Source organism: Mesorhizobium sp. 113-1-2 (assembly GCF_016756475.1).
In the GTDB taxonomy this organism is placed as follows: Bacteria; Pseudomonadota; Alphaproteobacteria; order Rhizobiales; family Rhizobiaceae; genus Mesorhizobium; species Mesorhizobium loti_C.
This window is the reverse complement of the sequence record NZ_AP023242.1, coordinates 4,223,554-4,278,935: the sequence shown is the minus strand read 5'-3', so window position 1 is coordinate 4,278,935 and position 55,382 is coordinate 4,223,554. Positions and strand designations below refer to the sequence as shown.

The following is a 55,382-nucleotide window of genomic DNA, read 5'->3' as shown; positions in this document are numbered from 1 at the left end:
TCGGCCTCGCCTCCGAAGATGAAGTGGTTTCCCTCTTCGGCGATTGCGACATCGGCGCCATCCCACCGATCGGCGCTGCCTACGATGTGCCGGTGATCCTCGATGAAAGCCTCGGCGACGCCGCCGACATCTATTTCGAGGGCGGCGACCACAGGACGCTGGTGCATGTAAGCGGCAAGGACTTCCGCAACCTGACCAGGGATGCACGCCAGGCCCGCTTCAGCCACGCTGCCTACTGAAGCTGATCCTGTCGCGCCGGCGCCGGCGCCGACGCGACAAAGGCTGGAACGTCCTCAGTTCGCCGGTCTGGCGGAGGCCGGCGGCTCCACGACCTTGCGATAGACATGCCAGGTAGCGTGACCGAGGATCGGCAGCACCACCGCCAGTCCCGCGAACACCGGCACGGAGCCGATGATCAGCGCGACAGCGACGATCAATCCCCAGACAGCCATGGTGATCGGATTCGCCATCACCGCCCGAACAGAGGTGTGGATGGCCTCGTAGGCGCCCACATCGCGGTCGAGCAGCAGCGGGAAAGCGACGACCGTCGTGCACAACACCACGACGGCGAAGACGAAGCCGATGGCGTGCCCGAGGATGATCAGCGTCCAGCCGCGCCCGGTGGCGAATATCTGATTGATGAAGCCGGATATCGATTCCGGCGGCGCCGGGCCAAACAGATATTGGTAGAACATTTGCGCAGTCAGGAGCCACGCGATGAAGATCGCAAACAGCATGATCCCGACCGCCGCGATCGCCGGCAAAGCCGGGGAATTCCTGACCTCGAAAGCGTGCCGCCAGGACGTATCGAGCCCCGCCTCCCGCCTGCGGCTGATCTCATAGAGGCCGATCGCCGCGAACGGGCCGATCAGCGCAAAGCCGGACACCAGCGGAAACAGCAAGGGCAGCGCATTGGCGCCCGATGTCCAGGCGGCGAGCACGACGCCGACGAGCGGGTAGATCAGGCAGAGAAAGACGATATGCGAGGGCTTGACCATGAAATCATCGACGCCACGCCTGAGTGCGTCGAACAGGTCGGAAACACCGATCTTTCGAATTCTCATATGCTCCAGCGTCTCGCTGGCACCTGCAATCACGTGAAAGCTCGCCATGACCGTTCCTCCAGATCAGGTCCGGCAAGGTCGGGGGGTTCACGGTGCCACCGATGTGCATGGCTGGCCACGCAAACGCGACCTGCACTGCCCCTAACATACTCTCTTGTGCGGGACTTGTCGCCTTGTTGGTAAGGGGTTGGTGGTGGCGGGCGGGACGCTGGCCCCGGAAGTCTTTCTTCGATATTCTCATACAGTGCCGCGCGCCCCTTTTTGGCGCGCCCGGGACGCTGCAGGCACTTTTGATTGGCGCATGATCTCCCGGCCGGAGGTCAGCGAAGCGGAAATCGATCCGGTTTCGCAACCGTGCGCCAGGTCGAAGGTGAAGATCATGGACGCAAGGACGGTTCTCATACTTGGCCTCGGCATAGTCATTCTGCTGCTGTTGGGATTTTGTGCGCTGCCATCGTGACGGATCAGCGTGCGGTCTGCAGCATGGCACTTGCCAACCGTTCAAGCGCCGGCTGAAACCAGCGCGCGCATGATGACGGTGTCGGCAAGCAGCGCGGCGAAGATCGCGAAAAGATAGAAGATCGAATAGGCAAACAGCGCCTTGGCGGGCTTCAACTCCTTTTCGGCAGCGGCCAGGACCTTCCAGGCGTGCCAAATAAAACCCACGCCCAACACGGCCGAGACAATTCCGTAGTAAATGCTGGCGAATCCGAAGGCCCAAGGCAGCACGCCGGCCGGCCCCAGAAGCAGCGCATAGGCAAGGATCTGCTTCTTCGTCGAAGCCGGGCCGGCCACATTCGGCATCATTGGAATGCCGGCGGCGGCGTAGTCGCCGACCTTGAACAGCGCCAGCGCCCAGAAGTGCGGTGGCGTCCACAGGAAGATGATCAGGAACAGGACCAAGCTTTCGACGCCAACGGCGCCGGTGGCCGCCGCCCAGCCGATGACTGGAGGAAGGGCGCCGGCGGCACCGCCAATGACGATGTTCTGCGGCGTCGAGCGTTTCAGCCACATGGTGTAGATGACGACGTAGAAGAAGATGGTGAAGGCCAGCAGCGATGCGGCGAGCCATCCAACCAACAAGCCGAGCGTCATGACCGAAAGACCGGCAAGCACCAGGCCGAAGCCGAGCGCCTCGCCCGGCATGACACGGCCGGACGGAACCGGCCGCTTTGACGTACGTGACATCAGCGCGTCGATGTCCGCATCATACCACATGTTAAGAGCCCCGGCCGCCCCTGCCCCGATCGCAATCGCCCCGATAGCGATCACGGCGATGACCGGATTCATCGCAACGGGAGCCACCATCAGGCCGACGAAAGCGGTGAAGATGGAGAGCGCCATGACGCGCGGCTTTAGCAGCGCGAAGAAATCGGCGGCCATCGCTTCCGAGAGACGGACGCCGGTGTTGTCTTCGAGGTGGCTTTCCTTAGTCGACATTGCAGGCGACCACCGATGGAAGCGGGCAAGCTGGGCCATGATCCCGAACTGAACGCCCGCGAGGGCGAAAACTGAACCCTGTTTTTGCTACGCTGTCCCTTTGATTCCAATAAGATCACGCCAAAACAAGGCGTTAGGCGAATGGCGGAGGAGCCAGGTCACTTGGAGAACGTTTTCAGATAGGCAATGACGTTGGCCACGTCTGCATCGTTCTTGAGGCCGGGAAACGTCATCTTGGTGCCTTTGACCATGGCCTTGGGATCGTGAAGGTAGGTCGTCAGCGTTGGCTCGTCCCATTTGATGCCGGATTTGCCTGCCGCGATCATGGCGTCGGAATATATAAAATCCGGATGCGTACCGGCCGTGCGGCCGATGACGCCGTGCAGCGATGGACCGATCTTGTTCTTGTCCTCGTTTGCAATGTGGCAGACTTGGCATTTGGTGAAGACCTTCTCACCAGCCGCGGCATCCTGTGCCCGCGACGGATGCGCGATGAAGATCGTGACGGAGACCACAGCGAAAAACGTTATAGCGCGCATGGCATTTCCTCCCTGATCGCCATTTATGCCTCGGACGATCGCGCGTGGGCAGAATATCTCTCCCCGGTGGAATTGCAGTACTTACATACCATGGAATCCAGGCGGCGGGTAGAAAAAGCCAAGCATTGCGAAGGTTTAGAACCCCGGCGCGCTCATGGAGGAGCGGTCCGGCAGGTTCCGGCGATCTGCTCGACCGCCTCTTCGAGCCCGGCAAGGTCGAAATCCGCCTGGCCGCGGCCGGACAACAATCCGAACCGCCAGGAAAGCGACAGCCGGCTTGCGGGAACAAGGCGCTTGATGCCGTCGGCGCCGTCGCGCACCAGCATTCGGCCGCGCGACCCGACCGACCAGATCTCGTCGAACTTGCCGCCGCCGTCGACGGTGACCGACATGGTGATCTTGCGGCTGGCCGAAACCCCGTCATTCAATTGCAGCCATTCGGTCCAGCGCGGTTCGCCGTCCGCCCGGCAGGCGATGGTCAGCACCGGGCTGTAGCTCAAGGCACCGCCACCCGTGATGAGCTTGTTGGTGCCATGAAGCGAAGCGGTGACAAGGCCGTCATCGTCCGTGCCGAAGCGCCAGTCGCCGGCAAGCGCGTCGGCTTGCGCGAGATCACAGGCGAAGACCAGAACAAGCGCCAGGGCGACGGCACGCCTCGTTTCGAAGAATAGGCTCAACGCCCCCTCCAGGAACCATACGGTTTGCAGCAACAGCGCAGATAGTGATTAGCGCTTGGTTTAGCCAAGTGCCGCCTCCCGCGAAGCGAATCGGCTGTTGCAGTTTCGCAACGAAAAAGGCCGCCCCGAGGGCGGCCTTCGTCGATTCCATCAAGCCCGGGACCTTATTCGGCGTCCTTGGCTGCCTTTTTCTTGGGCGCGGCCTTCTTCTTCGGCTCTTCAGCCTCGTCACCGGCTTCGCTCGCCTTGGCTTCAGCCTTCTTGGCCGTGGCCTTCTTCGCCGGCTTCGCCTTGGTCGTGGTTTCCGCGTCCTCGTCGTCAGCCATCAGCTCTTCCTTGCTGACCTTGACGTCGGTGACCGAAATCTGGCCGAGCAGGTGATCGACCACCTTCTCCTCGAACATCGGCGCGCGCAGCGCATTCAGCGCCTCGGGGTTGCTGCGGTAGAACTCGAAGGCTTCCTGCTGCTGGTTGGCCGGGAAGCGACGAACCTGCTCGAACAGGCCGCGCTGCAATTCCTCGTCCGATACGGTGACACCGGCCTTCTCGCCGATCTCGGCCAGCACCAGGCCGAGGCGCACGCGGCGCTCGGCAAGACGCAGATATTCGGCGCGGGCTTCTTCTTCGGTCGTCTCCTCATCGGCGAAGGTGCGGCCGGCGGCTTCCAGGTCACGGTTGACCTGGGCCCAGATGTTGTTGAACTCGGCGTCGATGAGCTTCGACGGCGCTTCGAACGAATAGGCGGCATCGAGTTGGTCGAGCAGCTGGCGCTTGACCTTCTGGCGCGTCATCGAGCCGAACTGGTTCTCGATCTGGCCGCGCACGATCTCACGCAGGCGCTCCAGCGATTCCAGGCCCAGGTTCTTGGCGGTCTCGTCGTTGATTTCCAGTTCGCCCGGCTTCGAAACTTCCTTGACGGTGACGTCGAAGGTGGCTTCCTTGCCGGCCAGATGCGCCGCCTGGTAGTTTTCCGGGAAGGTCACGGTGACCTGCTTTTCGTCGCCGGCCTTGGAGCCGATAAGCTGGTCCTCGAAACCCGGGATGAACTCCTTGGAGCCCAGCACCAGCGGCTGATCGGTGCCGGCACCGCCGGCAAAGGCCTCGCCGCCGATCTTGCCGACATAATCGATGCTGACGCGGTCGCCTTCGGCGGCCTTGCCGGTCTTCGGCTCGTAGCTGCGTGCGGATTCGGCGACGCGCTTGACCTGGTCGTCGATCTCGGCATCCGGGACGTCGAACACCTGGCGCGTCACCTTGATGTCGGAGAAATCCTTGATCTCGATCGCCGGAATGATCTCGTAGTTGAGGCGGAACTCGAAGTCGGTGCCACCGGCCAGGATCTTCTCGGCCTCCTTCTCGTCCTCGGTCATGATGACTTCGGGCTGCATGGCGGCCTTTTCGCCGCGGCCCGTGATGATCGAGCGGGTCGAATCGTTGAGGATCTCATTGACCACTTCGGCCATGAACGACTTGCCATAGACCTTGCGCAGGTGCTGCACCGGCACCTTGCCCGGCCGGAAGCCGTTGATGCGAACCTTGTTGCGGGCGTCCGACAGCCGCGCCATCAGCTTGGCTTCCATGTCACCGGCCGGCACGGTGATCTTGATCTCGCGCTTGAGACCGGAGTTGAGCGTTTCGGTGACCTGCATCGTAAAACCTTTGTTTTCACCAATGAGACTGCCACGGCCTCTGCCGTTTACAGCCTGCCGGTATAATCTTGCCGGGAATGGCTTTTGGTACGGAACCTGGCGATTTGACCGAAATTACGGCTCAAACTCTCCCAAACTGCGTTCCAAAATGTGAATAAGTTCTTGTTTTTCCTACTTCTTATCACATTCTGTAGAAGCGGATCGTCGCGTCCCGTCACATTTGACACGCCTTTTGTCACAGGCGAGCCTAATTTTCAACAGTCTTCGCGCTTAGGCGAATAACCAACATTTCGGCTCCCACCGCACATCTTGTCTGTGACATTGACAGAATGATGGCTACATGGGATTGCCGGACGATGCGGATGTGGCGGAACTGGTAGACGCCCTGGATTTAGGTTCCAGTGCCGAAAGGCGTGGGGGTTCGAGTCCCTTCATCCGCACCACCCTTCGCTCTGCGAGCTTCGGGTGGCAGGCCACCCGAAATCGTTAGATGTAAAGGTGTCCTCGACGCTAGCTTCTGGTGGCCTCGTCAAATGACCGCTATCGCGTCAACCTCTATGAGGTAGCCTGGGGACATTATCGCCACCCCGACCACCACATTGGCTGGTTTGTGATCTCCAAACAGCGAGATCTGCGCCTCTTCGATGATCGGAACGTGTTCATCGCGCCTGTAATCGACAATGTAGATCGTGATCTTGCAAACCTGCTCAGGCCGTGCACCTGCCGCATTGAGCGCCCGGCCGAGATTGCCGAATGCCAGGCGGGTTTGCGCCGCAAAATCACCATGCCCAACGAGCTTGCCGTGTATGTCTTCGGGCTGCTGACCTGAGACGAACACCAGCTTGGTTCCCGTCGCGACGACAATTTGCGTGTACATCTCCGGAACTGGCAGATCCTCGGGGTTGATGAGTTCGAGTGACACTGAACAATCTCCTGCTTCGTTCGACTGAAATCGGCACTGGCGATCACCGCGTCACTGGCACATAGGGCGACAGCGGCGGTGCGCGTGGCGATCAGCGGCATGGCCCCGCGCGAACTCTTCCAGGGCGACGCCCTAGCGCCAGCGCGCCGATCATGAGTATGCAGCCTAGTACAGCGGCTCCTCGAACAGCGTTTTGTCGCCGTCGACCAGCGCCTTGATCTGCGCGGCGCCGTCGCTGGCAAGGGCAAGCTTTATCCCGAACGGGCGCACCCTCATGTCGTCCTGGATCGCCATCCCCTGGCCTTCCGGCAGGTAGAAGCGTTCGATGCCGTAGTCGGGCGCGATCGTCATGCCCTCGCTGCGCAGATCCCAGCCCGCCGCGACATGGCCTGCAATATCGGCCTCATCCGCAGCGGCCTGCGTCGGCGCCTTGCCGAACCAGGCGGTGATCGGCATCCAATAGCCGTCGGCGCCCTTCTTCAGCCTGACGACAATCGAGGTGTCGTCGCTGGAGAACTGGCCGGCGGGGATGTTGGCGATCATCTTCACCGGTATGCGCGAGATATCGTAGCCGAGGATGATATAGTCGCCGCGTAACAGGTCCCGTGGGTCGACGGGTTCGATCTTCAGCAGGACTTCCTTGCCGTTGCGCAGGATCGCTGCCCGGCCCGCGATGATCCAGCTCAGGAACCCTATCTGGACGAGCGCCAGCACCAGCGCCGAGATAACAAGCCTCTTTCCGGTCATCATGCGGTGGCTCCCCCCGTGGCCGGACCCTTCATGCGTTTTTCGACGCGGATGATGATGATCGCCAGGATGCCGAGCAGCACCGCGGCGGCAAGGAAGAAGCCGGCCGTGTCGAGCATCGACTGCAGGGTCACGACATAGATCATGGCGAGTTCGAAGGCGAAGCCGAGATAGGCAAGCCAGCGCAACCCGCGGCTTTCACGCCCAGCCAGCACGATGGCGGCCACGATGCCGGCCAGTGCTGTGACCGAGGCGATGGCGAAACCGCTGTTGTAGGTGCTTTCGTCGGCCAGTTCGAACTGGATGATGGCCAGCCCGGTGAGGAAGCCGAACAGTGCGTGCAGGGGCAAATGGCCGCCAAGCTGCACGATCCTGTCGACCGGTTCCGGTGCAAAGACGGCAGCCGCGAAAAGCGCGGCAGAGGCAATGACCAGAGGGATCGCCACCGGCAGCGTCGCGTGATTTCCGGCCAGCAGAACGAGATAGAAGAGCAGCGACAGGATAATCAGATGCCGCGCGGCCGGGCTGCGGGTCCAGAACGAGACGGCGAACAGCACGAGCGCCATGACGACGAAGGCATGCGGAAAGGTGCTGCGGCTGTAATAGTCGAACCCCTTCAGGAACAGCCAGGCATCGGCGATGCCGACCGAGGCGACGGTCAGCGGGTTCGATCGCAAGGCAACCGCCGCCAGCGCCGTACCGGCGCCCCAGGTGACCAGCGCGGACGCTTCGTCGCCGGACAAATGATACATCTGGCCGATCAGCGCGATCGAACCGCCGAAGGCAGCGGCAGCCACGATCCACAGCGCTTCGCCGATCGCCGCATGGTCGCGCGTCTTCAGCACCGCGCCGCCGACATAGCCGCCAAGGATGATGGCAAAGAGCGCCGCGACCCGTGCCAGCCGCGGAATGGCGTCCCAGTTGGCGGCGACGAAAATCAGGATGGCGGCGCCAAACAGCAGCGCCGCCATCATCGCCAGGATCGAACCGAAGCTGAGTGATTTGCGCGCATTGGCCTCGACATCACGCGTCAGGGCATCGGCTGTCGCGGCATCGATCAGGCCTGCCTGAAGCCACCGCGCGATATCGGACCTGACCCGTGTCGAGTAGCCCGCCATGTCCTGCCTCCCCCGCTAGGTCGTTTTTTCAGCCGAACCAGCCAAACCGTTGACGTCACGGCACTTTCCGATTCTGGCTTCTTTGTGTCAGGTCCGTGAAGGCGCGTTAATGTTGCATTGCACAATTTGCATTGCTGCCATGCAGCCATAGCGCTTTTAAATCGATATGAGCCCGCCTACTTATGGTTCGTACACAAACGGAATGATCCGCAAGAAAGACGAAACGAGAACTACCATGAACCTGATCCGCAACTACCGCAACTGGCGCCGCTACAGGGACACCGTGTCCGAGCTGAGCCGCCTGAGCAACCGTGAACTGACCGACCTCGGCATCAGCCGCAGCGACATTCCTTACGTCGCTCGCAAGGCGGTCTAATTCTTCGGACCGCGAATGGTCCGAACAAGTTTCTGAAAAGAGAACGACAATGAACCTGATCCGCAACTATCGTAACTGGCGCGTTTATCGCGAGACGGTTACCGAGCTGGGTCGCCTTTCGAACCGCCAGCTGCATGATCTCGGTATCGTCCGCGACGAAATCAAGATCATCGCCCGCCGGGCGATCTAACGGAATTTCGCTGGGGTCGACCTCCTCCCCGACCTCCAGTGAACGGTCAGCCCTTATCCTCCTCCCGAGGGTTGACCACCAAAACGGCGCCCGCCGCACCTCCTCCCGCGGCGGGCGCTGTTCCCCGGAGCAAAATGAAATGCTCCAAAGGGTTTCGCCCCTTTTCAAAACGCGAAAGAGATTTCGTCAAAGCCGACCTCCTCCCCGGCAATGACGAATAGGCCCGACCTTCACCTCCTCCCGAGGGTTGGCCAACCAAACGGCGCCCGCCGCACCTCCTCCCGCGGCGGGCGTTGTTTCTCCGGGGCAAAACGAATTTTGCTCCAAAAGGGTTTTGCCCCTTTCAAAAGATAGCAAAAGAGATTTCGTCAAAGCCGACCTCCTCCCCGGCGATGACGAATACGGTCGATCTTCACCTCCTCCCGAGGATCGACCCCCAAAACGACACCCGCCGGACCTCCTCCCCCGGCGGGTGTTGTTGTATTCAGCGCCTGGTTTCGCCCTCCGCGGTTTGCCCGCACCAAGCACGGCAATTGCAATCGCTGCCCCAAGCGATTATTCCGGCGCTCATGAGCAAAAATCCCATCCATATCATCGGCGGCGGTCTCGCCGGTTCTGAGGCCGCATGGCAGGCGGCGCAAGCCGGCGTTCCCGTGGTGCTGCATGAAATGCGCCCGGTTCGCGGCACGGACGCGCACAAGACCGATGGCCTGGCCGAACTCGTCTGTTCCAACTCCTTCCGCTCCGACGACGCCGAGAACAACGCGGTCGGCCTGCTACACGCCGAAATGCGGCTGGCCGGCTCCTTGATCATGAGCGCCGGCGACGCCAACCAGGTGCCGGCCGGCGGCGCGCTGGCCGTCGACCGCGACGGTTTCTCCGACGCCGTGACGAAAAAGCTCGAAGCGCATCCGCTGATCAGCATCCAGCGCGAAGAAGTTCCCGGCCTGCCGCCGGCGGATTGGGACCAGGCGATCATCGCCACCGGGCCGCTGACCGCGCCATCCCTAGCCCAGTCGATCGCCGAAGCGACCGGCGCCGATGCGCTGGCCTTCTTCGACGCCATCGCCCCGATCATCCATTTCGACACGATCGACATGGACACCTGCTGGTTCCAGTCACGCTACGACAAGGTCGGGCCCGGCGGCACCGGCAAGGACTACATCAACTGCCCGATGGACAAGGAGCAGTACCTTGCCTTCGTGCAGGCGCTGATCGACGGCCAGAAGACCGAGTTCAAGCAATGGGAAGGCACGCCCTATTTCGACGGCTGCCTGCCGATCGAGATCATGGCCGAACGCGGCGTCGAGACGCTGCGCTATGGGCCGATGAAGCCGATGGGGCTGACCAATGCGCACAATCCGATGGTGAAAGCCTATGCTGTCGTGCAGCTGCGGCAGGACAATGCGCTGGGCACGCTCTACAACATGGTCGGCTTCCAGACCAAGCTGAAGCATGCCGAGCAGGTGCGGGTATTCCGCACCATTCCTGGCCTGGAAAACGCCGATTTCGCCCGCCTCGGCGGCCTGCACCGCAACACCTACATCAATTCGCCGACCTTGCTCGACGCCTCGCTGCAGTTGAAGTCGCGCGCCGGCCTGCGCTTTGCCGGCCAGATCACCGGTTGCGAAGGCTATGTCGAAAGCGCCGCCATCGGCCTGCTCGCTGGCCGCTTCGCCGCCGCCGAGCGGCTTGGCCAGGCGCCGTCGCTGCCACCGCTCACCACGGCCTTCGGCGCGCTGCTCAACCATATCACCGGCGGCCATATCGTTTCCGATGACGAGCCGGGGAAGCACTCCTTCCAGCCGATGAACGTCAATTTCGGCCTGTTCCCACCCGTGGAAGCGGTGAAGATCGAAGGCAAGCGCCTGCGCGGCAAGGACAAGACGGTCGCCAAGCGCCACGCCATCACCTCGCGCGCGCAGGCTGATTGCAGGCAATGGCTGGGGCTGCCGGCGCAGGCGCAAGCTGCGGAATAGCCGCGTGCCTGGATCCGGATTCCGCACGATCCCCCAGCTTCTGCCACCCGGCTTGCGGGAGAACAAGGAACCGTTCGCTGGCGACTACGAGATATACTGGAGCATCTACATCCGCTGCAACAACAAGCGGAAGTTGCGCGAGATCCATATACCGGCGCTTGAAGCGCTGATCGGCAAGCCCCACGGGGGCAAGGGCTGGCTGCTTGAAAACGAAGACTACGACGAGGACCGCGATCGAAGCTTGCAAAGGATCGTCGCCCTGCAGCGTCTAAACGGCCCGTACAACGACCGATTCCTCGTCGATTTCATGAAGACGCTCTATTCGCTGTCGCCCTACTGGACCATCCAAGCCCGCCTTGATCCGTCACATCCTCACGGTGTGTACGTCAACGCGCGATTTGAACGAGAGACAGCTCCGGAGGCCCCGGCAGTTGTCGATGCAATGGTCGAGCTGGAGGGCAGTTTCACGGACGCCATGGGTGGTGAATCTGGACGCTACCTCGGGACGGGTCAACGTATCGGCGGTGATTCTGAACCTGGCGGATCACGATAGATGAGCTACTCCGCCGGCTCTGCACTCACAGCCGGCAGCCCCGGCTTGCCTGCTTCGCCGGGATTTCGCCTGACATAAGCCGCCTTCAGGCTCTCCGACGTATCGCGTGAGCGGTCATGGCTCCAGCCTGGCGGCTTGATCAGGTAGTTCAGACGATCGCGGAGCGTAAGACCCGGCGCAAACGCATCCCTGAACATGCCGATCCATTCGTGGAACGCCACTTTCAGCGGGTTGAAAGTGCCGAGATTCCTAACGATGCCGTAGCGCGGCCGATCCTCCTCCAGCTCCGGCACGAATGTGCCGAACATGCGGTCCCAGATGATCAGCGTGCCGGCATAGTTGGCGTCGAGATAGCGCGGATTGGTGGCGTGGTGGACGCGGTGGTGCGAGGGCGTGTTGAAGACGAACTCGAACCAGCCCCACATCTTGCCGATCGTCTCGGTGTGGATCCAGAACTGCCAGACCAGGTTGAAGCCGAAAGTGAAGGCAATCACCGCCGGATGGAAGCCGAGCAGCACCAGCGGCGCCTGCAGCACGAACATGAAGGTGAACAGCCCAGTCCAGCTTTGCCTGAGCGCGGTCGACAGATTGTAGTGCTGGCTGGAGTGATGGTTGACGTGCTCGGCCCACACCCAGCGCACCCGGTGCGCGATGCGGTGATAGACATAGTAGCGCAAATCATCGAGCAGGAAGGCGGCCAGGAACACCCAGACCGACAGGCCGAGATTGAAGAAACGGAACTGCCACAGCCACAGCAGCGCCCAGTAGGACACGACGCCGAGCAGCAGGCCGGCGACGACATTGCCGGTGCCCATCATCAGGCTGGTCAGCGTGTCGCGCGTCTCGAACGAGCCTTTGGCGCGGCCGGTGCGCACCAGCCAGAGCTCGATCAGGATGGCCGCGACAAAAAACGGAATGGCCAGCTGGGTGACCTGCGGAAAATCATAGCTGTCCATCACGCGGCCTCCCTGGTGGCATCTGACTGGCGTGCTTCAAGAGCATTCAGCAATGCCTGCGCATCGCCGGCATTGGCGAAGCGGAAGCGGCCGCCCTTCCAGGTGAAGTCCGTCAGCCGGACCAGAATTGTGTTGGTCTCGTCGGAATTGGACACCGAGACGTCGGCAGCCGTGACGATGCGGGTCAAAAAGCAGTCGCCAATGCTGTGAACGATGCCGATGCGCCCTCGTCCAAGCTCCAGGAATGCCGTCTTGGCATCCGCCGTCAGGTGGATTGCTCCCGCCAATTCATCCGGAAAATCCTCGGCGAAACGGCGAACCGCCTGATCCGTGTTGGCCAGCGTTGCCGTCTTGCTGCCGCCGGTGAAATGCACGGCGGCAACCGACAGCGTAATGCCAAGGACGACGATCGCGACCAGAACGGGCAAGCTCATGGATTTCCTCCGGGCCGGCCTGTCATCTCCGGCGACAGTTCCCGGCACGGCCGAATCCTTAGCACGATTGACGTTTACGTCAAAGTGCCGGGCCAGCCCTTGCTCGCCCGACGCAGCAGCAGCCAATGCCGGCGCAAGGCAGACAGCCGCACGACGCCGTCGAGCGGCGAACGATGCGAGCCTTCCATCTTGTCGAGATAGGCGCGCGACAGCGCCAGCGGCAGGAATGCCGGACGCAAGGCCACTGGCAGGGCTGCGGCGCCCCGCTCGAAGGTAGCAAGATGTTCGCGTGCCAGCGCTGTCATCGCCGCCACCGCGCGCCGCGCTCCAGGCCCGCCATCGCCGGCAACAAACTCTTCTGGCGACGACCCCGCCGCCGCCAGTATGTCGGCCGGGATAAAACATTGCCCGCGCTTGCGGTGCAGCGGCAACAGCAGCAAGAGGCCGGTCATCGCCTGCGCACAGCCCGCCCTGCCCGCCAGTTCGGCAAACCTTGGCGCCTCGACGGGATCGAGCACCATCGCCACAAGCTGGATGAGCGCGGCAGCCGTCTCGCCGCAATAGCCTTCCAGGTCGGTACGCGACGGCATCGGATCATCATAGAGATCGAAGATGCGCGCTTCGAGCATGTTGTCGAAGGCCAGCTTGGGCAGGTGGTGAGCAGAAATTGTCGCCTTCAGTGCGTCGGCGACGGGATGGCCGATGGCTGCATCCTCATTGTCGGTGGCGATGAGGTCGCGCCACCATTGCAGCCGCACCTCGCCCGGCAACGCTTCATGGATGCGATCGCGGATGCCGGCGATTTCGGCGTTGAAAGCGTAGAGCGAAAACAGCGCATCGCGCTTGTCGGTCGGCGCATAAAGCGCCGCGAGATAGCGATCATGGTCGGCGGCGCGCACCGCGTCCATGACGATTTTGGCATTTTGCGACATATCAATCGACGGCGATGAGCGCGGCAGCCACGGCGCGGTCTTCCGCCAGAAGCACATTGTAGGTCCGCACCGCAGCTCCCGTCGACATCGGATCGGAGGCAATACCCGCCTCCTTCAACGCCGCCCGCAGCGCCGCCGGCAATGGCCGCAAATCCTTGCCCATGCCGACCAGCAGGATCTCGACCTTGTCGGCCTCGGCAAGAAGTCTTTCGAAATCCGCCACCGTCAGCGCTGTAGCGTCCGCCGGCTCCCAGCCATGGATGCCTGTGGGCAGGCACAGCAGCGAACCGCGATGCGACATGTCGGCAAAGCGGAACCCGCCATTGCCATAGGCCTCGATCGGCGCGCGGCCGGGGAAATGCGCCTCGCGGATGACGATGCCTTTGCCGGTCACCACTTTGTCACCCCTTCGGGGCCGCGCGTCAGGTCGCGACCGCCTTGCCGCCGCCAACCGGCTTCTCCTCATCGGCCGAAGCCTGCGGCCGCAGCTTGAACAGGATCAGCAGCGGTGCGGCGATGAAGATCGACGAATAGGTGCCGAACACGACGCCGAACAGCATCGCCATGGTGAAGGAGCGGATGACTTCGCCGCCGAACAGCACCAATGCCAGCAAGGCCAGGATCGTCGTCACCGAGGTGAGCGTCGTTCGCGACAGCGTCTCGTTAATGGCGTTGTTCAACAGCTGCGGCAGCGGCATTCGCTTGTATTTTCGCAGATCCTCGCGGACGCGGTCATAGACCACGATCGTATCGTTCAGCGAATAGCCGATAATGGTCAGGATCGCCGCCAGCGATGACTGGTTGAATTCAAGCCCGGTAATGACGAAGAAGCCGAGCGTCATGACCACATCGTGCACCGTCGCCACGATGGCGCCGACCGCGAACTGCCACTCGAAACGGAACCAGACATAGACCAGGATGCCGACCAACGCGACCAGCATGGCGATGGTGCCTTGCTTGGCCAGTTCACCGGAAACCGTCGGCCCCACCACTTCGACGCGGCGGAAATCATATTGGTCCTGCAACTCGCCGCGCACCTTGTCGATGACCGTCTGCTCGGCATTTTCGCCGCCATCCTGCGTGCCGACGCGGATCAGCACGTCATTCGGCGCGCCGAACTGCTGCACCTGCACTTCGCCGATGTTGAGCTCCATCAATCGGCTGCGGATATCGCCGATATTGGCATCGCCGCTCTTGGCCTTCACTTCGATCATCGAGCCGCCCTTGAAGTCGATGCCGTAGTTGATGTCGACGGTCATGAACAGAACCACGGACAGCACCGACAGGAAGCTCGACAGTGCGAACGTCCAGCGGCGAATGCCCATGAAGGGGATCTTGGTACCCGGCGGAATGAAGGTCACCGGCGCCTTCGGCAATTCCTTCGGGCGGGCACGGCGCAGCCAGATCGACACCAGCAGGCGCGTGAAGGTGAAAGCGGTGAAGACCGTGGTCAGGATGCCGATGGCGTAGGTGATGGCAAAGCCCTTGACTGGGCCGGTGCCTAGGTAGAACAGCACCACGGTGGCGATCAGCGACGTGACGTTGGAATCGACGATCGTCGCCAGCGCCTTCGAGAAGCCGGTGTCGATCGCCTGGATCACCGAGCGGCCGGCGCGTCGCTCCTCGCGTATACGCTCGTAGATCAGCACGTTGGAATCGACCGCCATGCCGATGGTCAGCACGATACCGGCAATACCAGGCAAGGTCAGCGTCGCCCCAAGCAGCGAAAGCACACCGACGATCATCGCCACGTGCACCGCCAGCGCGATGTTAGCGAGGAAACCGAGGAAGCCGTAAGCGACGAACATGAAGGCAACGACAAGGATCGAGCCGATAATGCCGGCGACCTTGCCGGCATGGATCGAATCCTGGCCAAGGCCCGGACCGACAGTGCGCTCTTCGATAACCGTCAATGTCGCCGGCAGCGCACCGGCACGCAAAAGCACAGCCAGATCGTTGGCGCTCTGGGCGGTGAAATTGCCTGATATCTGGCCGGTGCCGCCGAGGATCGGTTCACGGATCTGCGGCGCCGAGATCACCTGGTTGTCGAGGATGATGGCGAACAGCTTGCCAACATTCTGCGAGGTCGCCTGGCCGAAGCGGGCAGCGCCCTTCGAATCGAAGCGGAATGAGACCACCGGTTCGTTGTTCTGCGAATTGTACGTCGCCTGGGCGTCGACCAGGTTTTCGCCCGAAACGATGACGCGGTTTTCGATCAGATACGGAACCGGCGGATCGTCCTGCGAATAGAGCACCGAGGAGCCCGCGGGCGGGCGCCCCTTGAGCGCGTCCTGCACCGGCATCGACTGATCGACCATCTGGAAGGTCAGCTTGGCGGTCTGGCCGAGGATTTCCTTCAGTCGCTGCGGATCCTGCAAGCCTGGCACCTGGACAAGGATGCGGTCGTCGCCCTGCCGCTGCACGATAGGCTCGGTGGTGCCGAGTTCGTTGACGCGGCGCTCGACCACTTCGATCGACTGCGCCAATGCGGTCGATGTGCGGTATTTGATGCCAGCGTCGGTAACGGTGAACTTGAGCAGGCCAGGCTCGGAATCGTCGAGCGACATTTCCTGGATGGAGCCGCCGGTGAACAGGCCGGCAGCAACAGGATCGGTCAGGGTCTTCAACGCCGTCTTTGCGGCATCGATCTGGGCCGGATCAGTGATGCGAACCTGCAAGGTCCGCCCGGTGCCGCCAAGGCCGGTATAGCCGATCTTGGCGTCACGTAGCAGCGTGCGGATTTCGTCGCGCGTCGTCTCCAGCCGATCCTTGATCAGATCGTTCTGGTTCATCTCCAGCAGAATGTGCGAACCGCCCTGAAGATCGAGGCCGAGCGTCATCTGCCGCTTGGGCACCCAGCTCGGCAGCTGGGCCAACGTGCTGGCGGGGAACAGATTGGGCGCGGCGAGGATCACTGTGATGGCAACAGCCACCCAGATCAGGATCATCTTGAAGCGCGAAAAATACAGCATATGGCGTCGTCCGTCAGAGCGTGTCCGCGGATCGCTCCGCCTGAAATTGGGTTACTTCTTGGCGTTCTGGTTGGCGACCGGTTCGCCCTTGACGCGCACATCGGCAATGGTCGAGCGCAGCGCCGTTACCTTGGTGCCACCACCAAGGTCGATCTCGAGCTCATTGTCGTCGATCACCTTCGTCACCTTGCCGACGAAACCGCCGCCGGTGACGACCGTGTCGCCGCGACGGACCGCCGCCAGCATCTCGCCGCGCTTCTTCAGCTGCGTGCGCTGCGGGCGGATGATCAGAAAATACATGATCACGAAAATCAGGACAAACGGCAAAATGCTGATGAGCATATCGGGAGAGGCGCCGCCGATGCCTTGGGCGTATGCCGGTGTCACGAACATCGAGAGTACTCCTGAATTTTGAAAACAGCCGCCAACCGTCCTGCGGAGTTTGGCGGCCCCTTGAAATTTGGCCGGAATATAGTCGGTAAAGTTGTCAATGCAACTGCGCGGCCGGGCAAATCGGCTGCTTTTCCGGCCTGTCGGGCCGTGTTAGAGCATGATCGCGAAAAGCGCGAGCCGGTTTTCCGAAAAGATCACGCTCGAACAAAAGGTTGGAACCGGTTTCGAACCCGACGGATTCGAATGGGTCCCGCCTGCCCGCCCAGGAAACGAACCAAAAGACCCGAAATGACCGACAGCACCATCGACGCCCTCAACAAGAAACTCGACCGCCTGATCGAAGCTGTCAGCCGCCTCGCCCCGCCGCCGGTGCCTGAGACCGACCTCGGCGAGGCCGACTGCTTCGTCTGGCAGGCGGACCCCGGCTATCTGGAGCCGGTGCGCAAGGTCAACCGCGTCGACATCGGCCTGATCCGCGGCGTCGACCGTGTCCGCGACATCCTCGTCGACAACACCGAGCGCTTCGCCGCCGGCTTTGCCGCCAACAACGTGCTGTTGTGGGGCGCGCGCGGCATGGGCAAATCGTCGCTGGTCAAGGCCGTGCATGCCGAGATCAATGCCAAGGCTAAGTCGGAGTTGCCGCTCAAGCTGATCGAAATCCACCGCGAGGACATCGACACGCTGCCCAAACTGATGGGTTTGCTGAAGGCGGCCCCCTTCCGCGTCATCCTGTTTTGCGACGATCTGTCCTTTGATCATGACGACACCTCCTACAAGTCGCTGAAGGCGGCACTTGAAGGCGGCGTCGAGGGCCGCCCGGCCAATGTCATCTTCTACGCCACCTCCAACCGGCGCCACCTGCTGCCGCGCGACATGATCGACAATGAGCGCTCGACCGCCATCAACCCGTCCGAAGCGGTCGAGGAAAAAGTCTCGCTGTCCGATCGTTTCGGGCTGTGGCTCGGCTTCCACAAATGCTCGCAGGACGAATACCTCGAGATGGTCAACGGCTATGCCAGCCACCATAGCCTCGACATCGACCCCGAGCAGCTGCGCGCCGAGGCGCTGGAATGGGCGACGACGCGCGGCAGCCGCTCAGGCCGGGTCGCCTGGCAGTTCACGCAGGATTTGGCCGGCAGGCTTGGCAAACCGCTGAAGGATTGAGGCGTCTCACTCGGGTGGCCGCGCTCGTCGCAAGTCGCGCGGCGTTTGGCCAATCTCGCGGCGCATCCAATGCGCCAGATGTGACTGGTGCGCGAAGCCCGTCAATTCCGCCACCTCGCTTGTGCTGAGATCGCCCTGCTGCAAGAGGACGCGCGCGCGTTCGACGCGGCGTCGCAACACATAGCGATGCAGGGTGACACCCGTCGCCACCTTGAAACATGTCCGCAAATGCGAACTGCTCGCGCCGGCAACCCGGGCTAGTCGGTCGATCGAGAGCGGCTGGTGTAGAGCGGCCTCAATATGCTCCAGGACACGCTTGAGCTGGGTGTCCGACAAGCGGCTCGTTCGATCGATGTCTATATCGTCGACGCCAAGCAGCCTGACCGCGAGCGCGGCGCCAATGCTGTCGGCAAACAGAGAGCCGCTCGGCGCGCCTGCATCGAGATCGCTCTGGAGTGCTCGAGCAAGATGCTCGATGCGCTGGTCGCGAAGCAGATGGCGTGTGTCGAGCCGCGATACCGACGCCCCGCCGCCAAGTTCCGCCGCCACCCTTTCCATCAAGGCTGGCTGCAAGACAATCTCGACTGTATCGAAGGGAGTTTCAGCCTCGAAACCGCCCTCCTCGCCGGCCGGCACCAAGTCGATATCGCCGGCGCGCCTGACGAAATAGCGCCCAACCTGATTGCAGTAGGATCGTGTCGCCGCGCTTGCATGCAGCATGACGCGATGGTGCGGCGCCCGCGACAGACGATGGACACCTGCTTCAATATGCCGGGAAACCATTGTCACGTCGGACGGAGATCGGGCCGGGGCGAATTGCGGACGCATGCTCTCTCGATTCATGGCGAAACCTGTTCAAGATTTGGCAATTCCCGCGCGATTTTCAATGCCGCGAACCTGTACGCACGCCTCTCCATCAAGCTTGGAAGAGAGGTTGCCATGAGTTTCTATGTTGTTGTCGGCGCAGGCCCGGTTGGACGCGAGACCGCCCGCCTTCTCGGTGAACAAGGACATGATGTCGTTCTCACCAGCCGAAGCGTCGGTTCGAACGCGTTGCAGAACGTGCGGACCATACAGGCCGATGCCACGGACGCCTCGGAACTGTCGCGTATCTGCCGAGGCGCCGATGCCATCTTCATGTGCGCCATGGCCGCATATCATCGGTGGCCGACCGACTTTTTCCCCATCATCGACGGCACCGTGCGCGCGGCCGAAGCGGTCGGCGCGAAGCTCATCGTGCTCGGGAACCTCTATGGTTATGGGGAAAATGCCGACAGCCCGCTTCGCTCGGATCTGTCCCTGGACCCGACGTCGAGAAAGGGAACGGCCAGGACGATCATGTGGCAGCGGGCGGTCCGTGCCGATGTACCGGCCATCGAAATACGCTCCAGCGACTATCTCGGACATGGCGCCATCAGCTACTTCTCGCTGGTCGCGCTGCCCTCCATCATCGAGGGCAAGCCCACCGCCTTTATCGGAGACCTCGACGCGACTCATGCCTGGACCTTCACCAAGGACGTCGCGAGCACGCTGGTTGCGGCCGCTCACTACAAGGGTGAATGGGACCGGGCATTTCACGTTCCCTCGCAATACGCCTCACCCAGGGAACTCATCCAGAAAACCGCGGTGATGCTCGGACAAGAGGTTCCAGCGATACGCTCCTATTCCGTCGCCGAGATGGAAGCCTTGGGCATGCATGAGCTCATCGAGATGAGCTATCTTTTCGAGAGCCCCTTGCTGGTTGATGCCTCCGACACCGAGGCGTTTCTAGGGGTGAAGGCCAGTAGCATCGAGGAGATGATCACCGACACGCTGCGCGATCATCTGTGAATCCCGCAGGCGGGCTTTTTGCACAATCTGAAAAAGCCCGCTCCTTGCGGGGCGGGCTGAGCCGGCGGGCCGGACTGGAGGTCAGACGGCCCGCAAATCGCTTTTTTTATTCTATTCGAGATAGGTCGAGGGATCGACCGGCGCCGAGTTCTTGCGCACTTCGAAGTGCAGTTTCGGCGAGTCCGTCGTGCCGCTCATGCCCGACAAGGCGATTTCCTGGCCGCGCTTGACCTTCTGGCCGCGCTGCACCTCGATCGAGCTGGCATGACCATAGACGGTGACCAGGCCGTTCTCGTGGCGCACCAGCACCGTATTGCCGAATTCCTTGAGCCCGTCGCCGGCGTAGATGACGACGCCGTTCTCGGCCGCCTTGATCGGCGTGCCCGAGGGCACCGCGATATCGACGCCGTCCTTGCCGGATCCGAAACCGGAGATCACCCGGCCGCGCACCGGCCAGCGCATCTTGCCGATGCCGGTGGCATCCGGCGCCACCGCCTCGTCATCCTCAGCCTGCTGGATGACCTTCGCGTCTTTCTTCGGCGGCGTGTAGGATGCCAGCGTTTCCGACGGCGTGGCCTTTGCCGGGGGCTGCGTGGTTGCCGTGGTCACCGGATCGACCTTCGCCGGCTTGGCGCTGGCGACCGTCGCGGTTCCGCCGGCAGGCACCTTCAGGGTCTGGCCGATCTTGAGCAAGCCATCCTTCATGCCGTTGGCCTGCTTCAGCGCAACGACGCCGACGCCGGTCTTCCTGGCGATCGAGGACATCGTGTCGCCCGACTGGACTGTGTAGGTGCCCGGGGCGCCGGTAGCCTTGGCGACCTGCGCCGGCTTGGGCTCCTTGGGCTGGCTCGCGGCGGCCGACGCATCGACCTGCGCGGCGGCCTTGCCCTCCTTGAGCTTGGGCTGCTGCGGCAGGACGGCGACCTTGTCCGGCGCGGTGGCCGGCAAATCGCGCTTGCCATCCTTCGCCGGCCCGTCCTTCAACTGCTTGGCATCGGCGACCTTCGGCTCGGCCTTGCTCGAATAGGCATAGGCCGGAATAACGATCTTCTGACCGGTCTTCAGCCCTTTGGTCGGGCTGAGACCATTCACCTTCATGATGACATCGGCCGGAACCTTGTAGTGCGCGGCCAAGCCGGAAATGGTCTCGCCGTCCCTGACGACGATTTCGGTCGCGTGCGGCCTGCCCGCCTCGGCCACCTTCGGCGCGTCGGGCTGGGCATTCTTGAATGGCTTGGCGGCAGGCTCGACGGTACCGGTTGTCGTCCTGTCGACATGGGGAGCGGGCCGGACCATGGCGGGTGCCGACGCAACACGCACCGGATTGGCGGCGGGCGCGAGAGCCGGCGCGGGTTGCGCCTGGGCAGAAACGGGCGGCGGCAACGGGCGGCTCGAAACCGGTTCAACGCTGGAGCGGCTGACCGACTGGGTGTGGCTGCCGTCAAGCGGCGCGGCCGACACATCGCCCGGATAGGGCTGCACGGCATCCTGCTTGTTGATGATGGCGCGCTGATTGTTGGTCGAGGAAGTGAAGACATCGTCGACACTGTTGAACCGCGAAGCCTGGGAACTGCACCCGGCGGCCGCGCCCGCAATCATGAGAACAGCGCAGCCCCGCGCCAGATTGCGACTATTTGTCTTCAAAACACTGAGTTGCATCGCACTAACCCGCACAAACTCTGCACCAACTGAGACAGGATTAAAGCGCGTTAATGTTACTGGGCGGTTAACCCATTAGAATCCGACGAAAATTTTCTTAAAACATTTTGGGGATAGCTGGAGGCATGGATCATGAGGCCGAACAGGTGTTCGACCGCGGATCAGTGCTCTGCCGGAAACTAGATCACCGCGGCGACGCTGCGCAGGATCGGCTGCAGCCGCACGAGGCCGATATCCTCGCGCTCGAAGCGGCTGCCGACCTTGGTGAGCTTGGCAAGCACCTGCTCGCCCTCCTCCGGCCCGATCGGTGCGATGACGATGCCGCCGCTCGACAATTGGTCGAGCAGGAAGCGCGGCAGGCTGTCGAAAGCCGCCCAGGCGACGATGCGGTCGAACGGCCCTTCGGCCGGCAAGCCGCCGGAGCCGTCCGTCTGGCGTACGATGACGTTGCCGATGCCGAGCGCCTCGAAACGCTGCCTGGCCTGCTCGACAAGCGTCTTGTAGCGATCGACGGTGACGATCCGCGCCGCCAGCCGCGACATCACCGCCGCCGTATAGCCGGAGCCGGTGCCGATCTCGAGCACGCGGTTTCCCGCTTCGATGGCAAGAGCCGCGATCACTGCCGCCTGCATGTCGGCGCCTTCGATCGCCTCGCCGCACTCGATCGGCAGCATGCGGTCGGACCAGGCGATCTGATGGAAATGGGGCGCCAGGAAACCGCGCCGTGGCGTCGCCTCGAAAGCCGCGATCAGCGCCTTCGGCACGGTTCCCCTGCCGCGCAGGCGCAACAGGAAAGCGGCAAATCCTTCGCGGTCATCGATTGGCAGGTTCATGCAAGCGCCTTGCTCAGCTGGTCACGGATCTCATGCGCGGTGAGGTCGAGCTGCAACGGCGTCACCGACACCAGGCGGTTGCGCAGCGCGTAGAGGTCGGTGCCGTGCTTGCCCTCAACCGGCTCGCGGCCGAAGCGCAGCCAGTAGTAAGGCAGGCCGCGCCCGTCACGGCGCTCGTCGACCCACAGGCTGTGCACGAGCTTTCCTTGCGTGGTGACCACTGTGCCGGCAACCTCTTCGGGCAGGCAGTTGGGAAAATTGACGTTGAGCAGCACGCCGTCCGGCAGCGGCGTCGCGACGAGCTTCTTCAGCAGTGCCGGCGCCAGCGCCTCGGTGGTCTCGTAAGGCACGACGCGATCCTCGCCGACATAGGAGTAACCCTGGCTGAGCGCGATCGAGCGGATACCGAGCAGCGCGCCTTCCATGGCGCCGGCGACGGTTCCCGAATAAGTCACGTCGTCGGCGATGTTGGCGCCCGAATTGATGCCGGACAGGATCAGGTCCGGCGCACCGGGCAGGATCTTCTTGACCCCCATGATGACGCAATCGGTCGGTGTGCCGCGCACGGCGAAGTGCTTTTCGCCGATCTTGCGCAGCCGCAGCGGCTCCGAGATCGACAGCGAATGGGCATAGCCGGACTGGTCCTGCTCCGGCGCCACCACCCAGACATCGTCGGACAGTGTGCGCGCGACGCGTTCAAGCGACGCCAGGCCCTCGGCATGAATGCCGTCGTCATTGGTCAGAAGAATGCGCATTACTTCGCTTCGATCTTTGCCAGACCGCCCATGTAAGGCCGCAGCACTTCAGGAATGGTTACGCTGCCATCTTCATTCTGGTAGTTTTCGATGACGGCAATGAGAGCGCGGCCGACAGCGGTGCCCGAACCGTTGAGCGTATGGACGAAACGGTTGCCCTTGCCATCCTTGTCCTTGTAGCGGGCGTCCATGCGCCGCGCCTGGAAATCGCCGCAGACCGAGCAGGACGAGATTTCGCGATAGGCATTCTGGCCGGGCAGCCAAACCTCGATGTCATAGGTCTTGCGCGCACCAAAGCCCATGTCGCCGGTGCATAGCACCATGGTGCGGAACGGCAATTCCAGCCGCTTCAGCACTTCCTCGGCGCATTGCGTCATCCGCTCATGCTCGGCGAGTGAGGATTCCTGGTCGGTGACCGACACCAGTTCGACCTTGTAGAACTGGTGCTGGCGCAGCATGCCGCGCGTGTCGCGCCCGGCCGAGCCCGCCTCGGAGCGGAAGCACGGCGTCAGTGCGGTATAGCGCAGCGGCAGCTTTTCATGCGCGGTGATTTCCTCGCGCACAAGGTTGGTGAGCGGCACTTCGGCGGTCGGGATCAGGCCAAGCCTGCCCTCCCCGTGCTTCACAAAGAACAGGTCCTCCTCGAATTTCGGCAACTGGTTGGTGCCGAAAAGCACCTCGTCGCGCACCATTAGCGGCGGGATCACTTCCTCATAGCCATGCTCGGTCGTGTGCAGGTCGAGCATGAACTGGCCAATGGCGCGTTCCATCCGCGCCAGGCCGCTCTTCAGCACGGTGAAGCGCGAGCCCGACAGCTTTGCCGCCCGCTCGAAATCCATCATGCCGAGCGCTTCGCCGATCTCGAAATGCTCCTTCACCCAGTTCGGCCGCGTCGGCAGCTTGCCGACAATGTGCTTGACCACATTGTCATGCTCGTCCTTGCCGACAGGCACGTCTTCGAGCGGCACATTGGGCAGCACCGCCAACGCGTCGTTCAGCGCCTTGTCGAGCTCGCGCTCGCGCGCCTCGCCATTCTGGATGAAAGTCTTGATCTCGCCGACTTCGGCCTTCAGCTTCTCGGCAAGGGCGGCATCGCCCGAACGCATGGCGTTGCCGATCTCTTTCGAGGCGGCGTTGCGGCGCTCCTGCTTGGTCTGCAACTCGGTGACGTGCTCGCGCCGCGCCTCGTCTTTGGCGATCAGCCCGTCGACGGTGGACTGCGCCTCAGCCGCCGACCACGAGCGCTTCACCAGCGCCTCGACAAGGGCCTTCGGGTTGTCGCGAATCCATTTAATGTCAAGCATGGTTTATCCGTCCTCAGCTATGCGAGAGGGCGTAAACCGCATCCTTGATTGATGCAAGATAGACCGGGCAGCGACTGTCTCTTTCCGACGCTGCCTGTTGTTTTACGAAGCAGCCGGCGCTGGAGGCTCGTCCGGCGTTTTGTCCGCCACGGTTTCCCCGGCCTCTTGCTTCTCGCGTGCCAGCCGCTGCTTTTCCTGGTCCCGCTCAATCCAACGCGCGGCCCAGATCGAGACCTCGTAGAGAAGGATGGTCGGAATGGCCAGGCCGATCTGGCTCATCGGATCAGGCGGCGTCAGCACGGCCGCAACGATGAAGGCGATGACGATCGCCCATTTGCGTTTTTCCGCCAGCGCCTTGGACGACAGCATGCCGACACGCGTCATCAGGCTGGTCACCACCGGCAGCTGGAACACCAGGCCGAAGGAGAAGATCAGCGTCATGATCAGGCTGAGATATTCCGACACTTTCGGCAGCAGCGAAATCTGCACCTGGTCGTCCGTCCCGACCTGCTGCATGGCGAGGAAAAACCACATAACCATCGGCGTGAAGAAGAAATAGACCAGCGAGGCGCCCATCAGGAACAGGATGGGCGACGCGATCAGGAACGGCAGAAAGGCGTTGCGCTCGTTCTTGTAGAGGCCGGGCGCGATGAATTTGTAGATCTGCGTGGCGATCAGCGGAAAGGCGATGACCATGCCGCCGAACATGGCGAGCTTGACCTGGGTGAAGAAGAATTCCTGCGGCGCGGTGTAGATCAACTCGACCTTGTGCGGGTCGAGACCTGCCCATTTCGTCGCCCATTTGAACGGAACGACCAGAAGGTTGAACAGCTTCTTGGCGAAGAAGAAGCACACCAGGAAAGCGACGAAGAAGCCACCCAGCGACCAGATCAGCCGCCTGCGCAGCTCGATAAGGTGCTCCATCAGTGGCGCTGACGACTTTTCGATCTCGTCCTTTTCCTTGTCCGAAACGCTCACTTGGCGGCTCCCGCCGTCTTCTTGGTCGCCGGCTTTCTCACCGCGGCAGGCTTCGGTTCGGCTTTCGCCCCGGTCTTTGCGGCAGTTGCCTTGGTAGCAGCCGCCTTGGCGGCGGCGGACTTCGTCGAGGCGGTGGCTTCAGGCTTTGCCGCCGTCGCGGCCTTTGTCGACGTTTTAGGTGCGGGTGCGGCTTTTGCCGTCACCACCTTCGCGGAAGTCGCGGCCCTGGACGGCGCTTTCGCCGCCGGCGCCGTCTTGACGGCTTTCTTGGCCGCGGATGCCTTCGGCGCCACGGCGGGTTCCGTGGGTGTCGCCACCACCGATTCATCGGTCATCGCCGGGAAAATCGGCGTTGGCGGCGCGGCCTCTGGCCCGCTGACGCCAGGCATTTCCGTCGCGCCATTCTTCAGTGGCTCGGCCGCCTGTGGGGTCGAAGCAGCGGGTGCCGAGGGATCGGCCGCCGGCTTCGGCTTCATCGCCGCGTCGACACCGGCGCGCACATCGGCGGCCGCCTGCTCGAACGGATTGAGCTGCTTCTTGATTTCGGCAACGGGGCTGAGGCCCCTGAGCTCGTCGACCGATTTCTTGACGTCGTCGAGCTCGGCTTCCTTCAGCGCTTCGTTGAACTGTTTCTGGAAGTCGGCGGCCATGGCACGCAGCTTCGCCGTGGTGCGCCCGAAGGTGCGCAGCATATTGGGCAAATCCTTGGGCCCGACGACCACGATCATGACGATCGCAATCACCAGCATTTCGGTCCAGCCGACTTCAAACATGGCACTCTGTTCCGACTAGAACTTTTTGGCTCAGCTCTTGCTGGCTTTTTCCTTCACGGCCGAAACGGTCTCGTCGGCACGGTGTTCGACGGTGCGCTTGTCGTCGGCGACGTCATCGTCCGCCATGCCCTTCTTGAAGCTCTTGATGCCTTTGGCCATGTCGCCCATCAGTTCCGGAATCTTGCCGCGGCCGAACACCAGCAGCACGATCACCAGCACGATCATCCAGTGCCAAATCGAAAATGAACCCATAGCAAATCTCTCTCGAATGTTTTCCCTGGCGATGATCTATGCGTTTTCGCGTTGGGATTCAAACACAACAGCGACAGAGTTTATGAAAGGCTGGCGGATGTCACGCATTTTCGGCAAGCCGGCCCGCTACCAAACGGCGCATGTAAAGGCGTAAAGCCGCTTTTGATAGACGCCCGCGGTCAATCTTCCGTGACGCGCGGCGTCAAAAGGCCGAGTTCCTCGAGATCGATATCGGTCAGCGGATCCTCGTCCTCGGTCAGCACGTCGGGGTCGGCCGGCGGCTGCGGGATCGAAAAATTCGACGGCATGCGGCCCGAAAGCAGGCCGGCCCCCTTCAGTTCCTCCATGCCGGGGAGATCACGGATTTCCTCGAGCGCGAAATGGTCGAGGAAGGTTTCGGTGGTGCCGTAGGTAACGGGACGGCCGGGCGTTTTGCGGCGGCCGCGCATGCGCACCCATTCGGTCTCGAGCAGCGTGTCCAGTGTGCCCTTCGACGTCTCGACACCGCGGATATCCTCGATCTCGGCGCGCGTCACCGGCTGGTGATAGGCGATAATCGCCAGCACTTCGAGCGCCGCGCGCGACAGCTTGCGCTGCTGCACCGTGTCGCGGCTCATCAGGAAGGCGAGGTCGCCGGCGGTGCGGAAAGCCCAGGCGTCGCCGACCCGCACCAGATTGACGCCGCGCCGGGCGTAGACCTGCTGCAACTCGGCCATTGCCAGGGCGATGTTGATGCCGTCGGGAAGGCGTGCGGCAAGCTGCTTTTCGCTGACGGGTTCAGCACTGGCGAAGACAATCGCCTCGGCCATCCGCACGGCCTCCGCCATATGCAGGCGCTCTGCCGGGTTCTGTGCCGGATTCTGGACGGACGCCTGGTCGAGTTCGCCCTCTTCCGGCCCGTCATCCACCTTGAAGGGAATGACCGAAGCGTTGGCGCGTTCGCTCATGATGCCACCTCGACTGCCTTGATTGCCGGTGCGCGGCCGCGCAGATAGATCGGCGCGAACGTCTGATCCTGGCGCACATCCATCGTGCCGTCGCGCACCAGTTCCAATGTTGCCGCAAAGGAACTGGCGATCGCCGTGCGCCTTTCCTCGGGACTGGTCATGTACACGATCAGGAAACTTTCCAACGTCGTCCAGTCGCTCACAGCCCCGACCAGGCGGGTCAGGATGTCGCGCGCATCCTTGAGCGACCAGACACCACGCCTGGCGATGGTCACATTGTTGATCGCCTGCTTCTGCCGCTGCTGGGCATAGGCGGTCAAGAGATCGTAGAGCGACGCGGAATAGGCGTTACGCTTCTCGATGATGACCATTTCCGGCATGCCGCGCGCGAACACGTCGCGGCCGAGCCGGTTGCGGTTGACCAGACGCGCCGCTGCGTCGCGCATGGCTTCCAGCCGCTTCAGCCGGAATTGCAGCACCGCCGCCAGTTCCTCGCCGCTTTCGCCCTCTTCGCCCGGCTGCTTCGGGATCAACAGCTTCGACTTGAGGAAGGCCAGCCACGCCGCCATCACCAAATAGTCGGCTGCGAGTTCGAGCCGCAGCGTCCTCGCGGTCTCGACAAAGGTCAGATACTGCTCGACCAGCGCCAGGATCGAGATGCGCGCCAGATCGACCTTCTGGGTGCGGGCAAGATGCAAGAGAAGATCGAGCGGACCTTCGAAGCCGGCCACGTCGACGACCAGCGAGGGGTCGCCGGTGACGCGTGAATCGTCATTCTCGGCCCACAGGCGGTCCATCGGTGCAGCCTTCGCGGCCTTGCTTTCCAATGTTTCCGCCACAGCCCTGTCACTTCCTCTTCGTTAGGCCACCGCATCGAAATAGGTGGCAAATTCCGCGCGTATCTCGGTCTCCTCGACCGCATCGAGCTTCTTTATATAGGTCAGGGCCCGCCTTGCACGCTCCAGCGACTTGCCCTCAAGCCCCGTGGTGCGCGACGCAATGCCCGCCATCTCCTCGAAAACGCCGTTGCAGTGAAGGACCAGATCGCAGCCCGCCGCAAGGATCGAGGCCGCCTTTGTCGGGAAATCCCCAGAAAGTGCCTTCATCGAGGTATCGTCGCTCATCAACAGCCCGTCAAAACCGATGTCGCGGCGGATGATCTCGTCGATGACCTTGCCGGATGTCGTCGCCGGGTTCTTCGGGTCGATGGCGCTATAGACGACATGCGCCGTCATTGCCATCGGCAGGTCGTTAAGCTCCCGGAACGGGGCAAAGTCATGCCGCTGCAGATCGCTGAGCGAGGCGTCGACTGTTGGCAGTTCGAAATGCGTGTCGGCGAAGGCCCTGCCATGACCGGGAATATGCTTCATCACGGGCAGCACGCCGCCCGACATCAGGCCTTCGGCGGCGGCGCGGCCGAGTTCGATGACCGCGCGCGGCTCCTTGCCATAGGCGCGCGCGCCGATGACATCGCTGGCACCTTCGATCGGCACGTCGAGCACCGGCAGGCAATCCGCCGTGATGCCGTAGCGCAGCAGGTCGAAGGCATGCAGGCGCGCCATCAGCCAGGCTGCACGGGCGCCGGCGTCGTGATCGTCGCGCCACAGCGCGCCAAGCGCGCCGCCGGCCGGATAGTTCGGCGCCAGCGGCGGCCGCAGGCGCTGCACCCTGCCGCCTTCCTGGTCGATGAACACCAGCGCGTCGGGGCGTCCGATGCAATCGCGCATCTCGGCAACCAGATCGCGGATCTGCTCGGTCTCGCTGATGTTGCGGGCAAACAAGATGAAGGCCCACGGGCATTCATTGCGATAGAAATTGATTTCTTCGCGGGTGAGCGATTTCCCGGCACAGCCGAGGATCATGGACTTTGATTCGGTCATATCAGGAGTCTAGGGCTTCGCGCGGCTAAAGGGAATCGTCTGGGGTTACATGCGGTCCAACGCCTGAAATGCTTCCACATGAAAAACGCTGGGCACATGAAAAAGCCGGCGCGGCCTGGGGCCCGCGCCGGCTTTGATTGGTTGAACGTCGTCTAACGCGACACGAAGCAATTGCCGCCGGCAGCCTTGTAGCTGGTGCACAGATTGATCGCATCGTTGCGCGACTGGGCCGTAACGCGGACGCGGTAGAATGTGCCCTTGCCGGCAATCTCGGCCTTGACGATGTTGGCGGTGCGGCCGGCAAGCACGCTGCCGTAGCGGCGTTGCAGATCCTGGTAGGTCGACTGGGCGCTTTCCACCGTCGGCTGCGAAGCAACCTGCATCGACCACGAACCGCCACCGGTCGCCGTCGTTGCCGGATCGATGGACGCGACCTGATCGGGCTTGACCTCGCCGACGACGTCGACCGGCTGGTCGGACGGACGCTGCGGCGCGATCGCAACCTTGGCCGGCGTGTTGGCCGACTGCGCCTTGGCCTCAGCCTTGGCCGCCGGTTTGGCTGCCGGCTTGAGGGCCGGCTCGTCATCCGACTGGGCGGCGGCGGGCGCCACGGTGCCGGTCTGGTCGGCATCGGCCGACGGCGCGACATGCTGCGGCGCCGGATCGGTCGGCTCGGCGGCCGCCACCTGGGGTGCGGCCGGTGCCGGATCCTCGCGCGGCACCAGCGAGCCGTCCGATTTGACCACCATGGTCCTCACCTTGCGCGGCGCAACGGCCACGACATCGGTATTGGTGCCCTTGTCGGCATCCTGGAGCACCTGCGCGATGCGATCCTCGGACTTGGGCGCGGGCGCCGCCGCGTTGGCGGTCGGTGCGGCATTGTCAGCGGGCGCCGCACTGGCGTTCGGCGTGGCATTGCCGTCATCTGCGCCGCCGACGGCAGCACCTTGGTCAGCAGAAAGATCAACGGCACGGGCCGGATCCTTCGCCTGCACATCCACAGGGACTTCGGTGTTGGTGACAAGCTTCTGCTGCACCGGCTCGGCGGGCTTCGCGCCCTTGACCACGGCGTCGTAGACCTTGTTGTCCTGGTTCGGCACCACGGTGCCGCCCGGGTTTTCCGGCTTGACCTTGATCGGCGAATTGTCGGCCTTGACGATGACAGGGGCTTCGCTGCCGCCCTTGCCGCCGAAAGTCAGGGCAAAGGCACCAAGGCCGCCCGCGATCGCAACGGCACCGACGATGGCGGCAATGAACAGGCCGCGCCGGCCCGATGGCCTGGCCGCTTGCCGCTCGCCGAGACCCGGAACGGACATCGCCTCGTCCAGTTCGGGATCATAGTCGAGTTCATCGACGGTGAAATCGTCGGCCTGCGAGACCGGCTGGCTGCCGGGCAAATTGTCGAGATCGAAGCCGTCGGCGGCGTCGGCATAGCCTGTGTTCGCCGCTGTGCGCGCCGGCATTTCCGCCGGCCGCGCCGCATAGGTCCGTGCTTCCGGCTGGAAGGCCGGCTTGGGCGCTTCATATGCCGGTGCCTGATAGCCCGAAGTGAATCCGGCATTGTAGGATTCGTCGGCATAGGCAGCGCTGCTTGCGGGAGCGGCTGGAGCCGGCGCAACCTCCACCGAATTCATTTCCGTCAGAAGGCTGGCGAATTCGGCATCGAGATCGTCATAGCCAGCGGTGGCCGGCTCGTCTTCCTCGAAATGCAGTTCCGGAATGTCGAGATCGTCCGCCAGCGCCACGACGCGCTCCGGCACATCGACCGTTTCAACATCGGGCATCTCTTCATAGCGCGGGGACTGTCGCGGCGGCGGCGCGGATGCAGGGGCTGCATAGGGAGCAGCCGCAACCGGCTCGGGCGCATGGTAGGGTGGCACAACTGCCACTGCCGGGGTCATTTCCGGCGCAGCGGTCCTGGCCGCCATCGAAGCGGCCGGCTGCGCGGCAAATGCCGGCTGCTGGGGAACCGGTGTCACGCGGCTCCACGAACGGGTCGGCTCCGTCGGCGCGGAGCGTTCGGCCAGCCAATCGAGGGAATCGGCCTGATCTTGCCGCGAAGCTGCCTCGTCGCGCGGATCGAGGCTCCTGGCCAGGGCCGCGTCGAACGCATCATCGTCGAAATCGACATCGAGATGATCGGCGGCATCCGAACCAGGATCCTGGCCCTGAAGTTCGTCCAGCAGCAGATTGTCGAGATCGGCATCGTGAGCGGCATTGGAGGCATGCAGATCCTCGGGCGCTTGTTCGTCGAGATCCCAGTCGAGATCGGCGACAAGATCGGCCGGTTCCTCGAGGGCTTTTGCAGGCGCGACAGCATATGGAGTAGCATACGACTGGGGAGCAGCAGCCGGCTGAGCCACGACGGGCTGAACGACGGCGGGCTGAGCCACAGCAGGCTCCTTGGCCGACGGCGCCGTGCGCGCCGTCATGGCGCCCAGAAGCGCATTCAGCTCGTCTTCGAGGCTTCGTTCGTCCGCCACGGGGGCCGGCGCCGGCTCGGCCATGATGGCTGCCGGAGTTGCCGGCACTATCGGCTGGACCGGGGCAGCCGCAACCTCGGCGACCGGCTCTTCGGCAGGCTCGGCGAACGCGTCGTCCAGGTTCAGATCGAAATCATCTTCCGAAGCGGCTTCGGAGCTCGAGAACTCTTCCCTTGTGTCCTCAGCATCGGCGACCGCATCGTCCGCTTGCGCCGCATCGACGGCCACCGGCTCGTCCGCATGAACGTCGAAATCCATATCGACATCCGCCATGGCGGCCTCGAAGCGACCGTCGAAATCCTCGTCGGAAATCGCCTCAGCCTCGTTCGCGGCGGCCAGCACCGGCTCCGGATCGTCGACCGTGGCCGCAGCCAAAGGGCGCTGATCAGCCGAATGGCCGTCCAGCATCAGTTCGTCTTCGAGCGAAAGCGCGACCGCATCATCGAATTCATGCTCAGGGGCCGGCTCGACAGCCACCGGCACTTCGGCAACGGCGTGCTGAGGCTCGACGGCCTCGTCCTCGATCTCGACGGCATGGTCCTCGATGTGGAAATCCTGATCGAGCGACGCGGCAAGCTCGTCATCAATCCGCAGATCGTCTTCGAAGGGCGAAACGTCTTCGAGCGAACTGGCGACGGCATTGTCGAAATCGGCGTCGAAGGCCGGTTCGACGGATGGGGCGGCTTCGGCCGCGCCGAGATCGGCATGGCTGGCGACGACCGCCTGGTCATCGGCACCGGTGAAGTCCAGATGGAAATCGTCGTCGAGCGACAGCGCAAGATCGTCGTCAGCCGCATGCACGGCCGCCGTTTCGAATGCCGGCTCATGAGCCTCGACAACTGGAGCGGCAACGCCAGCGTCGAAGTCGCCCATCAGTTCCTTTTCGAGGTCGATATCGAAATCGTCCTCTTGCACGGACTGACTGGCGGCAGCGACCTGCGGTTCGACCCGCGCCTGCTGCTTGACCGGCTGGCGTGGGTCGAATCCCATGATCCTGGTCAGTTCCGCGAACGGATCATCGTCAGCGATGTCGTTGTTGTCGGCTACTCTCAGCTGGGTTCTGTCTGCCATTATTGTTCCCGAACTCGCACTCATTCGGACGCCATGGACGTCGCGCAGGGTTGGCCCTTACCAGCGCAATGTGGGCAAAAGGTGACAGGTTTTTTAGTCAAACCTAACGCATTTCGGTGGGCGCGGCGGCCCCGATCAGCGTCAGGCCGGACGTTAGAACGTCCGAAACAGCCTGCACCAGCCCTAGTCTGGCATGCGTCAATTGTCGGTCGTTAACCTTAACAAAACGTAAGTCCGGATTATCCGTGCCCCGGTTCCAGTGTCCGTGGAAACTGGAAGCCAGATCATAGAGATAAAATGCCAGCCTATGCGGCTCCAGCGCAAGAGCGGCGGATTCGATCAGGCGCGGATATTCGGCGAGCTTGCGGATCAGGCCGATCTCGCCCTGGTCGGTGAGCGAAGCCGCCGCGGCAGCCAGGCTTTTGCGATCGAAATTCGCCTCGCCCAATTGCTCGCTTGCCTGCCGGAACACCGAATGGCAGCGCGCCGAAGCGTACTGCACATAGAACACCGGATTGTCCTTGGACTGCTCGGTGACCTTGGCGAAATCGAAGTCGAGCGGCGCGTCATTCTTGCGGAACAGCATCATGAAGCGCACCGCGTCGCGGCCCACCTCTTCAATGACTTCCCGCGCCGTGACGAAATTCCCAGCCCTTTTTCCCATTCGGACCGGCTCACCCTCGCGAAACAATTTGACCAGATTGCACAGCAGGACAGTGAGCTTCACCTCGTTGCCGGCGATTGCTCGCGCCAGCGCTTCCAGACGCTTCACATAGCCGCCATGGTCGGCGCCGAGCACATAGATCAGGTCGACGAAGCCGCGATCGACCTTGTCCTTCAAATACGCCACGTCGGCGGCGAAATAGGTGAACGACCCGTCCGACTTGACCAGCGCCCGGTCCATGTCGTCGCCGACCGCCGTCGAGCGGAACAGCGTCTGCTCGCGGTCTTCCCAGTCGTCCGGCTTCTCGCCCTTGGGCGGCGGCAGCTTGCCTTTGTAGATGTGACCCTTCAGCGTCAAGTCGTTGATCGCCAAACGGATCTTCCTGGCATTGTCTGCATGTAGCGTGCGCTCCGAGAAGAACACGTCGTGATGCACGTTGAGCAGCGCCAGATCATCGCGGATCATCGCCATCATTGCGTCGATTGCACGGTCCTTGACGATGGCCAGCGCCTCATCGTCCGGCATCTGGAGCAGGCTGCGTCCGAACTCTTTCGCCAGCGCCTGACCGAGAGGAACCAGATAATCGCCAGGATAAAGGCCGGTCGGAATCTCGCCGATCTCGTCGCCGAGCGCCTCCCGATACCGCAGTATGACCGAGCGGCCGAGCACGTCGATCTGACCGCCGGCATCGTTGATGACATATTCCTTGGTCACGTCGTAGCCGGCAAACGCCATCAGATTGGCGAGCGCATCACCGACAACCGCACCCCGGCAATGGCCGACATGCATCGGGCCGGTCGGGTTGGCCGAGACATATTCGACATTGGTCTTCCGGCCGGCACCGACCTTCGAGCGGCCGTAATTGCGACCCTCGCCCAGAAGCGCCGACAGATGCGCCTGCCAGAAACCGTCCTTGAGCCGGAGATTGACGAAGCCGGGGCCGGCAACCTCTGCGGCGGCGACATCCTTGTCATCGCGCAGCGCCAGTGCCAGCTTCTCGGCCAGCGCACGCGGATTCTGGCCGGTGGGCTTGGCCAGCACCATCGCCGCATTGGTCGCGAGGTCGCCATGGCTGGCGTCGCGCGGCGGTTCGACGGCAATGCGCGACAGGTCCGGCGAAACGCCGTCCTTGTCTTTCAGATCGAGCGCTTCGACAGCCTTTGTGACTCGCGCGGTGAAATCGGCGAAGATGTTCATGGGTATTGCTCTGGCGGCTTGATGGCGAATCCGGCTCGTTGGCCGGCAAAATCGCGCCCGCCCTAGCTCAAATCCGGAGTGCGGTCAAACAAACGCCTGTGTTCCTTAAGCGCGTAGGTGTCGGTCATCCCTGCCAGGAAATCGGCCACGCTGCGCGCCTTGATGCGATCGTCGGCCCGGTCCAGCCCCTCGCGCCAGCCATCCGGCATGGCGCGCGGATCGGCGAAATAGACGTCGAACAGGTCCCTGACGATCTGCTCGGCGCCGGCGCGCACCCGCATCACCTCCTCGTGCCGGTAGAGGTGCTTGTAGAGAAACGCCTTCAATTCCTTCTCCGCTGCGCCCATCTCGGCGGAAAAGGTCACCATCGTCTCCCCCGCCGCCCTCACCGCGTCGGCGCTCTGCGGCCCGACACGCTCCAGATTGGCGGTCGCAGATACGATGACATCCTCGACCATGGCGGTGATCTGCCGCCGCATCAGTTCGTGGCCGGTGCGCACGTCATCCAGCCCGGGATAGCGTTGGCGCACACCGTCCAGGATCTTCCCCGGCAGCGAAACCGCCTCAAGCATGTCGAGCGTCAGCAGCCCTGACCGCAGCCCGTCGTCAATGTCATGCGTGTTGTAGGCGATGTCGTCGGCGATCGCGGCGCACTGCGCCTCGATGCCGGCGAACCGGTCGAGTTCGAGATCCTGCAGCTCCGAATAATCGCGGATCGCCTGCGGCACCGGCCCTTTCAGGCCCTTGCCGCTGGCGTCGGTCAGCGGGCCATTGTGCTTGACCAGGCCTTCCAGCGTCTCCCAGGTCAGGTTCAGTCCGTCGAATTCGGCGTAGCGCGCCTCCAACCGCGTCACGATGCGCAGTGACTGCGCGTTGTGATCGAAACCGCCCCAGGCCGCCATCTTGTCGTTCAGCGCGTCCTCGCCGGTGTGGCCGAAGGGCGTGTGGCCGAAATCATGCACCAGCGCCACCGCTTCGGCGAGATCCTCGTCGCCGCGCAGCGCCCGCGCCAGCGCACGCGCGATCTGCGCCACTTCGATCGAATGGGTCAGCCTCGTGCGATAATGGTCGCCTTCATGGGCAATGAAGACTTGCGTCTTGTGTTTGAGCCGCCGGAACGCCGTCGAGTGGATGATGCGGTCGCGATCGCGCTGGAACGGCGTGCGGGTCGGGCTCTCGACCTCGTCGAATAGCCGGCCGCGCGAGCGCGCCGGATCCGTGGCATAGGCCGCGCGCGGCCGATAGCCGAATCCGATGTCGCCCAACTCATTGGTCATGGCTGATGCTGCCGCAGTTGACTTGATCTAGTTGACTTGGCCCCTCGCGCTTCATACCTATCATGTAAAACCGAAAGCAAGGTGACGCCCATGGGCGCTGATGCCAAGACCGCCATGAAAGTGGACATGACCGAAGCCGCCGCCAGGCGTATCGCCAAGATTGTCTCTGGCGAGGCCGGCAAGACGGCGCTGCGCGTTTCCGTCGAAGGCGGCGGCTGCTCCGGCTTTTCTTACAAGTTCGACCTGGTCGACACGCGCAACGACGACGACGTCGCCATCGAGAAGGATGGCGCAACCGTACTGATCGACGATTTGTCGCTGGTCTATATGGGCGGCTCGGTGATCGATTTCGTCGACGATCTGATGGGCCAGTCCTTCCAGATCCGGAACCCGAATGCGGTCGCCTCCTGCGGCTGCGGCACCAGTTTCTCCATCTAGCGGCATGCCTGCCATCGGCGCGGTCCGTCAGGTCGCGCTGTCGGCCGGACGCGATCTTGATTCGACGCTGGCCTTCTGGCGCGACGTGCTCGGCATGGGCGTTCACGCCCGCTACGATCCTCCCGGCATTGCCTTCATCGTGGCCGGCGGTGTGCGCCTGCTGTTCACCGACGGCGTTCCGGCAGGCATAGTCTATCTCGACATTGCCGGCCTCGAAGCCTTCCACGCTGAGGCGAAAGCCGCGGGCGTCCCTTTCACCGCGCCGCCGACGCTTGTCCATCGTGACACCGAAGGCACCTTCGGACCGCCGGGGGAAAGCGAGTGGATGGCCTTCCTAAAGGACCCGGCAGGCAATACGATCGGCCTCGTCGAACGCCACCCGCCGCAGGAAGAATAAGACCGTCATGAAAATCGTCACCTGGAACATCAACGGCGTTCGCGCCCGCATCGGCAACCTCACCCATTGGCTGACCGAGAGCGCGCCCGACATCGTCTGCCTGCAGGAGATCAAGACGGTCGACGAGCAGTTCCCGCGCGCCGAGATCGAGGCGCTTGGCTACAATGTCGAAACCCATGGCCAGAAGGGTTTTAATGGCGTGGCGCTGCTGTCGAAGCTGCGTTTCGACGAAGTCAATCGTGGTCTCCCGGGCGACGACACCGACGAGCAGGCGCGTTTCATCGAAGGCGTGTTTTCGACCGACAAGGGCGCGCTGCGCGTCGCCTCGCTCTATCTGCCGAACGGCAATCCGATCGATGACGACAAGAAATTCCCCTATAAACTGTCCTGGATGGCGCGACTGGAGCGCTGGGCCGAGGAGCGGCTGAGGCTGGAAGAGGCACTGGTGCTGGCCGGCGACTACAACGTCATTCCCGAGCCGATCGACGCGCGCTTTCCGGAGAACTGGCTGGGCGACGCGCTGTTCCAGCCGCAGACGCGGCAGGCCTTCCGGCGACTGCTCAATCTCGGCTTCACCGAAGCGGTGCGCGCGGTCACCGATGCGCCCGACACCTACACCTTCTGGGACTATCAGGCCGGCGCCTGGCAGAAGAACAACGGCATCCGCATCGACCATCTGCTGCTGTCGCCGGAAGCCGCCAACCGGTTCTCTTCGGCCTCGATCGAAAAGCATGTGCGCGCCTGGGAAAAGCCATCCGATCACGTGCCGGTGGCGATCGACCTCGCGCTGCAGCCGGCCTGACGGAGAGACCCCTGCGGCCCACGGCCGGGCACGCCGATGCTGGACCTCATATCGCCACATTCAGGCGCATGATGGGAGATCATCATGGCGGCCGGGGTTCCCATGACCATTCGATTTGTTGTTTGTCCGATTGGCGTGGCATTTGCCACGGCCGCCATGTTGCCGGCCTTCGCCGCCCCGGAATGTCTTGCCAATGGAAAATCCTATCCGGTCGGCCAGGTCGCCTGCCTGACGGTTGCCGACCAGAGCCATCTGGCGCGCTGCGAGATGGTGCTCAACAACACATCCTGGACGAAGGTCGGCGACAGCTGCCCCGAAAACACGATGGCGCCGCATCTCCACGTCACCCCGATCTCGACGCCCGCGCCGAGCATGGTGCCGACAGAGCCGACCGAGAACTGATTTTCCGCACCTTCGCCCCGGACGGGGACAATTTGAAAAGCCGGCGCTGCCCCTCATTGCCCTGCCGGGCATTTCTCCCCGTAGGAGAAAGAAGCTGGCCGCAGTGCCGCGCCATCTCTTCAGCGTCGGCGATTGGCGAAACCAGCGACGAGAGCGTCCTTCGCCCCGTTTACGGGATGGCGGCAGCCAGATGAGGGGCGGCGCAGGGCTTCGAGTTTGAGTTCACCCGCTTAAACTCGCGGCTTACCGGGCAAGCAGTTATGCGCCCTACTGGTCCGTGTTGGCGGTGCCCTTGGTCAAGATGTCGTCGGCCAGTGAAATCGCCGTGCGCCGGTCGGCTTCGCCGGCGGCGGCGAAGGCCTCTTCCTGCATGCCGCGGATCCAGGGTTGGTCGGCCGGGGACGCGCGCTCGAGTGCCGCGGTCATCATCGCCAGGCCGCGAACGATCTTGCCGCTCTGGAACAAGAGATGGCCAAGCGTCGCCTGCGCGCCGGCATGGCCCTTCTCGGCGGCGAGTTGGAACCAGCGCCCGGCCTGCTTGACGCTGGCCTTTACGCCGCCCTCGCCCTTCAGGAACATCTGCCCCATCTCGAACTGGGCGTTCGGGTTGCGGTAGTTGGCGGCGGCGCGCATGTAGTATTCCTGCGCCGCCACCTCGTTCTCGGTGACCGGGCTGCCGGGAATGCCCGTGCGCAGATAATCGCCAAGCGCCACCAGCGCGTCGGAGACGTAGCTTTCCTCGGGCGAACCGGGCTCGACATCCTGGTCGACGATCTCTGAGAAGAACTTGAATGCCTCATAGTCGTCGCGCGCCACGCCGTCGCCCTCGGCATACATGCGGGCAAGCTTCCAGGTGGCGCCGATCTGGCCGTTTTCGGCGGCATATTTATAGGCTTCGGCGGCCTGTTCCTTGTGGCCGTTCTTGTAAGCGGAGAAGCCGAACTGGAACACCGCCCAGGGGCTCGACTGCGGCTTCACGCCAGTCTTGTCGTCGAACACCTTGTCGTCGAAGGCCAAAGCCTGGCCCACGGCGCCAAAGATCGCGACAGCGACCAGTGCCGGAAGGACAGATGACCTCAACAACTCTGGTGTTGACTTCAACAACTCAGATATCCGCATAGCAGTGTGTTTCTTTCGCACCGCCCGGATGGGTGACCGCGCCGTCGCGGGCAGACCCGACCGTCTGTGCGTATTTCCAAATCGCGCCCGACTGATAGTCGGTCGTGCGCGCCTTCCAAGTCTTGGCCCGCGCCGCCAGTTCGGCCTCGGACAGCGCCACGTCGATCGTGCCATTCACCGCATCGATCGAGATCACGTCGCCATCCCGGATGAGACCGATCGGGCCGCCAACCGCCGCTTCCGGCCCGACATGACCGATGCAGAAGCCACGCGTCGCGCCCGAGAAGCGGCCGTCGGTGATCAGCGCCACCTTGCCGCCCATGCCCTGGCCGTAGAGTGCCGCCGTCGTCGACAGCATCTCGCGCATGCCCGGACCGCCACGCGGTCCTTCGTAGCGAATGACGAGGACCTCGCCTTCCCTGTAGTTGCGATGCGTCACCGCCTCGAAACATTCCTCTTCCGAATCGAAGCAGCGCGCCGGGCCGGAGAATTTCAACTCCGCCATGCCCGCGACCTTCACGATCGCGCCTTCGGGGGCAAGGTTTCCCTTCAACCCCACGACACCGCCGGTTTGGGTAATTGGTCTGTCGGCCGGGCGGACCACATCCTGATGCTCATTCCAGGCAACATGCTCCATGTTTTCGGCCAAAGTACGGCCAGTGACCGTCAGGCAATCGCCATGCAGATAGCCATGGTCGAGCAGTGTCTTCATCAACAGCGGAATGCCGCCGGCCTCGAACATGTCCTTGGCGACATATTTGCCGCCTGGCTTGAGGTCGGCGATGTAGGGCGTCTTCTCGAAGATCTTGGCGACGTCGAAGAGATCGAATTTGATGCCTGCCTCATGCGCGATCGCCGGCAGATGCAGGGCGGCATTGGTCGAGCCGCCGGTGGCGGAAACCACGGTCGCCGCGTTCTCCAGCGCCTTCAGCGTGACGATGTCGCGCGGCCGGACGTTTTTCGCGATCAGTTCCATGATCTTTTCGCCCGAGGCGAAATTGAAACGGTCGCGCATTTCGTAAGGCGCCGGCGCGCCGCAGGAATAGGGCAGCGCCAGACCGATCGCCTCGGCGACGGTGGCCATGGTGTTGGCGGTGAACTGCGCGCCGCAGGAGCCGGCCGACGGACAGGCCGCCTGCTCGATCTCGAGCAGTTCGGCGTCACCGATCGTGCCTACCGAATGCTGGCCGACCGCCTCGAACACATCCTGCACGGTGATCTGGCGGCCGCGATAGCTGCCGGGCAGGATCGAACCGCCATAGATGAAGATCGACGGCACGTTGAGCCGTACCATGGCCATCATCATGCCGGGCAGCGACTTGTCGCAGCCGGCAAGGCCGACCAGTGCATCGTAGCAGTGGCCGCGCATGGTGAGTTCGACCGAATCGGCGATGACCTCACGCGACACCAGCGACGACTTCATGCCCTGGTGGCCCATGGCGATGCCGTCGGTGACGGTGATGGTGCAGAACTCGCGCGGCGTGCCGTTGGCCGCCGCGACCCCCTTCTTGACCACCTGCGCCTGGCGCATCAGCGAGATGTTGCAGGGTGCCGCTTCATTCCAGCAGGAGGCGACGCCGACCAGCGGCTGCGCGATCTCGGCTGCCGACAGGCCCATGGCATAGAGATAGGAACGGTGCGGCGCGCGCGCCGGACCGACAGTCACGTGGCGGCTAGGGAGCTTAGCCTTTGAAATGACCTTGGCGTCCATTCTCATCCTTGCCGCGGGCGGTGCGGCCTGTCCCATCGCCGAGCCTTTTGGCGCGTGTCCCGAGACCATTTCGAGGTGCGCCGGGTTTATGGCGGGAAATGGGCAATTTCCTCAGGCGGATTTGTAGCGCAGGGGTTGTTCAGAAAGTGTTGCCAAAACGTCACAATCGCACGAGACGGCACCAGTGCGGCTTATATGCAACGCGGCTTGGATACTGGGGCACAAGTGAGGTCGACTCAAACAAAAAAGGCCGGGCATTGCCCGGCCTTTTATTATAATTTTCAGCAGCTTAGAACTTGATCTTGAGGCCGCCAGAAAGCGCTGTGACCAGATCGTTACCGAAGTCGTAGCTAGCATCAGTACCAGCCACGTACCCATTTTGATCGGTCAGCGTACCAGAGTGGCCGCTGGTCATCACGCCAATCGCGCCAGCCAGACGAAGTTCGATGTTGGGGCGAGGCGTGTAAGCGACGCCGCCGCCCAACGTCCAAGTGTCAGTCTGTGAGCCGTAGCCATGCGAGGTACCGCGATCCCAGGTAAGCTGACCGGCGGCGCTCCATTGATCGTTGAACTTGTGGCCGATGCCGCCCGAAACGGTCCAGCCGTCACGGTACATCAGATCGAGGGAAGTCCACCTAACCGGCTGCGGAGAGGTCGTTGTACAAGCAGCAATCCCTCTCGAGGCCTGCGAGCAGATCGGAATGCTCTGTAAAACACTCCAGTTGACCCACTTGATTGAGCCGAAGGCAAGCCAGTCGGGAGCTATACCCGACTGAAGCTTCAATTCGACAGAATCCGGCATCGAAGCTTCACCGTAGATCGGAATAATCGGACCACCGACATGGGTCAGATCAAGGGTGCCCGAAATGTTATCCAGCCTCACTTGGGAATTGTAGACGAGGCTGGCCCGCAACGCGATCTCAGGAATTTCGTAGGCCAGCCCGGCTCGCCAGCCCCAACCGCTACTCGTCAGATCGACGCGGCCGGTACCGGAGAAATTCGGCAGAAACGGCGTCACAAGGTCTTCCTTGAAACCATAGACTTCCTGATAAAACACACCGCCAATGAAGCGAACTTGGCCCTTGCCAGCATCCATTTTATAGGAGCAGGTGCCGGCGTAGTTGTTGCTCTTGATTTCAGTTTCCATGTTGGACTGCGCGCCAACCCACTGGCCAGGGGCCGTATGCGCCCCCCAAGGCTGCGAGTAGTCGAACATGCAGTCGACCCCCTGCACGATTTGGGCCTTAACGCCGATGCGCGGCACCCAGTAGTTCTCGCTGTCGTTGGCAGTGGTCGAGCCTACAACAGTTCCGTTGAGCGGATCCGTATCCACCGCATTCTTGAGCTTGCGTTGCGGCATAACATAAGTCGATTCCGCTTCCGTCGCGAATGGCGCCGGATCGAACAGAAGATCGATATCGTAACCGCCACGCTCAATGCCGCCGGCATGAGCCGAATTCATTGCGGTCCCGATCAAAGCCAGCGAAAAGCATCCCGCCCCCAGCAGTGCTTTCAGACGCATAATGTTCATGGATGTCCTCCCCGAATAACTAGTGCATCAAGCTAGAACCAATTCGGGTTAACGCCGCAACAACGAATTCTTGGGGCGTACATGTACATGCTTGCCAAGCGCATTTTCGACAAAATACAGACAGGCACCGCAAGGCCGAAAAACGGCCCCAGGCGTGCCTATCCGGTCAGAAAATGAGGAAAACTCGCCCGAAAAGGCTCAAAAACAGCCACTTTTCAGGGGGGTTCGGCCCCATTGTTACATTATGGCAACAATGGGGCTAAAACTTCCGTTTACGTCAACATTAACGCAACGGAATGCCTGCTTTCGAGGCAAAAGGACCGTCATTTTAGAGACAGCTAAAGCCTTCGAATCTATCCTCAACCGGCGTCGCGAACCCTGGTCAGGGCCACCGAAAGCTTGTCCTGCGCGTCGCGATATTCGGCGAGCTTCTCACGCTCGGCGTCGACGATCTCGGCCGGCGCGCTGGCGACGAACCGTTCGTTGGACAGCTTCTTGTGCAGGCGCGCGATCTCCTCGGTCACCTTGGCCAGTTCCTTCTGCAGCCGCGCAGCCTCGGCCGCGAGATCGATCAGGCTGCCGAGCGGCAGGCAGATCGTCGCCTCGTTCAGCACGATCTGCGCCGAGCCCTTGGGTGCCGTGTCAGCCAACGAGATGTCGCCGACGCGCGCCAGCCGCTTGATCGCCTGGTCCTCGCGAACCAGCCGCTCACGCGTGAGATCGTTGGCGCCGACCACGACCAGCGGCGCGATCGCCGCCGGCGGCACGTTCATCTCCGAGCGCACCGAGCGGATGCCGGAGACGAGATCGACCAGCCAGTTGATGTCCGCGGCCGCATCAGCGTCCTCGAAGTCCGGCGACGGCCAGGTGGCATGGCAAAGCAGTGACTCGCGCTCCTTGCCCTCACCCGCCGTCTGTGCCCACAGCTCTTCCGTCATGAACGGCATCATCGGGTGCAGCAACTTGTAGATCTCGTCGAGCACGAAGGCGACGCAGGCGCGGCTTTCGGCCTTGGCCGCCTCGTCCGTGCCCATGAACACCGGCTTCAGCAGCTCCAGGTACCAGTCGCAGAACAGGTTCCAGACGAAGCGGTAGGCAGCACCAGCGGCCTCGTTGAAGCGGTATGAGGTGATGCCGTCCGTGATCTCCCGCGCGGCCCGCGTCAACTCAGTCAGGATCCAGCGGTTGACCGCCAGCTTGGCGTCGTTCAGCCAGAAATCGTCATTGCGCGCGACTTCGTTCATCTCGGCGAAGCGCGTCGCGTTCCACAGCTTGGTGCCGAAATTGCGGTAGCCGGCGATGCGCGCCGGGTCGAGCTTCACATCGCGTCCTTGCGCCGCCATCACCGTCAGCGTGAAGCGCAGCGCGTCGGCGCCGAACTCGTCGATCAGGTCGAGCGGGTCGATGACGTTGCCTTTCGACTTCGACATCTTCTGCCCGTTCTTGTCGCGCACCAGCGCATGCACATAGACGGTGTGGAACGGTTCCTCGTCCATGAAATGCAGGCCCATCATCATCATGCGGGCGACCCAGAAGAAGATGATGTCGAAGCCGGTCACCAGCACGTCGGTCTGGTAGTAGGTTTTCACCTCCGGCGTCTGATCCGGCCAGCCCAGCGTCGAGAATGGCCACAGCGCCGAGGAGAACCAGGTGTCGAGCACGTCCTCGTCACGGGTCAGGATCTCGCCCGGCTTGAAGTTCTCCAGCTTGTCCTCGACCCAGGCCTTCCACGGCCCTTCGAGTGCCAGATAGTACTCGATCGCCGCACCCAGCGCCTCTTCCTCGGTCTTCTCGACGAAGACGCGCCCATCCGGTCCGTACCAGGCCGGAATCTGATGGCCCCACCACAGCTGGCGCGAGATACACCAGGGCTGGATGTTCTCCATCCAGTCGAAATAGGTTTTCTCCCAGTTCTTCGGCACGAAGTTGGTGCGGCCTTCGCGCACCGAGGCGATCGCCGGCTTGGCGAGTTCGGCCGCATTGGCATACCACTGCTCGGTCAGGAACGGTTCGATCGGCACGCCGCCGCGGTCGCCATGCGGCACGGCATGGCGATGCGGCTCGATCTTGTCGAGGAAGCCGCCGGCCTCCATCAGCTCGACGATCTTCTTGCGCGCGACAAAACGGTCGAGGCCGTTGAGCTCGTCCCAGACAGCCTGGCGTTCCGGCGTCACATCGAGGCCGGCGAGGAAATCCTCATTGTCCTTCAACTTGATGGCGGCTTCGACGGTCAGGATGTTGATCGCCGGCAGCTTGTGGCGCTTGCCGACTTCAAAATCGTTGAAATCATGCGCCGGCGTGATCTTGACCGCGCCCGAACCCTTTTCGGGGTCGGAATACTCGTCCGCCACCACCGGTATCTTGCGGCCGACGATCGGCAGCACCACGTTCCTGCCGACCAGGTGCCGGTACCGTTCGTCGTCCGGATGCACCGCCACCGCCGTGTCGCCCAGCATGGTTTCGGGGCGTGTAGTCGCGACCGTGATGAAGGTTTTCGGATTTTCCGGATCGAAGGTCTCGCCTTCCACGGGATAGCGGAAGTGCCAGAGATTACCGTTGACCTCCTGCTGCTCGACCTCGAGATCGGAGATCGCGGTCAGCAGTTTCGGGTCCCAGTTCACAAGGCGGTTGTCCTTGTAGATCAGCCCTTCCTTGTAGAGGGTGACGAAGACTTCGATAACGGCCTTGGACAGCCCCTCATCCATGGTGAAGCGCTCACGCGACCAGTCGGCAGACGCGCCGAGGCGCTTCAGCTGGTTGAAGATGGCGCCGCCGGATTCGGCCTTCCACTCCCAAACCTTCTCGATGAACTGCTCGCGCGTCAGATCGCGGCGGTGGATCTGCTTTTCCATCAGCTGGCGCTCGACCACCATCTGCGTGGCGATGCCGGCATGGTCCATGCCCGGCTGCCACAGCACGTTCTTGCCGCGCATGCGCTCGAAGCGCACCAGAATGTCCTGCAGCGTGTTGTTGAGCGCGTGCCCCATATGCAGCGAGCCGGTGACGTTGGGCGGCGGGATGACGATGGTGAAGGCCTCGGCCCCCTCCTCGGCGCCTGCGCCGGCGCGAAACGCGTCGGCCTCTTCCCACACTTTGGCGATCTTCGGCTCGACGGTCTTGGCGTCGTAGGTCTTTTCAAGCATGGGAAAATGGTCCGCGCTGTCGGGATTTTTGCTGGTTCGGTGTAAATCGGAAGGTCTTGGCCAAGTCAACCGCAAGGGCCGCCTCGCTTCATGAGAAGCAAATAGGCGTGACCCTGCTTATTTCAACGGAATGCCGTGTCCGCACTCGGCGCAAAACTTCGCCCTCGGTGTCCGGTAGGGCTTTCCGCAGGACGGGCAGTCGGGGCCGTAGTCTGAGCGGCGGACATGCAGGAGCCAGAAAGTATGATGAAGTGTTACTCCGGTCCGATCGCGATAGCGATCAGCCGCCGGGTGCTTCATTTCTGTCCATTGTCCGTGCTGGGAAATGAACCTCTTGACCTGAAAATATAGCGCTGCGGGGTCGCCGACGACATCCCGAAACTCTTCATCGGTCAGCATCGGAACCATCGCCCGCAATCGGTAGCTATACGTCAACTGTCGGTTCATCGGCCAAAGGGAGCAATCGTACATGGCTTTAAAAGGGCAATCTTGTTTGCCATGATCATCGCGAGCCGACCCTACCAACAGAAACGCCGCCAAGGAGGCGGCGCTTTGTCAGAGGGACGGGCTGTGGCCCTACTGCGCGCCGCGCGCGACGCGTTCGATCTCCTCGCGCACCAGCCTTTCGACCAGCGTCGGCAGATTGTTATCCAGCCAGTCCTGCAGCATCGGCCGCAGCATCTCCTCGGCCATCTCGTCGAATGTCTTCTTGCTGCGGCTGGCGAAGGCATCCGACAGCTCGCCGAAGGCCGCTGCCACTTGGCGGCCCGTATGTTCGGACAGGATCGCCGGGCGCGCCGTGGGCGCTTCATTTGCCGCCGCACGTGCCTGAGCGGCGGCTGCCGACGCGTCGCTTGAAGAAGGCCGCTCGAACGCAGTCTCCACCGGCGGCTCCGCCATCGGTTCGCTCGTTGGCGCCTCGGGCTGGGGCGCCTCGGGCTGGGCGACCGGCCTGCGCACGCTCCTGTCCGGTATCGCTTTCGCCTGCTCTCCGACCGCCGCGATCTCGCGCCGCCAATCGGCAACGATGGTATCGCTTGTCGCGCTGGCCTGCGCCGCCTCAGCCTGTGGGACCCCAGCCTTCGGGACCATTGGCGCGTCGGTCCTGACGATAGGCACCGGTTCGGCGGCGATCCTGGCGCTGACCTCGGCAAGCGTCATCGACGGCTTGACCGGCACGGGATCGGCACGCGTCTGCGCTTCCATGCGCGCGATCACCGGCTCGGGCGAAGGCGCCTGGACTTCCGCGAGCGCGACCGGCTTTCTGACTTCGGGGGCGGCATGCAGCTCGGCACGAAACGCATCGACGTCTGCTGCCGGCGCCTCGCTCGGCGATGGCTCCAGATCCTGCCGCAACTCTTCGGCCTCGCCCGGCTGCTTGCGACCGTTGTCGCTGTCCTCGATGATCCTCCTGATGGAAGCCAGTATCTCTTCCATGGAAGGTTCGCGCTGTGCGCTGCTTGCCGTGGCCATCGTCACATCCGCCGCCCTTGTGACCCCTGTGGGTTTCCGCTCCGGCACAAGCCGGATTCGAATCATGGCGACAGCGTAACCGACGGATCGCCGCACGAGAATCCCCAATCTGGGGACATGTGGGATTTCAACAGATTAGAGCAATTCCAGGAAAAGTGTGAAACGGCTTTCCCGGGAAAAGCGCACAGCGCTTTCCCTTGGGAATTGCGTCAATACAAAGAGATTAGAGCAGGAAATCGAAGCAGGACCATTTCTCAACGAAGGTCCCGCTCCACAAGTCGCTGTCGGCGCCTAGCGGCCGTCCGGCGTGCGCACGCCGATCCACTTGTCCTTGACGGCGTTATAGTGCTCTTCGGGCTTGTACTTGGTCACCGCCAGGCCCAGCCGGTCGACCGACAGGCGACCCACCGCCGACAGGATGGCATAGCTCGCCACGACCACATCGTGTTCGGAATTGGCCTGGTTGATCTTGGCTGTGATGACGGTGGCCTGCGCGTTGAGCACGTCGAGCGTGGTGCGCTGGCCGACATTGCGCTCTTCGATAACGCCGTTCAGTGCCAGTTGCGCGGCGTCGATCACCTGCTTGTTGGCCGAGACGCTCTGCTGCGCGGCGGTGTATTGCGACCATGCGGTGGCAACGGCCTGGCGCACCTGATCACGGCTGACATCGACCTGGATGCGGGCCTCGCCCAACGATTCCTTGTTCTGCCGCACGAGCGCCGAGGTTCGGCCGCCGGAATAGATCGGAACGGTCAGCGTGGCGCCGATGTTGGCCGAGGTCGAATTGCCGTTGGTACCCGTCGAGTTGGGGATGGCATCGCGGTAGTTTTCCGAAATGCCGGCGGACGCCGACAGCTGCGGCAACAGCGCGCCCTCAGACGATTTCACAGAGAACGCGGCCGCGTCGACGAGATGCTGGGTGGAGAGAATGGCCGGATGTTCGGCCGAACCAATGGCAATCGCCGCCTCGAGGCTCGACGGCAACAGCTTCGCCAGTGGCGCAGCCGGCTTGAGCTTGCCCGGCTCGTCGCCAACGACCTGGTGATAGGTTGCAGCGCTGGCCAATGCCTGAGCGCGGGCGGCGCTGAGCGATGCGACCGCCGAGGCGCGCGACGCATCGGCCTGCGCAACGTCGGTGCGCGTGCCCTCACCAACCTCGAAACGCGAGCGCGCGGCGCGCGCCTGCTCGGTCAGGAACTGCAGGTTCTGTTCGGTCAGCACGGCAATCTGCCGGTCGCGGATCACGTCCATATAGGCGCTGGCCGCATTGAACAGCGTGTTCTCTTCGGTGTTGCGCAGGCTCTCCACCGACGCCTTAACCTGGGCTTCCGCGGCCGCCACATTGTTCCTGGTCTGAAAACCATCGAACAGGCTCTGATTGATGACGATGCCGTAACTGCCACTCGTCAGCTTCGAGTTACCGCCGCCATTTGCTTGCCGCGTGTTTGTGTAGTCGATGTTGGCCGATCCCGTAATGGTCGGGCGCCAGCCAGACTTGGCAATGGCCACACCTTCGTCGGTGACGCGCACACCGGCGCGGGACGAATTGAGCGTGGAATTGTACTGATAGGCCTTGGCGAGCGCGCCGGTGATGGTCTCCGCCGAGGCGGTCAGGGGCGACAGCGCGGTCGCGGAAACGAGGATGGCGGCAAAAAGGGTCTTGGATACAGACGGCACGGGTATATCCCTCATTCGTTTTTCCATGGGAACCGCGCCGCGCCGGCTTCTCGTTAAAGGAGCCGGAGTGGCGTGTCTTTATGTTCCCTGTCGCTCGGTCCCAAAGTGCCCCCAGTCTGAGATCAGCAACGATTGTTCAAGTCCAAGCGACCATGACAAAGCCTTTGCTGCAAGCACAAATCATTCAGAATTCAAAGGCATGCTCACGTTCGAAGCCGGGTAGTGGCTTAATTGCCGCATTAAATGCCCGTCTCCCGGTTACAACCCCCCCAGCCTTAAAAAAAAGTCGCGCCACGCCGGAATTGCCCTGCCCTTCGACCGCCACGAGTCGGCCGCCTTCGGCGAGCTGATCGAGCAGCGGCGCCGGCACGTTCTCGACACTGCCGCCGACGAAGATGACGTCATAGGGGGCCTTGGCCGCATGACCTTGCGCCAGTGCGCCCTGGACCACGGTCACATTGCCGCAGCCAAGGCCGGAAAGGGTCGACGCCGCGGTTTGCGCCAGGGCCGAATCGCTTTCGAGCGCCACGACCGATCTCGCCAGCCGCGACAATATGGCCGAGGCATAGCCGCTGCCGCAGCCGACATCGAGTGCTGAATCGGTTGGGCTGATCTCAGCCAGCTGCATCAGCTTGGCCAATGGCGATGCTTCCATGAGATAACGCGCGCCATGGGTGCCGTCGGCAATGCGTACGTCTGCGTCGATATAGGCAAGATCGCGCTGACGGTCGCCGACGAAAACCTCGCGCGGCACGGAAAGCAAGGCCTCCAGCAGCGGGGCGCTGGTCACATCGGTGGTGCGAACCTGACCATCGACCATCTTGATGCGAAGCTCGGAGAAATCAGCGCTCATGTCCCAACCAATCTGCCTGCCGCGCCAGAACCGCGGCTCATTTCGACTGGAACTTCAGGCTCCGGCGCTTGCGCGCGGGAGCCTGGGGCATTGGAGGCCTCGCCCGGAATCGAACCGGGGTGCAAGGATTTGCAGTCCTCTGCGTAACCACTCCGCCACGAGGCCTCGTTGCTCCCGGCGTTCCACCCGGTTCCAATAGGTTGCGGCGAAAATGGCGTCAAGCGGCCACCACGCATTCCACGCGGTTTCCTCTGCAAGAATCCAACCCTCCACATCGAGCGTCGCAGCCATATTGGCCACAACACATATTAGCAGAGCGTTAAGTATAGCAGGACACCATAAGAAACTCCACGCCCCGGCAACCGTTGAGAAACGTGGAGGAGTGCGCCATGCGGCCGGCAGGCACAAGCAATGGAACGAACGCGTGGGAAGGCTTGTCGCGATCGGGATGCGAGGCGCTGCTGCGCCATGCCATCGACTGTCTGGCGATAGACGGTACCGCCAGGCTTTCGCCGCGCGACCGTGCGCGCCTTGCCTCGGCTGCCGCCGTTCTCAAGGAAATCCGCGAGGATCTGGAGAGAAGTGCGGGCCGAAAAGCGGATACGCAAAAATCCTAAACCCGAACAAGGGCATAACGGAACGGAAGGACGGCGCGGTCAGCGATCCGGCTTGGCGCCTGTCACTCAATTTGGTCGCCGCCGCCGCTCCCACCAAACAACGAAGCGGCGCCGGTGGCGCCGCACCATGGCGAATTCATAGGAAAGCACCAGCAATCCGATCGGAACCATCCAGAAGCCGAGAATCGGCAGGAAGCCGAGAATGCCGCCGATGGTCAAAAGAATGCCGATAGTGATTCTGAGGCCGCGCGATTGCGGCATCGTGAACTCGCGCCCGAAAATCGAGAGCTTTCGTGCCGGTACCCGGTTTTCGTCTGCTGCCGTCATCGCCAATGGCTGCCTGTATGATCGCTTGTCTCGTGGCTCGAAAATGCCTGTTTATGAAAGCCGCGACCGCCATTTCGGTTCCGCGCCCGTCGCCAAGACGGCTAATATGTGAACGGAGCCGACCGATTGCGAGAAACGCCTGAGCGAAAAAGTCTCGGAAAAAAGCGAAATGCTTCTTTGCAAAGCCGAAAGGTGTTTGCTATAGGCTGCGCCACTTGCTCAAAGAGCCTCCGTTCCCCGGTAGCTCAGTGGTAGAGCAACCGGCTGTTAACCGGTTGGTCGCTGGTTCGAATCCGGCCCGGGGAGCCAACATTTCCAAACGCTTCGCAACATGATGGGCCTGCGGCCCGTTTGCCCGAACGGCCAACCGCTTCTGGCAGCCTGCAGGTCGTATTGGAACCATTTCTCGGTGGCGCCCTTCCGGCGCCGTTCAGGATTTGGGCGCACGTGCGGTACCATCCGGTGGAGCGCCCTTACGCGATACCGACAATGCTTTGCGCATGGTCATGGAGTTGTTGGGCAGCTCGCCGGTATTCGATCGCGTCACCGCTGCAAACAACCAGGAACTGCGCCGCGAACTCGTGCGTATTTGCAGCCGGGATGGCGAGCATGGCCTTCACGATCTCCGACATGTCTTGATAAACGCGTTTCAGATCGCGGTCGGAAATGTTCAGGGAGATCGAATTCATCAGTGCCTCCCAGCGCCGAAAACCCGCCAGAACGGGACTTTCGTTCGAGTTTGCGGCAAGAATCTTTTCCGCTGCAGCGGCTCCCATCGGCGCAAAGGAGACCGTCGTGCCCACCACCGTACGTCTGGTCATTGCATCAAACATCATGTCCGAGTTCCTACGACTGAGGGCAATTCTGTAGGACTGGCGATCCGGTAGCGCATTGTCTTGCGTCAAATTTCGGCAACGTCGAAAGCCGGCATTGCCTCCGGACTATGACGGATAAGCCGACCGAACTCGGTCGCTCGCTGGTCGAAAACCATCGAACGCTCGCCGCCTGGCCGCGCGATCGCCGCCATGAAGGTGATCCGAACCTGCTCGAAGCGGAGCAGGTGGAGCATGAAGCAGGACTTCGGCCGGTGGATCGATGGAGCCATTCATCGCAATGTCGCGCGCCGCTGCCGCTTGCGCGCGAATGTCCGCCGCGCGATAGATGCGTCGGCTCAGGGAGGAATCATGCGCAAAATCCTGGTATCGGCGCTGCTGGCCGCGGTTGTACTTCATGCAGACTGCGCCCTGGCACTCGACAGCAGCAGCACGCCTGTCGTCGTCACGCCGCTGGCATCGCGCACGACCACCGCTTCCGGCCAGCCGATCACGCTGCCGCAGAAGAACGTGCAGGTGCTGGTGTCGACCTTTGACATCGCGGTGGGCGCGACCCTGCCGGTGCACCGGCACCCCTTCCCGCGCTACGCCTATGTCGAGGCCGGAACGCTGAAAGTCACCAATGTCGAGACCGGCAACAGCAACATCTACAAGACAGGCGATTTCATCATCGAAATGATCGGGCAGTGGCATCAGGCCACCAATATCGGCGATGGCCCGGTCAAGCTCCTGGTCATCGATCAGGTCGAAGAGGGCGCCAAAAATACGGAATTACGGCAGTAGCCAATTGGGCGACGCTCGCGCCCAGGAGGCGGGAGGCCGTGTGCCGCCCCCGCCTTCCCATTTGTTCGCGAACAACCACCCTGCCCCATGCGCTCAACCCCAGGCGCCGACCATCTGTCGTGTCGTCGCGTTCAGCCGGTTGAAGGCGTTGATCAGGGCGATCTGGACGACGAGAGCGGCAAGCGCCTTTTCGTCATAGTGCCGGGCGGCTTCGTCCCAGACATCGTCCGGCACGGCGTCGGGGCGGTCTGCGAGCCTCGTGCCGGCCTCGGCCAACGCCAAGGCCGCCCGCTCGGCATCGGTGAAGTATGGCGTCTCGCGCCATGCCGCCAGCGCAAAGATGCGCTCGTCCTTCTCCCCGGCCTTCTTCAGTTCGCGCGCATGCATGTCGACGCAGAGACTGCAGGCATTGATCTGGCTGGCGCGCAGATGGATGAGCTTGCGCGTCACATAAGGCACATCAGCCGCCTCCGTCGACTTGTCCAGCGCCAGCAGCGCCTGCAGGGCGCCTGGGATGAGCATCACCGGGTTCTTGATTCTCGCTTGCATGGTCTTTTCTCCTTTTGAGGCGTGTTTAGCCGAGCCCGGATGCAGCGCATCCAGGTTTGTTTCGACGAAATTTTCGGCTGCCGCCGCGATATTAACGGTCAATCAATAACCCAGCAGCTATGAGTTTATTCATAACTATATGGTTATAAGACTGTCAAGCCGGGAAATGTCGTCTGGTCCAAATGGCGGTGCGCCGTTCACGCTTTCGCGCCAGCCGCCCCGGTGCTAGGGCTTTGCGCAACATCATGGAACTGGATCGCCTCTTGACCGCACTAACCCGCCCGCCGCTGATCGAAATCTGTGTCGAAGGCATCGATGGCCTGCTCGCCGCGCAAGCCGCCGGCGCTGACCGGGTCGAACTCTGCGCCAGCCTTGTCGAAGGCGGCATCACGCCGAGCCTCGGCACGGTGCGCGCAGCGCTGGACCAGGCGACCGTGCCGTTTCACGTCATGGTGCGGCCGCGCGGCGGTGATTTTCTCTACAGCGAGACCGAATACCGCTCGATGCTCGCCGACGTCGCGGCGCTGCGCGATATCGGCGTGCCCGGCGTGGTGTTCGGCTGCCTGAGCGCCGACGGCACCATCGACGAAAAGCGCATGGGGGAACTGACGCAGGCCGCCGGATCCCTGAATGTCACCTGCCACCGCGCCTTCGACATGACGCGCGATCCGGCCGAGGCGCTGGAAGCGCTGATCCGTTGCAAGGTCGGCCGCGTGCTGACCAGCGGCCAGCGCGACACCGCGGTCGAAGGCCTGCAGTTGCTGGCGGATCTGGTGAAGCAGGCCGGCGACCGCATCATCATCCTCGGTTGCGGCGGGCTCGATCTCGCCAACATCGCTCAGGTGCGCCAAAAGACCGGGCTGGCCGAAATGCATTTCGCGGCGCTGAAGGACGTGCCGAGCGCCATGCGCTACCGTAATCCCAAGGTGGGCATGGGCGGTTCCGATTTCGACCGCGAGTACCGCAACACTTTGACCGACACACCGCTGGTGGCGGCAACGATCACGGCAGCCAAGGCATGACCTGTCCGATAGACCGCATAGTGCAGAGCGACGAAGCGGACATACTGGCGCTCAACAACGAGCATGCAGCGGAACTGTCCTGGCTCGAAGCCGACCGGCTGTCTTTCTTGCTTGGCGAAGCATTCTACGCGCGCCGCATCGGCGATCTCGAAGCCTTCATCATGACCTTCGACCAGGAGGCCAACTACGACAGCCCGAATTTCCTCTGGTTTTGCGAACGCTACGAACGCTTTATCTATGTCGACCGCGTTGTCGTGGCGGCTCACGCAAGGGGTCGTGGCCATGCGCGCCGGCTCTATCAGGACCTGTTCGAGCATGCCGAACGCGCCGGCCACACGCTGGTCACCTGCGAGGTCAACGCCGATCCGCCCAACCCCGCCTCGGACGCCTTCCACGCCGCACTGGGCTTCACTGAGGTCGGCGACGCGGTGATCCACGGCGGCAAGAAAGCGGTGCGTTATTACGTCAAGCAGATCGTCGGTTGATTGCTGGTCACATAAAGAAGACGCCTCTAATATAAGCGTTCCGCCAAATGGAGGAACCGCGATGCCAAGCAACGTCTTCCGCTTCGACGAAAGCTGGGACATTCCCGAGGGCACGCCTCGACAAGTGTGGGATGTGCTCTCCGATGCCGAATTGCTGCCGCTGTGGTGGGGTGATGTCTACAAGGAAGTGGTGCCGATCGACGGCAAGGGCAAGCGATCGGTCGGCTCACGGGCAAGGGCACGGGCGCGCGGCGCCCTGCCCTATGAACTGAACTTCATCATCGAGGCCGCCGAACTCGAGCCTGGCCGGCTGGTCGTGGTGAAAACCTTTGGCGACTTCGACGGGCTGTGGCGGGCCGAACTGTCGCCGTCGGGCACCGGCACCCGCGTCCAGCTGACCTGGCAGGTCACGGTCGAGCGGCCGATCCTCAAATTCCTCGCACCGCTGCTGCGGCCGGCCTTCGCCTGGAACCATCGCTGGACAACGCCGCGCGGCGAAGCCGGCCTACGTCGTTATCTCAGGCTCGCAACAACAGTGTCTCGGCGCGATGAGGCATGAATCACCAGTTGCGGTTCAACCATTCACGCGCCGGCCGCTCAATGAGGTAGTAGCTGCAGAGCGCGCAGGCAAACACCGCGGCCAGCATCGGCCATGGGTTGCTGCCTTGCTCGTAGACGAATTTGTAGAAAGGCTGCTGCCACAGATAGAGCGAGTATGACCACAGACCCAACGTCGCCATTGGCCAGGACGACAGCAAACTGGAAAAAATCGGCGTGCTGAAATCGAGCGCATTGACGGCGAGCGCCAGCAGCGGCACCGCCAGGAGATAGTGGATCGGCGTCGGCACCGGGTCGATGAACAGCAGAACCGCGCCAGCCGCTGCTGCCAGGGCGACATAGGGCCCCTTCAACACCGCCGTCAGCCGGCCTTCGGCCTTGAGCAGGCAGATCGAGGCCGACAGCAGGATCGAGGCGATGTGCACGTCGGTGCGCCAGTAAGTGGCCTCGTAGTCCAGCTTGAAGACCCAGTACGAAATCGCGCCATTGGCCATGGCAAGCAAGGCCAGCACCAGCAGCAGCGGGATGACACGGTTGCGGCTGGAGACGAGCGCGCTGATCAACGCCAGGATGATGTAGGCATGCTCCTCGACGCAGAGCGACCAGATATGGTCCAGCGCCCCGGCGCGGGTGACGAGAATTCCGGCGTAGTTG

General features: G+C 62.6%; 57 protein-coding genes and 3 tRNA genes (2 of these 60 only partly in view). 18 read left to right on the top strand and 42 right to left on the bottom strand.

The features are described 5' to 3' along the window. Positions 1-239 carry the 3' portion of an aminoacyl-tRNA deacylase gene (locus JN279_RS20760; RefSeq protein ID WP_096446720.1) on the top strand. The gene continues 235 nt to the left of window position 1, outside the view, so only the last 239 of its 474 coding nucleotides appear in the window; its start codon lies off the left edge, out of view; the stop codon is at positions 237-239. A gap of 54 nt (positions 240-293) precedes the next feature. On the opposite strand, the gene JN279_RS20755 is transcribed toward JN279_RS20760, so the two are convergent. From JN279_RS20755 to tig, 5 genes are all read right to left on the bottom strand, one after another. Continuing rightward, positions 294-1,112 (bottom strand): DUF2189 domain-containing protein, encoded by an 819-nt coding sequence (locus tag JN279_RS20755; RefSeq protein ID WP_096446722.1) that lies wholly within the window; start codon positions 1,110-1,112, stop codon positions 294-296. Between the two features lie 453 nt (positions 1,113-1,565). Beyond that, positions 1,566-2,504 (bottom strand): heme o synthase, encoded by a 939-nt coding sequence (locus JN279_RS20750; RefSeq protein WP_202350121.1) that lies wholly within the window; start codon positions 2,502-2,504, stop codon positions 1,566-1,568. Between the two features lie 158 nt (positions 2,505-2,662). Further along, entirely contained in the window at positions 2,663-3,043 is a 381-nt protein-coding gene (locus tag JN279_RS20745; protein ID WP_202350120.1) for a c-type cytochrome, read from the bottom strand. A gap of 152 nt (positions 3,044-3,195) precedes the next feature. Continuing rightward, on the bottom strand, positions 3,196-3,720 hold the full coding sequence (locus JN279_RS20740) for a hypothetical protein (protein ID WP_202350119.1): 525 nt from the start codon (positions 3,718-3,720) through the stop codon (positions 3,196-3,198). A 164-nt stretch (positions 3,721-3,884) separates the two neighbouring features. Next, positions 3,885-5,369, bottom strand: coding sequence for a trigger factor (tig, locus tag JN279_RS20735; RefSeq protein WP_202350118.1), 1,485 nt, complete (start codon positions 5,367-5,369; stop codon positions 3,885-3,887). 358 nt (positions 5,370-5,727) lie between these two features. Between tig and JN279_RS20730 the strand changes: the two genes are divergently transcribed. Then, positions 5,728-5,812, top strand: a tRNA-Leu gene (locus tag JN279_RS20730). An 86-nt stretch (positions 5,813-5,898) separates the two neighbouring features. On the opposite strand, the gene JN279_RS20725 is transcribed toward JN279_RS20730, so the two are convergent. The 3 genes from JN279_RS20725 to JN279_RS20715 all read right to left on the bottom strand — a co-directional run bounded on the left by JN279_RS20725 (position 5,899) and on the right by JN279_RS20715 (position 8,156). Further along, entirely contained in the window at positions 5,899-6,291 is a 393-nt protein-coding gene (locus tag JN279_RS20725) for a RidA family protein (RefSeq protein WP_202350117.1), read from the bottom strand. Between the two features lie 165 nt (positions 6,292-6,456). Continuing rightward, a complete protein-coding gene (locus JN279_RS20720; RefSeq protein ID WP_202350116.1) occupies positions 6,457-7,041 on the bottom strand; it encodes a GDYXXLXY domain-containing protein in 585 nt (194 codons plus the stop codon). Then, positions 7,038-8,156, bottom strand: coding sequence for a DUF2157 domain-containing protein (locus JN279_RS20715; protein WP_202350115.1), 1,119 nt, complete (start codon positions 8,154-8,156; stop codon positions 7,038-7,040). The genes JN279_RS20720 and JN279_RS20715 overlap by 4 nt, the downstream gene beginning before the upstream one ends. A 235-nt stretch (positions 8,157-8,391) precedes the next feature. Between JN279_RS20715 and JN279_RS20710 the strand changes: the two genes are divergently transcribed. The 4 genes from JN279_RS20710 to JN279_RS20695 all read left to right on the top strand — a co-directional run bounded on the left by JN279_RS20710 (position 8,392) and on the right by JN279_RS20695 (position 11,254). Then, the gene (locus JN279_RS20710) at positions 8,392-8,532 is read left to right on the top strand and encodes a DUF1127 domain-containing protein (protein ID WP_013531315.1); all 141 of its coding nucleotides are present in this window, start codon (positions 8,392-8,394) and stop codon (positions 8,530-8,532) included. Positions 8,533-8,581: 49 nt separating this feature from the next. Next, positions 8,582-8,722 (top strand): DUF1127 domain-containing protein, encoded by a 141-nt coding sequence (locus JN279_RS20705; RefSeq protein WP_019858543.1) that lies wholly within the window; start codon positions 8,582-8,584, stop codon positions 8,720-8,722. 569 nt (positions 8,723-9,291) lie between these two features. After that, positions 9,292-10,701, top strand: a complete 1,410-nt coding sequence (trmFO, locus tag JN279_RS20700; protein WP_202350114.1) for a methylenetetrahydrofolate--tRNA-(uracil(54)-C(5))-methyltransferase (FADH(2)-oxidizing) TrmFO — start codon at positions 9,292-9,294, stop codon at positions 10,699-10,701. A gap of 4 nt (positions 10,702-10,705) precedes the next feature. Beyond that, on the top strand, positions 10,706-11,254 hold the full coding sequence (locus tag JN279_RS20695; RefSeq protein WP_202350113.1) for a hypothetical protein: 549 nt from the start codon (positions 10,706-10,708) through the stop codon (positions 11,252-11,254). A gap of 5 nt (positions 11,255-11,259) precedes the next feature. Here the strand turns inward: JN279_RS20695 and JN279_RS20690 are convergent, their stop codons facing one another. The 6 genes from JN279_RS20690 to yajC form a co-directional block, all read right to left on the bottom strand. After that, positions 11,260-12,210, bottom strand: coding sequence for a sterol desaturase family protein (locus tag JN279_RS20690; protein ID WP_202350112.1), 951 nt, complete (start codon positions 12,208-12,210; stop codon positions 11,260-11,262). Continuing rightward, on the bottom strand, positions 12,210-12,644 hold the full coding sequence (locus tag JN279_RS20685) for a hypothetical protein (RefSeq protein WP_202350111.1): 435 nt from the start codon (positions 12,642-12,644) through the stop codon (positions 12,210-12,212). The genes JN279_RS20690 and JN279_RS20685 overlap by 1 nt, the downstream gene beginning before the upstream one ends. Before the next feature lie 74 nt (positions 12,645-12,718). Further along, on the bottom strand, positions 12,719-13,576 hold the full coding sequence (locus tag JN279_RS20680) for a phytoene/squalene synthase family protein (protein WP_202350110.1): 858 nt from the start codon (positions 13,574-13,576) through the stop codon (positions 12,719-12,721). 1 nt (position 13,577) lies between these two features. Then, a complete protein-coding gene (locus tag JN279_RS20675) occupies positions 13,578-13,973 on the bottom strand; it encodes an Mth938-like domain-containing protein (RefSeq protein WP_202350109.1) in 396 nt (131 codons plus the stop codon). Between the two features lie 25 nt (positions 13,974-13,998). Next, the gene (gene secDF, locus JN279_RS20670) at positions 13,999-16,548 is read right to left on the bottom strand and encodes a protein translocase subunit SecDF (protein ID WP_202350108.1); all 2,550 of its coding nucleotides are present in this window, start codon (positions 16,546-16,548) and stop codon (positions 13,999-14,001) included. 51 nt (positions 16,549-16,599) lie between these two features. Next, on the bottom strand, positions 16,600-16,941 hold the full coding sequence (gene yajC / locus JN279_RS20665; RefSeq protein ID WP_027043763.1) for a preprotein translocase subunit YajC: 342 nt from the start codon (positions 16,939-16,941) through the stop codon (positions 16,600-16,602). A gap of 288 nt (positions 16,942-17,229) precedes the next feature. Here yajC and JN279_RS20660 point away from each other — a divergent pair, with 288 nt between their 5' ends. Beyond that, positions 17,230-18,105 (top strand): ATP-binding protein, encoded by an 876-nt coding sequence (locus JN279_RS20660; RefSeq protein WP_202350107.1) that lies wholly within the window; start codon positions 17,230-17,232, stop codon positions 18,103-18,105. Between the two features lie 6 nt (positions 18,106-18,111). Here JN279_RS20660 and JN279_RS20655 read toward each other — a convergent pair whose 3' ends face one another. Further along, on the bottom strand, positions 18,112-18,933 hold the full coding sequence (locus JN279_RS20655; protein WP_202350106.1) for an AraC family transcriptional regulator: 822 nt from the start codon (positions 18,931-18,933) through the stop codon (positions 18,112-18,114). 111 nt (positions 18,934-19,044) lie between these two features. Here JN279_RS20655 and JN279_RS20650 point away from each other — a divergent pair, with 111 nt between their 5' ends. Next, complete coding sequence (locus JN279_RS20650; RefSeq protein ID WP_096446752.1) at positions 19,045-19,935, top strand: NAD-dependent epimerase/dehydratase family protein; 891 nt, start codon at positions 19,045-19,047, stop codon at positions 19,933-19,935. A 111-nt stretch (positions 19,936-20,046) separates the two neighbouring features. Here JN279_RS20650 and JN279_RS20645 read toward each other — a convergent pair whose 3' ends face one another. The 13 genes from JN279_RS20645 to JN279_RS20585 form a co-directional block, all read right to left on the bottom strand. Beyond that, positions 20,047-21,594 (bottom strand): peptidoglycan DD-metalloendopeptidase family protein, encoded by a 1,548-nt coding sequence (locus JN279_RS20645; RefSeq protein ID WP_096446754.1) that lies wholly within the window; start codon positions 21,592-21,594, stop codon positions 20,047-20,049. Between the two features lie 179 nt (positions 21,595-21,773). Next, a complete protein-coding gene (locus JN279_RS20640; RefSeq protein WP_096446756.1) occupies positions 21,774-22,427 on the bottom strand; it encodes a protein-L-isoaspartate(D-aspartate) O-methyltransferase in 654 nt (217 codons plus the stop codon). Further along, entirely contained in the window at positions 22,424-23,182 is a 759-nt protein-coding gene (surE, locus tag JN279_RS20635) for a 5'/3'-nucleotidase SurE (protein ID WP_096446758.1), read from the bottom strand. The genes JN279_RS20640 and surE overlap by 4 nt, the downstream gene beginning before the upstream one ends. Beyond that, positions 23,182-24,486, bottom strand: coding sequence for a serine--tRNA ligase (gene serS / locus JN279_RS20630; protein ID WP_096446760.1), 1,305 nt, complete (start codon positions 24,484-24,486; stop codon positions 23,182-23,184). The genes surE and serS overlap by 1 nt, the downstream gene beginning before the upstream one ends. A 102-nt stretch (positions 24,487-24,588) precedes the next feature. Next, entirely contained in the window at positions 24,589-25,464 is an 876-nt protein-coding gene (tatC, locus tag JN279_RS20625) for a twin-arginine translocase subunit TatC (protein ID WP_096446762.1), read from the bottom strand. After that, positions 25,461-26,237, bottom strand: a complete 777-nt coding sequence (tatB, locus tag JN279_RS20620) for a Sec-independent protein translocase protein TatB (protein WP_202350105.1) — start codon at positions 26,235-26,237, stop codon at positions 25,461-25,463. The genes tatC and tatB overlap by 4 nt, the downstream gene beginning before the upstream one ends. 30 nt (positions 26,238-26,267) lie before the next feature. Then, positions 26,268-26,489: a twin-arginine translocase TatA/TatE family subunit gene (locus tag JN279_RS20615; RefSeq protein WP_010909892.1), complete on the bottom strand. Its 222-nt coding sequence runs from the start codon at positions 26,487-26,489 to the stop codon at positions 26,268-26,270. A 179-nt stretch (positions 26,490-26,668) separates the two neighbouring features. Continuing rightward, positions 26,669-27,436, bottom strand: a complete 768-nt coding sequence (gene scpB, locus JN279_RS20610; protein WP_096446766.1) for an SMC-Scp complex subunit ScpB — start codon at positions 27,434-27,436, stop codon at positions 26,669-26,671. Continuing rightward, positions 27,433-28,233 carry a segregation and condensation protein A gene (locus tag JN279_RS20605; RefSeq protein ID WP_096457398.1) on the bottom strand — a complete coding sequence of 267 codons (801 nt, stop codon included), beginning with the start codon at positions 28,231-28,233 and terminating at the stop codon, positions 27,433-27,435. Before JN279_RS20605 ends, scpB begins: the two co-directional genes overlap by 4 nt. A gap of 63 nt (positions 28,234-28,296) precedes the next feature. Next, entirely contained in the window at positions 28,297-29,316 is a 1,020-nt protein-coding gene (gene nagZ, locus JN279_RS20600; protein WP_202350104.1) for a beta-N-acetylhexosaminidase, read from the bottom strand. Positions 29,317-29,468: 152 nt separating this feature from the next. Next, on the bottom strand, positions 29,469-32,870 hold the full coding sequence (locus JN279_RS20595) for an SPOR domain-containing protein (protein WP_202350103.1): 3,402 nt from the start codon (positions 32,868-32,870) through the stop codon (positions 29,469-29,471). 103 nt (positions 32,871-32,973) lie between these two features. Further along, positions 32,974-34,731: an arginine--tRNA ligase gene (gene argS, locus JN279_RS20590; protein ID WP_202350102.1), complete on the bottom strand. Its 1,758-nt coding sequence runs from the start codon at positions 34,729-34,731 to the stop codon at positions 32,974-32,976. A gap of 62 nt (positions 34,732-34,793) precedes the next feature. Beyond that, complete coding sequence (locus JN279_RS20585; RefSeq protein ID WP_096446774.1) at positions 34,794-36,008, bottom strand: deoxyguanosinetriphosphate triphosphohydrolase; 1,215 nt, start codon at positions 36,006-36,008, stop codon at positions 34,794-34,796. 90 nt (positions 36,009-36,098) lie between these two features. Here JN279_RS20585 and erpA point away from each other — a divergent pair, with 90 nt between their 5' ends. From erpA to JN279_RS20565, 4 genes are all read left to right on the top strand, one after another. Continuing rightward, on the top strand, positions 36,099-36,446 hold the full coding sequence (gene erpA / locus JN279_RS20580) for an iron-sulfur cluster insertion protein ErpA (protein ID WP_027024881.1): 348 nt from the start codon (positions 36,099-36,101) through the stop codon (positions 36,444-36,446). A 4-nt stretch (positions 36,447-36,450) separates the two neighbouring features. Further along, entirely contained in the window at positions 36,451-36,843 is a 393-nt protein-coding gene (locus tag JN279_RS20575; RefSeq protein WP_202350101.1) for a VOC family protein, read from the top strand. A gap of 7 nt (positions 36,844-36,850) precedes the next feature. Beyond that, a complete protein-coding gene (gene xth, locus JN279_RS20570) occupies positions 36,851-37,645 on the top strand; it encodes an exodeoxyribonuclease III (RefSeq protein WP_202350100.1) in 795 nt (264 codons plus the stop codon). 84 nt (positions 37,646-37,729) lie between these two features. Continuing rightward, positions 37,730-38,047, top strand: coding sequence for a hypothetical protein (locus tag JN279_RS20565; RefSeq protein WP_183460259.1), 318 nt, complete (start codon positions 37,730-37,732; stop codon positions 38,045-38,047). Between the two features lie 267 nt (positions 38,048-38,314). Here JN279_RS20565 and JN279_RS20560 read toward each other — a convergent pair whose 3' ends face one another. From JN279_RS20560 to JN279_RS20520, 9 genes are all read right to left on the bottom strand, one after another. Continuing rightward, entirely contained in the window at positions 38,315-39,166 is an 852-nt protein-coding gene (locus JN279_RS20560; protein WP_027043784.1) for a tetratricopeptide repeat protein, read from the bottom strand. Next, positions 39,153-40,877 carry a dihydroxy-acid dehydratase gene (ilvD, locus tag JN279_RS20555; protein ID WP_202350099.1) on the bottom strand — a complete coding sequence of 575 codons (1,725 nt, stop codon included), beginning with the start codon at positions 40,875-40,877 and terminating at the stop codon, positions 39,153-39,155. The genes JN279_RS20560 and ilvD overlap by 14 nt, the downstream gene beginning before the upstream one ends. Positions 40,878-41,166: 289 nt before the next feature. After that, positions 41,167-42,408, bottom strand: a complete 1,242-nt coding sequence (locus tag JN279_RS20550; protein WP_096446784.1) for an OmpP1/FadL family transporter — start codon at positions 42,406-42,408, stop codon at positions 41,167-41,169. Between the two features lie 359 nt (positions 42,409-42,767). After that, positions 42,768-45,551, bottom strand: a complete 2,784-nt coding sequence (locus JN279_RS20545; protein WP_096446786.1) for a valine--tRNA ligase — start codon at positions 45,549-45,551, stop codon at positions 42,768-42,770. 117 nt (positions 45,552-45,668) lie between these two features. After that, the gene (locus JN279_RS20540) at positions 45,669-45,950 is read right to left on the bottom strand and encodes a zinc-ribbon domain-containing protein (RefSeq protein ID WP_202350098.1); all 282 of its coding nucleotides are present in this window, start codon (positions 45,948-45,950) and stop codon (positions 45,669-45,671) included. A gap of 177 nt (positions 45,951-46,127) precedes the next feature. Beyond that, positions 46,128-47,024, bottom strand: coding sequence for a PopZ family protein (locus JN279_RS20535; protein WP_096446790.1), 897 nt, complete (start codon positions 47,022-47,024; stop codon positions 46,128-46,130). A gap of 291 nt (positions 47,025-47,315) precedes the next feature. After that, entirely contained in the window at positions 47,316-48,701 is a 1,386-nt protein-coding gene (locus tag JN279_RS20530; RefSeq protein WP_096457404.1) for a TolC family outer membrane protein, read from the bottom strand. 184 nt (positions 48,702-48,885) lie between these two features. Beyond that, entirely contained in the window at positions 48,886-49,554 is a 669-nt protein-coding gene (locus tag JN279_RS20525) for a protein-L-isoaspartate O-methyltransferase family protein (RefSeq protein WP_096446792.1), read from the bottom strand. Positions 49,555-49,645: 91 nt separating this feature from the next. Then, positions 49,646-49,719: transfer RNA gene (locus tag JN279_RS20520), tRNA-Cys, on the bottom strand. A gap of 224 nt (positions 49,720-49,943) precedes the next feature. Here JN279_RS20520 and JN279_RS20515 point away from each other — a divergent pair. Further along, positions 49,944-50,171: a hypothetical protein gene (locus JN279_RS20515; RefSeq protein ID WP_202350096.1), complete on the top strand. Its 228-nt coding sequence runs from the start codon at positions 49,944-49,946 to the stop codon at positions 50,169-50,171. Between the two features lie 66 nt (positions 50,172-50,237). On the opposite strand, the gene JN279_RS20510 is transcribed toward JN279_RS20515, so the two are convergent. Beyond that, positions 50,238-50,498, bottom strand: coding sequence for a hypothetical protein (locus tag JN279_RS20510; protein WP_096446794.1), 261 nt, complete (start codon positions 50,496-50,498; stop codon positions 50,238-50,240). Between the two features lie 234 nt (positions 50,499-50,732). On the opposite strand from JN279_RS20510, the gene JN279_RS20505 reads away from it, so the two are divergent. Continuing rightward, a tRNA-Asn gene (locus tag JN279_RS20505) sits at positions 50,733-50,807 on the top strand. A gap of 164 nt (positions 50,808-50,971) precedes the next feature. On the opposite strand, the gene JN279_RS20500 is transcribed toward JN279_RS20505, so the two are convergent. Together JN279_RS20500 and JN279_RS20495 are read right to left on the bottom strand one after the other, a co-directional pair. Beyond that, positions 50,972-51,334 carry a hypothetical protein gene (locus JN279_RS20500; RefSeq protein ID WP_096446839.1) on the bottom strand — a complete coding sequence of 121 codons (363 nt, stop codon included), beginning with the start codon at positions 51,332-51,334 and terminating at the stop codon, positions 50,972-50,974. A 65-nt stretch (positions 51,335-51,399) separates the two neighbouring features. Then, entirely contained in the window at positions 51,400-51,567 is a 168-nt protein-coding gene (locus JN279_RS20495) for a hypothetical protein (protein ID WP_202350095.1), read from the bottom strand. 115 nt (positions 51,568-51,682) lie between these two features. Here JN279_RS20495 and JN279_RS20490 point away from each other — a divergent pair, with 115 nt between their 5' ends. Beyond that, positions 51,683-52,114 carry a cupin domain-containing protein gene (locus JN279_RS20490; RefSeq protein WP_096457410.1) on the top strand — a complete coding sequence of 144 codons (432 nt, stop codon included), beginning with the start codon at positions 51,683-51,685 and terminating at the stop codon, positions 52,112-52,114. A gap of 93 nt (positions 52,115-52,207) precedes the next feature. On the opposite strand, the gene JN279_RS20485 is transcribed toward JN279_RS20490, so the two are convergent. Beyond that, entirely contained in the window at positions 52,208-52,663 is a 456-nt protein-coding gene (locus JN279_RS20485) for a carboxymuconolactone decarboxylase family protein (RefSeq protein ID WP_096457413.1), read from the bottom strand. A 245-nt stretch (positions 52,664-52,908) separates the two neighbouring features. Here JN279_RS20485 and JN279_RS20480 point away from each other — a divergent pair, with 245 nt between their 5' ends. The 3 genes from JN279_RS20480 to JN279_RS20470 all read left to right on the top strand — a co-directional run bounded on the left by JN279_RS20480 (position 52,909) and on the right by JN279_RS20470 (position 54,729). Beyond that, positions 52,909-53,685: a copper homeostasis protein CutC gene (locus tag JN279_RS20480; protein ID WP_202350094.1), complete on the top strand. Its 777-nt coding sequence runs from the start codon at positions 52,909-52,911 to the stop codon at positions 53,683-53,685. Further along, complete coding sequence (locus JN279_RS20475; protein ID WP_202350093.1) at positions 53,682-54,170, top strand: GNAT family N-acetyltransferase; 489 nt, start codon at positions 53,682-53,684, stop codon at positions 54,168-54,170. The genes JN279_RS20480 and JN279_RS20475 overlap by 4 nt, the downstream gene beginning before the upstream one ends. A gap of 61 nt (positions 54,171-54,231) precedes the next feature. Then, positions 54,232-54,729 carry an SRPBCC family protein gene (locus JN279_RS20470; RefSeq protein WP_202350092.1) on the top strand — a complete coding sequence of 166 codons (498 nt, stop codon included), beginning with the start codon at positions 54,232-54,234 and terminating at the stop codon, positions 54,727-54,729. A gap of 1 nt (position 54,730) precedes the next feature. Here JN279_RS20470 and JN279_RS20465 read toward each other — a convergent pair whose 3' ends face one another. After that, on the bottom strand, positions 54,731-55,382 hold the 3' portion of the coding sequence (locus JN279_RS20465; protein WP_202350091.1) for an acyltransferase family protein. Its footprint extends 371 nt past the window's final position; the window shows 652 of its 1,023 coding nt (coding positions 372-1,023); its start codon lies beyond the right edge, outside the window; its stop codon occupies positions 54,731-54,733.

Excerpts from the sequence above, each read along its gene's own strand:
- JN279_RS20755 (WP_096446722.1), bottom strand. The coding sequence starts at position 1,112 with ATGGCGAGCTTTCACGTGATTGCAGGTGCCAGCGAGACGCTGGAGCAT.
- JN279_RS20750 (WP_202350121.1), bottom strand. The coding sequence starts at position 2,504 with ATGTCGACTAAGGAAAGCCACCTCGAAGACAACACCGGCGTCCGTCTC.
- JN279_RS20745 (WP_202350120.1), bottom strand. The coding sequence starts at position 3,043 with ATGCGCGCTATAACGTTTTTCGCTGTGGTCTCCGTCACGATCTTCATC.
- tig (WP_202350118.1), bottom strand. The coding sequence starts at position 5,369 with ATGCAGGTCACCGAAACGCTCAACTCCGGTCTCAAGCGCGAGATCAAG.
- JN279_RS20720 (WP_202350116.1), bottom strand. The coding sequence starts at position 7,041 with ATGATGACCGGAAAGAGGCTTGTTATCTCGGCGCTGGTGCTGGCGCTC.
- JN279_RS20715 (WP_202350115.1), bottom strand. The coding sequence starts at position 8,156 with ATGGCGGGCTACTCGACACGGGTCAGGTCCGATATCGCGCGGTGGCTT.
- JN279_RS20710 (WP_013531315.1), top strand. The coding sequence starts at position 8,392 with ATGAACCTGATCCGCAACTACCGCAACTGGCGCCGCTACAGGGACACC.
- JN279_RS20705 (WP_019858543.1), top strand. The coding sequence starts at position 8,582 with ATGAACCTGATCCGCAACTATCGTAACTGGCGCGTTTATCGCGAGACG.
- trmFO (WP_202350114.1), top strand. The coding sequence starts at position 9,292 with ATGAGCAAAAATCCCATCCATATCATCGGCGGCGGTCTCGCCGGTTCT.
- JN279_RS20690 (WP_202350112.1), bottom strand. The coding sequence starts at position 12,210 with ATGGACAGCTATGATTTTCCGCAGGTCACCCAGCTGGCCATTCCGTTT.
- JN279_RS20685 (WP_202350111.1), bottom strand. The coding sequence starts at position 12,644 with ATGAGCTTGCCCGTTCTGGTCGCGATCGTCGTCCTTGGCATTACGCTG.
- JN279_RS20680 (WP_202350110.1), bottom strand. The coding sequence starts at position 13,576 with ATGTCGCAAAATGCCAAAATCGTCATGGACGCGGTGCGCGCCGCCGAC.
- secDF (WP_202350108.1), bottom strand. The coding sequence starts at position 16,548 with ATGCTGTATTTTTCGCGCTTCAAGATGATCCTGATCTGGGTGGCTGTT.
- yajC (WP_027043763.1), bottom strand. The coding sequence starts at position 16,941 with ATGTTCGTGACACCGGCATACGCCCAAGGCATCGGCGGCGCCTCTCCC.
- JN279_RS20660 (WP_202350107.1), top strand. The coding sequence starts at position 17,230 with ATGACCGACAGCACCATCGACGCCCTCAACAAGAAACTCGACCGCCTG.
- JN279_RS20655 (WP_202350106.1), bottom strand. The coding sequence starts at position 18,933 with ATGCGTCCGCAATTCGCCCCGGCCCGATCTCCGTCCGACGTGACAATG.
- JN279_RS20650 (WP_096446752.1), top strand. The coding sequence starts at position 19,045 with ATGAGTTTCTATGTTGTTGTCGGCGCAGGCCCGGTTGGACGCGAGACC.
- JN279_RS20645 (WP_096446754.1), bottom strand. The coding sequence starts at position 21,594 with ATGCAACTCAGTGTTTTGAAGACAAATAGTCGCAATCTGGCGCGGGGC.
- JN279_RS20640 (WP_096446756.1), bottom strand. The coding sequence starts at position 22,427 with ATGAACCTGCCAATCGATGACCGCGAAGGATTTGCCGCTTTCCTGTTG.
- surE (WP_096446758.1), bottom strand. The coding sequence starts at position 23,182 with ATGCGCATTCTTCTGACCAATGACGACGGCATTCATGCCGAGGGCCTG.
- serS (WP_096446760.1), bottom strand. The coding sequence starts at position 24,486 with ATGCTTGACATTAAATGGATTCGCGACAACCCGAAGGCCCTTGTCGAG.
- tatB (WP_202350105.1), bottom strand. The coding sequence starts at position 26,237 with ATGTTTGAAGTCGGCTGGACCGAAATGCTGGTGATTGCGATCGTCATG.
- JN279_RS20615 (WP_010909892.1), bottom strand. The coding sequence starts at position 26,489 with ATGGGTTCATTTTCGATTTGGCACTGGATGATCGTGCTGGTGATCGTG.
- scpB (WP_096446766.1), bottom strand. The coding sequence starts at position 27,436 with ATGAGCGAACGCGCCAACGCTTCGGTCATTCCCTTCAAGGTGGATGAC.
- JN279_RS20605 (WP_096457398.1), bottom strand. The coding sequence starts at position 28,233 with ATGGACCGCCTGTGGGCCGAGAATGACGATTCACGCGTCACCGGCGAC.
- nagZ (WP_202350104.1), bottom strand. The coding sequence starts at position 29,316 with ATGACCGAATCAAAGTCCATGATCCTCGGCTGTGCCGGGAAATCGCTC.
- JN279_RS20595 (WP_202350103.1), bottom strand. The coding sequence starts at position 32,870 with ATGGCAGACAGAACCCAGCTGAGAGTAGCCGACAACAACGACATCGCT.
- argS (WP_202350102.1), bottom strand. The coding sequence starts at position 34,731 with ATGAACATCTTCGCCGATTTCACCGCGCGAGTCACAAAGGCTGTCGAA.
- JN279_RS20585 (WP_096446774.1), bottom strand. The coding sequence starts at position 36,008 with ATGACCAATGAGTTGGGCGACATCGGATTCGGCTATCGGCCGCGCGCG.
- erpA (WP_027024881.1), top strand. The coding sequence starts at position 36,099 with ATGGGCGCTGATGCCAAGACCGCCATGAAAGTGGACATGACCGAAGCC.
- JN279_RS20575 (WP_202350101.1), top strand. The coding sequence starts at position 36,451 with ATGCCTGCCATCGGCGCGGTCCGTCAGGTCGCGCTGTCGGCCGGACGC.
- xth (WP_202350100.1), top strand. The coding sequence starts at position 36,851 with ATGAAAATCGTCACCTGGAACATCAACGGCGTTCGCGCCCGCATCGGC.
- JN279_RS20565 (WP_183460259.1), top strand. The coding sequence starts at position 37,730 with ATGGCGGCCGGGGTTCCCATGACCATTCGATTTGTTGTTTGTCCGATT.
- JN279_RS20560 (WP_027043784.1), bottom strand. The coding sequence starts at position 39,166 with ATGCGGATATCTGAGTTGTTGAAGTCAACACCAGAGTTGTTGAGGTCA.
- ilvD (WP_202350099.1), bottom strand. The coding sequence starts at position 40,877 with ATGGACGCCAAGGTCATTTCAAAGGCTAAGCTCCCTAGCCGCCACGTG.
- JN279_RS20550 (WP_096446784.1), bottom strand. The coding sequence starts at position 42,408 with ATGAACATTATGCGTCTGAAAGCACTGCTGGGGGCGGGATGCTTTTCG.
- JN279_RS20545 (WP_096446786.1), bottom strand. The coding sequence starts at position 45,551 with ATGCTTGAAAAGACCTACGACGCCAAGACCGTCGAGCCGAAGATCGCC.
- JN279_RS20540 (WP_202350098.1), bottom strand. The coding sequence starts at position 45,950 with ATGCTGACCGATGAAGAGTTTCGGGATGTCGTCGGCGACCCCGCAGCG.
- JN279_RS20535 (WP_096446790.1), bottom strand. The coding sequence starts at position 47,024 with ATGGCCACGGCAAGCAGCGCACAGCGCGAACCTTCCATGGAAGAGATA.
- JN279_RS20525 (WP_096446792.1), bottom strand. The coding sequence starts at position 49,554 with ATGAGCGCTGATTTCTCCGAGCTTCGCATCAAGATGGTCGATGGTCAG.
- JN279_RS20515 (WP_202350096.1), top strand. The coding sequence starts at position 49,944 with ATGCGGCCGGCAGGCACAAGCAATGGAACGAACGCGTGGGAAGGCTTG.
- JN279_RS20510 (WP_096446794.1), bottom strand. The coding sequence starts at position 50,498 with ATGACGGCAGCAGACGAAAACCGGGTACCGGCACGAAAGCTCTCGATT.
- JN279_RS20500 (WP_096446839.1), bottom strand. The coding sequence starts at position 51,334 with ATGATGTTTGATGCAATGACCAGACGTACGGTGGTGGGCACGACGGTC.
- JN279_RS20495 (WP_202350095.1), bottom strand. The coding sequence starts at position 51,567 with ATGCTCCACCTGCTCCGCTTCGAGCAGGTTCGGATCACCTTCATGGCG.
- JN279_RS20490 (WP_096457410.1), top strand. The coding sequence starts at position 51,683 with ATGCGCAAAATCCTGGTATCGGCGCTGCTGGCCGCGGTTGTACTTCAT.
- JN279_RS20485 (WP_096457413.1), bottom strand. The coding sequence starts at position 52,663 with ATGCAAGCGAGAATCAAGAACCCGGTGATGCTCATCCCAGGCGCCCTG.
- JN279_RS20480 (WP_202350094.1), top strand. The coding sequence starts at position 52,909 with ATGGAACTGGATCGCCTCTTGACCGCACTAACCCGCCCGCCGCTGATC.
- JN279_RS20475 (WP_202350093.1), top strand. The coding sequence starts at position 53,682 with ATGACCTGTCCGATAGACCGCATAGTGCAGAGCGACGAAGCGGACATA.
- JN279_RS20470 (WP_202350092.1), top strand. The coding sequence starts at position 54,232 with ATGCCAAGCAACGTCTTCCGCTTCGACGAAAGCTGGGACATTCCCGAG.